This window comes from Paenarthrobacter sp. NPDC089322 (assembly GCF_040684895.1).
Taxonomy (GTDB): domain Bacteria; phylum Actinomycetota; class Actinomycetes; order Actinomycetales; family Micrococcaceae; genus Arthrobacter.
The window spans coordinates 1-57,045 of sequence record NZ_JBFBGW010000003.1 but is presented as its reverse complement, the minus strand read 5'-3'; the positions used below and the strand labels follow the sequence as shown (position 1 = coordinate 57,045).

General features: G+C 63.5%; 50 protein-coding genes, 2 tRNA genes and 1 riboswitch (1 of these 53 only partly in view). Of the genes, 18 read left to right on the top strand and 34 right to left on the bottom strand.

Annotated elements, in window-relative coordinates; translation table 11 throughout:
* Positions 1–427, bottom strand: the 5' portion of a protein-coding gene (locus AB0N65_RS04275; RefSeq protein ID WP_364158156.1) for a helix-turn-helix domain-containing protein. 257 nt of this gene lie to the left of the window's left edge; only the first 427 of its 684 coding nucleotides appear in the window; it begins with the start codon at positions 425–427; its stop codon lies off the left edge, out of view.
* Positions 428–556: 129 nt separating this feature from the next.
* On the opposite strand from AB0N65_RS04275, the gene AB0N65_RS04270 reads away from it, so the two are divergent.
* On the top strand, positions 557–937 hold the full coding sequence (locus AB0N65_RS04270) for a hypothetical protein (protein WP_364158829.1): 381 nt from the start codon (positions 557–559) through the stop codon (positions 935–937).
* Positions 938–975: 38 nt separating this feature from the next.
* On the opposite strand, the gene AB0N65_RS04265 is transcribed toward AB0N65_RS04270, so the two are convergent.
* A complete protein-coding gene (locus AB0N65_RS04265; protein WP_364158153.1) occupies positions 976–1,569 on the bottom strand; it encodes a hypothetical protein in 594 nt (197 codons plus the stop codon).
* Between the two features lie 280 nt (positions 1,570–1,849).
* Here AB0N65_RS04265 and AB0N65_RS04260 point away from each other — a divergent pair, with 280 nt between their 5' ends.
* From AB0N65_RS04260 to AB0N65_RS04245, 4 genes are all read left to right on the top strand, one after another.
* Entirely contained in the window at positions 1,850–2,794 is a 945-nt protein-coding gene (locus AB0N65_RS04260) for a J domain-containing protein (RefSeq protein ID WP_364158150.1), read from the top strand.
* Positions 2,795–2,855: 61 nt separating this feature from the next.
* Positions 2,856–3,323, top strand: a complete 468-nt coding sequence (locus AB0N65_RS04255; RefSeq protein WP_364158147.1) for a tRNA (cytidine(34)-2'-O)-methyltransferase — start codon at positions 2,856–2,858, stop codon at positions 3,321–3,323.
* A gap of 94 nt (positions 3,324–3,417) precedes the next feature.
* Entirely contained in the window at positions 3,418–4,134 is a 717-nt protein-coding gene (sigK, locus tag AB0N65_RS04250) for an ECF RNA polymerase sigma factor SigK (protein WP_364158145.1), read from the top strand.
* A 1-nt stretch (position 4,135) separates the two neighbouring features.
* Positions 4,136–4,978, top strand: coding sequence for an anti-sigma factor (locus AB0N65_RS04245; protein WP_364158142.1), 843 nt, complete (start codon positions 4,136–4,138; stop codon positions 4,976–4,978).
* 88 nt (positions 4,979–5,066) lie between these two features.
* On the opposite strand, the gene AB0N65_RS04240 is transcribed toward AB0N65_RS04245, so the two are convergent.
* From AB0N65_RS04240 to AB0N65_RS04220, 5 genes are all read right to left on the bottom strand, one after another.
* On the bottom strand, positions 5,067–5,612 hold the full coding sequence (locus tag AB0N65_RS04240; protein ID WP_364158139.1) for a gluconokinase: 546 nt from the start codon (positions 5,610–5,612) through the stop codon (positions 5,067–5,069).
* A 73-nt stretch (positions 5,613–5,685) separates the two neighbouring features.
* Positions 5,686–6,465 (bottom strand): PIG-L deacetylase family protein, encoded by a 780-nt coding sequence (locus tag AB0N65_RS04235; RefSeq protein WP_364158136.1) that lies wholly within the window; start codon positions 6,463–6,465, stop codon positions 5,686–5,688.
* Between the two features lie 4 nt (positions 6,466–6,469).
* Entirely contained in the window at positions 6,470–7,423 is a 954-nt protein-coding gene (locus AB0N65_RS04230; RefSeq protein WP_364158134.1) for an electron transfer flavoprotein subunit alpha/FixB family protein, read from the bottom strand.
* 14 nt (positions 7,424–7,437) lie between these two features.
* Positions 7,438–8,241, bottom strand: a complete 804-nt coding sequence (locus tag AB0N65_RS04225) for an electron transfer flavoprotein subunit beta/FixA family protein (protein WP_364158132.1) — start codon at positions 8,239–8,241, stop codon at positions 7,438–7,440.
* A 242-nt stretch (positions 8,242–8,483) separates the two neighbouring features.
* Positions 8,484–10,238: a trypsin-like peptidase domain-containing protein gene (locus AB0N65_RS04220; RefSeq protein ID WP_364158129.1), complete on the bottom strand. Its 1,755-nt coding sequence runs from the start codon at positions 10,236–10,238 to the stop codon at positions 8,484–8,486.
* Between the two features lie 333 nt (positions 10,239–10,571).
* Here AB0N65_RS04220 and AB0N65_RS04215 point away from each other — a divergent pair, with 333 nt between their 5' ends.
* Positions 10,572–12,617, top strand: coding sequence for a TPM domain-containing protein (locus tag AB0N65_RS04215; protein WP_364158126.1), 2,046 nt, complete (start codon positions 10,572–10,574; stop codon positions 12,615–12,617).
* A gap of 102 nt (positions 12,618–12,719) precedes the next feature.
* On the top strand, positions 12,720–13,508 hold the full coding sequence (locus AB0N65_RS04210) for a PspA/IM30 family protein (protein ID WP_364158124.1): 789 nt from the start codon (positions 12,720–12,722) through the stop codon (positions 13,506–13,508).
* Positions 13,509–13,607: 99 nt separating this feature from the next.
* Here the strand turns inward: AB0N65_RS04210 and AB0N65_RS04205 are convergent, their stop codons facing one another.
* The 5 genes from AB0N65_RS04205 to AB0N65_RS04185 form a co-directional block, all read right to left on the bottom strand.
* Entirely contained in the window at positions 13,608–14,423 is an 816-nt protein-coding gene (locus tag AB0N65_RS04205) for a GntR family transcriptional regulator (protein ID WP_364158121.1), read from the bottom strand.
* 126 nt (positions 14,424–14,549) lie between these two features.
* Positions 14,550–14,623, bottom strand: a tRNA-Met gene (locus AB0N65_RS04200).
* A gap of 177 nt (positions 14,624–14,800) precedes the next feature.
* Positions 14,801–14,874, bottom strand: a tRNA-Met gene (locus tag AB0N65_RS04195).
* A 143-nt stretch (positions 14,875–15,017) separates the two neighbouring features.
* Positions 15,018–18,014: a UPF0182 family protein gene (locus AB0N65_RS04190; protein ID WP_364158118.1), complete on the bottom strand. Its 2,997-nt coding sequence runs from the start codon at positions 18,012–18,014 to the stop codon at positions 15,018–15,020.
* 130 nt (positions 18,015–18,144) lie between these two features.
* A complete protein-coding gene (locus tag AB0N65_RS04185; RefSeq protein ID WP_364158115.1) occupies positions 18,145–19,281 on the bottom strand; it encodes a S16 family serine protease in 1,137 nt (378 codons plus the stop codon).
* A gap of 209 nt (positions 19,282–19,490) precedes the next feature.
* On the opposite strand from AB0N65_RS04185, the gene AB0N65_RS04180 reads away from it, so the two are divergent.
* On the top strand, positions 19,491–20,888 hold the full coding sequence (locus AB0N65_RS04180) for a zinc-dependent metalloprotease (RefSeq protein ID WP_364158112.1): 1,398 nt from the start codon (positions 19,491–19,493) through the stop codon (positions 20,886–20,888).
* A 39-nt stretch (positions 20,889–20,927) separates the two neighbouring features.
* Here AB0N65_RS04180 and AB0N65_RS04175 read toward each other — a convergent pair whose 3' ends face one another.
* Genes AB0N65_RS04175 through nudC form a run of 3 tightly spaced genes read right to left on the bottom strand, consistent with a single transcriptional unit; the run spans position 20,928 to position 24,645 of the window.
* Complete coding sequence (locus tag AB0N65_RS04175; protein ID WP_364158109.1) at positions 20,928–21,533, bottom strand: M48 family metallopeptidase; 606 nt, start codon at positions 21,531–21,533, stop codon at positions 20,928–20,930.
* A complete protein-coding gene (locus tag AB0N65_RS04170; RefSeq protein ID WP_364158106.1) occupies positions 21,533–23,665 on the bottom strand; it encodes an ATP-dependent DNA helicase UvrD2 in 2,133 nt (710 codons plus the stop codon). Before AB0N65_RS04170 ends, AB0N65_RS04175 begins: the two co-directional genes overlap by 1 nt.
* Positions 23,662–24,645 (bottom strand): NAD(+) diphosphatase, encoded by a 984-nt coding sequence (nudC, locus tag AB0N65_RS04165; protein ID WP_364158103.1) that lies wholly within the window; start codon positions 24,643–24,645, stop codon positions 23,662–23,664. The genes AB0N65_RS04170 and nudC overlap by 4 nt, the downstream gene beginning before the upstream one ends.
* A 135-nt stretch (positions 24,646–24,780) precedes the next feature.
* Here nudC and AB0N65_RS04160 point away from each other — a divergent pair, with 135 nt between their 5' ends.
* Entirely contained in the window at positions 24,781–26,154 is a 1,374-nt protein-coding gene (locus tag AB0N65_RS04160) for a macrolide 2'-phosphotransferase (protein ID WP_364158101.1), read from the top strand.
* A gap of 4 nt (positions 26,155–26,158) precedes the next feature.
* Here AB0N65_RS04160 and AB0N65_RS04155 read toward each other — a convergent pair whose 3' ends face one another.
* The 3 genes from AB0N65_RS04155 to AB0N65_RS04145 are packed head-to-tail and all read right to left on the bottom strand — an operon-like array spanning position 26,159 to position 33,479.
* Entirely contained in the window at positions 26,159–29,713 is a 3,555-nt protein-coding gene (locus AB0N65_RS04155) for an ATP-dependent DNA helicase (protein ID WP_364158098.1), read from the bottom strand.
* The gene (locus AB0N65_RS04150; protein ID WP_364158095.1) at positions 29,710–33,066 is read right to left on the bottom strand and encodes an ATP-dependent DNA helicase; all 3,357 of its coding nucleotides are present in this window, start codon (positions 33,064–33,066) and stop codon (positions 29,710–29,712) included. The genes AB0N65_RS04155 and AB0N65_RS04150 overlap by 4 nt, the downstream gene beginning before the upstream one ends.
* On the bottom strand, positions 33,063–33,479 hold the full coding sequence (locus tag AB0N65_RS04145) for an MGMT family protein (protein ID WP_364158092.1): 417 nt from the start codon (positions 33,477–33,479) through the stop codon (positions 33,063–33,065). The genes AB0N65_RS04150 and AB0N65_RS04145 overlap by 4 nt, the downstream gene beginning before the upstream one ends.
* Positions 33,480–33,545: 66 nt before the next feature.
* Here AB0N65_RS04145 and AB0N65_RS04140 point away from each other — a divergent pair, with 66 nt between their 5' ends.
* The 4 genes from AB0N65_RS04140 (at position 33,546) to AB0N65_RS04125 (ending at position 37,037) form a co-directional block, all read left to right on the top strand.
* On the top strand, positions 33,546–34,256 hold the full coding sequence (locus AB0N65_RS04140) for a 3'-5' exonuclease (RefSeq protein ID WP_364158090.1): 711 nt from the start codon (positions 33,546–33,548) through the stop codon (positions 34,254–34,256).
* A 319-nt stretch (positions 34,257–34,575) separates the two neighbouring features.
* Entirely contained in the window at positions 34,576–35,526 is a 951-nt protein-coding gene (locus AB0N65_RS04135) for an ABC transporter substrate-binding protein (protein WP_364158087.1), read from the top strand.
* A 12-nt stretch (positions 35,527–35,538) separates the two neighbouring features.
* Positions 35,539–36,303, top strand: a complete 765-nt coding sequence (locus AB0N65_RS04130; RefSeq protein ID WP_364158085.1) for an amino acid ABC transporter permease — start codon at positions 35,539–35,541, stop codon at positions 36,301–36,303.
* Positions 36,300–37,037, top strand: coding sequence for an amino acid ABC transporter ATP-binding protein (locus tag AB0N65_RS04125; RefSeq protein ID WP_364158083.1), 738 nt, complete (start codon positions 36,300–36,302; stop codon positions 37,035–37,037). The genes AB0N65_RS04130 and AB0N65_RS04125 overlap by 4 nt, the downstream gene beginning before the upstream one ends.
* 93 nt (positions 37,038–37,130) lie before the next feature.
* On the opposite strand, the gene AB0N65_RS04120 is transcribed toward AB0N65_RS04125, so the two are convergent.
* From AB0N65_RS04120 to hemE, 10 genes are all read right to left on the bottom strand, one after another.
* On the bottom strand, positions 37,131–38,147 hold the full coding sequence (locus tag AB0N65_RS04120) for a glycoside hydrolase family 3 N-terminal domain-containing protein (protein WP_364158080.1): 1,017 nt from the start codon (positions 38,145–38,147) through the stop codon (positions 37,131–37,133).
* A gap of 366 nt (positions 38,148–38,513) precedes the next feature.
* A complete protein-coding gene (gene hemL / locus AB0N65_RS04115) occupies positions 38,514–39,833 on the bottom strand; it encodes a glutamate-1-semialdehyde 2,1-aminomutase (RefSeq protein WP_364158077.1) in 1,320 nt (439 codons plus the stop codon).
* A 63-nt stretch (positions 39,834–39,896) separates the two neighbouring features.
* The gene (locus tag AB0N65_RS04110; RefSeq protein WP_364158075.1) at positions 39,897–40,973 is read right to left on the bottom strand and encodes an LLM class flavin-dependent oxidoreductase; all 1,077 of its coding nucleotides are present in this window, start codon (positions 40,971–40,973) and stop codon (positions 39,897–39,899) included.
* Positions 40,973–41,953, bottom strand: a complete 981-nt coding sequence (gene hemB / locus AB0N65_RS04105) for a porphobilinogen synthase (RefSeq protein WP_364158072.1) — start codon at positions 41,951–41,953, stop codon at positions 40,973–40,975. The genes AB0N65_RS04110 and hemB overlap by 1 nt, the downstream gene beginning before the upstream one ends.
* Positions 41,950–42,849, bottom strand: a complete 900-nt coding sequence (locus AB0N65_RS04100) for a uroporphyrinogen-III synthase (protein ID WP_364158069.1) — start codon at positions 42,847–42,849, stop codon at positions 41,950–41,952. The genes hemB and AB0N65_RS04100 overlap by 4 nt, the downstream gene beginning before the upstream one ends.
* Positions 42,836–43,834 carry a hydroxymethylbilane synthase gene (gene hemC, locus AB0N65_RS04095; protein WP_364158066.1) on the bottom strand — a complete coding sequence of 333 codons (999 nt, stop codon included), beginning with the start codon at positions 43,832–43,834 and terminating at the stop codon, positions 42,836–42,838. Before hemC ends, AB0N65_RS04100 begins: the two co-directional genes overlap by 14 nt.
* Entirely contained in the window at positions 43,831–45,054 is a 1,224-nt protein-coding gene (locus AB0N65_RS04090) for a ferrochelatase (protein ID WP_364158063.1), read from the bottom strand. Before AB0N65_RS04090 ends, hemC begins: the two co-directional genes overlap by 4 nt.
* Complete coding sequence (gene hemQ, locus AB0N65_RS04085) at positions 45,051–45,752, bottom strand: hydrogen peroxide-dependent heme synthase (protein ID WP_364158060.1); 702 nt, start codon at positions 45,750–45,752, stop codon at positions 45,051–45,053. Before hemQ ends, AB0N65_RS04090 begins: the two co-directional genes overlap by 4 nt.
* 72 nt (positions 45,753–45,824) lie before the next feature.
* Complete coding sequence (gene hemG, locus AB0N65_RS04080) at positions 45,825–47,312, bottom strand: protoporphyrinogen oxidase (RefSeq protein ID WP_364158058.1); 1,488 nt, start codon at positions 47,310–47,312, stop codon at positions 45,825–45,827.
* Between the two features lie 6 nt (positions 47,313–47,318).
* Positions 47,319–48,434 carry a uroporphyrinogen decarboxylase gene (gene hemE / locus AB0N65_RS04075; RefSeq protein WP_364158056.1) on the bottom strand — a complete coding sequence of 372 codons (1,116 nt, stop codon included), beginning with the start codon at positions 48,432–48,434 and terminating at the stop codon, positions 47,319–47,321.
* Between the two features lie 159 nt (positions 48,435–48,593).
* On the opposite strand from hemE, the gene AB0N65_RS04070 reads away from it, so the two are divergent.
* Positions 48,594–49,916 (top strand): glutamyl-tRNA reductase, encoded by a 1,323-nt coding sequence (locus AB0N65_RS04070; RefSeq protein WP_364158053.1) that lies wholly within the window; start codon positions 48,594–48,596, stop codon positions 49,914–49,916.
* A gap of 119 nt (positions 49,917–50,035) precedes the next feature.
* On the opposite strand, the gene moeB is transcribed toward AB0N65_RS04070, so the two are convergent.
* Positions 50,036–51,235, bottom strand: a complete 1,200-nt coding sequence (gene moeB, locus AB0N65_RS04065) for a molybdopterin-synthase adenylyltransferase MoeB (protein ID WP_364158051.1) — start codon at positions 51,233–51,235, stop codon at positions 50,036–50,038.
* Positions 51,236–51,241: 6 nt separating this feature from the next.
* Between moeB and AB0N65_RS04060 the strand changes: the two genes are divergently transcribed.
* From AB0N65_RS04060 to AB0N65_RS04050, 3 genes are read left to right on the top strand one after another with little or no spacing between them, the layout of a single operon-like run.
* Positions 51,242–51,976 carry a TetR/AcrR family transcriptional regulator gene (locus AB0N65_RS04060; protein ID WP_364158049.1) on the top strand — a complete coding sequence of 245 codons (735 nt, stop codon included), beginning with the start codon at positions 51,242–51,244 and terminating at the stop codon, positions 51,974–51,976.
* 50 nt (positions 51,977–52,026) lie between these two features.
* On the top strand, positions 52,027–52,251 hold the full coding sequence (locus AB0N65_RS04055) for a DUF3107 domain-containing protein (protein WP_364158046.1): 225 nt from the start codon (positions 52,027–52,029) through the stop codon (positions 52,249–52,251).
* A gap of 36 nt (positions 52,252–52,287) precedes the next feature.
* Complete coding sequence (locus AB0N65_RS04050; protein WP_364158043.1) at positions 52,288–52,590, top strand: hypothetical protein; 303 nt, start codon at positions 52,288–52,290, stop codon at positions 52,588–52,590.
* 64 nt (positions 52,591–52,654) lie between these two features.
* Here the strand turns inward: AB0N65_RS04050 and AB0N65_RS04045 are convergent, their stop codons facing one another.
* The 4 genes from AB0N65_RS04045 to thiO all read right to left on the bottom strand — a co-directional run bounded on the left by AB0N65_RS04045 (position 52,655) and on the right by thiO (position 55,409).
* Entirely contained in the window at positions 52,655–52,990 is a 336-nt protein-coding gene (locus tag AB0N65_RS04045; protein ID WP_364158041.1) for a 4a-hydroxytetrahydrobiopterin dehydratase, read from the bottom strand.
* 68 nt (positions 52,991–53,058) lie between these two features.
* Complete coding sequence (locus tag AB0N65_RS04040) at positions 53,059–53,886, bottom strand: thiazole synthase (protein ID WP_364158038.1); 828 nt, start codon at positions 53,884–53,886, stop codon at positions 53,059–53,061.
* 3 nt (positions 53,887–53,889) lie between these two features.
* Positions 53,890–54,126: a sulfur carrier protein ThiS gene (gene thiS, locus AB0N65_RS04035; RefSeq protein ID WP_364158036.1), complete on the bottom strand. Its 237-nt coding sequence runs from the start codon at positions 54,124–54,126 to the stop codon at positions 53,890–53,892.
* The gene (gene thiO / locus AB0N65_RS04030) at positions 54,123–55,409 is read right to left on the bottom strand and encodes a glycine oxidase ThiO (protein WP_364158033.1); all 1,287 of its coding nucleotides are present in this window, start codon (positions 55,407–55,409) and stop codon (positions 54,123–54,125) included. The genes thiS and thiO overlap by 4 nt, the downstream gene beginning before the upstream one ends.
* Positions 55,402–55,519: riboswitch (TPP riboswitch) on the bottom strand. It overlaps the preceding gene by 8 nt.
* Positions 55,520–55,546: 27 nt before the next feature.
* On the opposite strand from thiO, the gene thiE reads away from it, so the two are divergent.
* Positions 55,547–56,230, top strand: a complete 684-nt coding sequence (gene thiE / locus AB0N65_RS04025) for a thiamine phosphate synthase (protein ID WP_364158031.1) — start codon at positions 55,547–55,549, stop codon at positions 56,228–56,230.
* Positions 56,231–56,278: 48 nt separating this feature from the next.
* Here thiE and AB0N65_RS04020 read toward each other — a convergent pair whose 3' ends face one another.
* On the bottom strand, positions 56,279–56,947 hold the full coding sequence (locus AB0N65_RS04020; protein ID WP_364158028.1) for a ferritin-like fold-containing protein: 669 nt from the start codon (positions 56,945–56,947) through the stop codon (positions 56,279–56,281).
* Between the last annotated feature and the right edge of the window lie 98 nt (positions 56,948–57,045).

Here is a 57,045-nt window from a genome sequence, read left to right as displayed (position 1 = left end):
GGCGGCCAGCCTCGCGACCCTTGGTGGTGGCAACTTCCAGCAGGACGTCCTGGACGGGCACGCCTTCCGCCAGGGAGCGCGTAATGGCCGTAGCCATCAAGTCGCCGGCGAGGTCGTATTGCCGCTCCGGTATGGAGACGCCAACTTCCTCTACGAGTGGCCGGTAGAGCTTCGCCGGCCTTCCGGATCCAGGACCGGCCTTCGCAGCCGACTTGCGGAATTCGACTCCCAGAAGGCCGTCCCTCACGAGCCGGTCCAAGTGGAAGGACGCTGTGCTTCGCGGTATCCCCAAGGCTTCGGCAGCTTCGTCCCGCCCTACAGCGTCGCCGGCATCCCGCAGGTAGGCGTACAACGCCCTCCGGTTGTCGTCGTCCAGCGAAGCTATGGCGGTTATTTTCTGAAGCCACGGAAGGCCTGCCCTGCTCATGGATTAAGGCTATCTCTAAAAACAAGATTCATTGCTTAACCTGCGGCTCAGATCTAAAATTAAGGTATCTATTTTTAGAAAGGATGCGCCATGGAAGCCGCAACCACCCACACCACTCCCCAACCTGGCATGAGCCGGCTCGCCGGACCTTCACGCCAGGCATTCATGCTCCTGAGGACCGTATTCACCATCGCGCCAATCCTCTTTGGGCTCGATAAATTCACCAATGTTTTGGTCGATTGGACGATCTACCTCGCCCCTGCAGCCACCGCAGTCATCCCGGTTCCGGCCCAAACGTTCATGTACGGCGTGGGCATCATCGAAATCATCGCCGGCATCTGCGTCGCTCTGCGGCCCCGCTGGGGATCCCTCGTGGTAGCCGCCTGGCTGCTCGGCATCATCGTGAACCTGCTCGTGCTGGGTGCCTTCTTCGATGTGGCGCTCAGGGACTTCGGCCTCCTGGTGGGCGCGCTCGCGCTCAACCGGCTGGCTGTTGCCTCCAAGAAGTAGCGTGAACCCCGGCCTGTCAACGCGGGAGCGTTGTAACCTCAGGCCGGCGGAACCACTACCAACCGGGCGTGGACTTCAGCACGTGCCGCCCCCAAGGTTTCCTCATTCGGGCAGGCAACCGAAACAAATACCGAGGACGCCGGACTGCTGAATACCCTGGCCATCATTTCCGCTGAACGGCCGTGTCCGCCGGAGGCCGTCGACCGAAGAGTAAGGAATTCGACACTATGCACTGACTCCTCCGAGTCCTGCCCCCAGCGCAGCTTGGTGGGCAACAGGTTCCCAAGCGGGATCGTGGCGTCCAGATATTTGAAGAGCTCCTTGGTGGATGCGGCGTCATCGCCGGGAACTACCAAAGGGCCTTGGTTGACGCTGACCCTGAAGGCCGCCAGGCAACCATCAGTCTTTTTGTACCGCGTTTCACCCTGCAGCCCGGAATGCACAGCAGACCACCCGGGTACTTCCTCCAGCCGGCTGGAAACGGTCACCGGGTCCCCGGGGGCCAGCGTTCCGCCCGCACTAAGTGGCAAGTCCTTCGCAGCAACGGCTTCGGCATCGTGCCCCGGAGTGATGGTCGGCGTCGCCAGCATTGATCCGGATGGCGACGGTTTGGGGACAGTCGGGTCAGGCACGTTGACGCTGCACGAAACCAGCAACCCACCCACGGTACACATCGCGGCCAAGGCCGCCACCCGCCGTCGAACGTTAAGTACCAACACCTATCCCCCGTTGTCTCTTGCCTACCGCCCCGGATGAGTCTATTCGAACAACATGTCCCGGGTACTCCCGGCCGCATCGAGCCGGTCGGGAACCCTGCGCCGTATTGCCGACGTTCACATGATGGCTGGATAAACTGGCCAGTACCGCTCCACCACTACTGAGCGGCACAGGAACCTAGAGAAGGGCCCGTGCTTGGCCGAGGGCAGCAGTTCGCACTATCAGGTCCTTCGCGTGTCCGTCACTGCGACGGACAAAGAGATCAAGGTCGCCTACCGCAAGGCCGCCCGGAAAGCGCACCCTGACCATGGCGGCGAGGCGGAGATGTTCCGCCGGGTGACTCTTGCCTACGAAACCTTGATCGACCCGCAACGAAGGGCCGAATACGACCGCAGGTACGCCAGTGGGGCGTCGGGCCGCAGCCAACCACGGCCAGGCGACTACACAGGAACGCCCGCTCCCGGACCCGCAGCTTCCGCCGGCGTCAAGCGCCCGCAAGCCCAACGCAACACCGCCGGCGACCCTCCCGTCTACGTCCCTGCCTTCGACGATCCCAACGAGGTACCGCTCATCCCCAAGGGGGAGGCCGCCCAACAGGTTCACGGGTTGCCCCGCAAGCGCGGCATCTTCGGAGCCGAAGCGCGCATCCAGCGCGAGATGCGGACGGTCCAGCTCATCAGCAGGCAGGTCCTGCCTGCCATTCCCGCCGCCCGTCTCATCAACGGGCTCCGCTCCCCGTCGGACAACAGCCATATAGACCATGCCGTGCTGTCCGGCTACCGGCTTGCCCTTGTCGGTTCCATGCTGCTGCCGAAGGGCGCCTACGCATGGGATGGCCAGGTACTCCGCCATGGCGGCCGGTCCGTGGCCCCGCCACAACTTGCCCACATCGTTCGCCACATGCAGGACATCTTCCCTGAACTGAATGTCACAGGCTGGGTGGTGCTCCATAGCCCTGACGGGAATCTCCATGAGCCCGTCATTGACCAGTTCGGCAAAGGGCAGTCGAGCCACCAACCGGTCGAAGTAGTCAACGGCGCAGGGCTGGCGCGAGGCCTGAAACAGTTCCTCAGCTCCGGGCCCGCACCCAACACCGTTGTGGTTCCCGTCCTCGCACGCCTCCTCCGGGGCATGCACTAGCCGGCCCCTGTGCCGGATTGACGTTGTCGGCCCGGCGATGCGGGCTGGATAGGATGGAACGGTGTTCCGAATCCTCTTCCACACCCCCGAAATCCCCGGAAATACAGGTAATGCCATCCGATTGGCTGCCATCACCGGTGCCGAACTCCACTTGGTGGAGCCGCTCGGTTTCGATTTTTCCGACGCCAAGCTACGCCGTGCAGGCCTGGACTACCACGACCTCGCCGTCGTGACAGTCCACAAAGACATCGACGCCGCGTGGGCGGCGCTGCAGCCGGAACGCGTCTTTGCCTTCACCTCCGACGGCGAGACCTCGTACACGGAGATCAGCTACCACGAGGGCGACGTCCTGATGTTTGGCCCCGAATCCGTAGGGCTTCCGCAGTGGCTCAAGCAGGACCCCCACGTGACCGCGCGGGTGCGCCTTCCCATGCGTCCCTCGCTGCGTTCCCTTAACCTGGCGAACGCAGCATCCATTGCCGTCTTCGAGGCCTGGCGGCAGAACGGGTTTGCCGGCGCCAAGGTATAGCCCTTCAACGGTTCAGCCCATCCAACGGAGCCACAGCACCGAATACCTTGTGCAGGAAAGCATCCTGCACACGACATTCGATGAAGGAGCCTACGTGAGTGCGCTGGAGACGCGGGCAATGGTGGCACGCCATGACCACGTCGTGCCCGCAACACAACTCCGTTGTGCTGCCGCTTCCAAACCGGACGACATATGCTGGAACGTGATGGACATCCCCAACAATCCCGGCCCCCCGGTCTTTGAGGCTTCGGGCACGGCGACCGACTTGAACGCCCAGCTCACGGCCTTGCTTGAGCTCGTTGCTTCGGGCGACCAGCAAGCCTTTGCCGAGTTCTATCGCTTGACCTCCCGCCGGGTGTTCGGCATGGCCAAACGCGTCCTGATCGATACCGAACTGAGCGAAGACGCCACCCAGGAAGTCTTCATCCAGGTGTGGCAGGGCGCTGCGAAATTCGACCGCTCAGCCGGCAGCCCGATGTCATGGCTGATGACCATCGCCCACCGCCGGGCGATTGACCGCGTACGGGCCGTGCAGGCAGCCACGGACCGCGAAGCCCGATACGGTGCCGCAAGCCAGGACCTTGACCGCGATGTGGTAGCCGAAGAAGCGGATACCAACCTCGAGGCCGAGGCTGTCAGCCGTTGTCTCGGTACGCTGACGGACACCCAGCGCGAGTCTGTCCGCCTGGCGTATTACGGCGGGCTCACCTACAGGGAAGTCGCGGAACATTTGGGCGCCGCCGTGCCGACCATCAAGTCCCGCATCCGCGACGGCCTCCTGCGTTTGAAGACCTGCTTGGGGGTGGGGTGAAATGACAGAAAATACCGGTGGAGGATTTGTCCGGAGAATGTTCGCCAATGACATCGCAACAGACCTCGCGGAGGGCCGTGTCCTTGAGCTGGCGGAGATCTACGCCCTAGACGCAGTAAGCGATGACGAGCGGGCCATGATTGACGCCTACGTCAAGGATGCCGAGGAGGGGCCCGAATTCCTGGAGCGGGTCCGCCAGGCCAGGGAGACCTTGACTGTCAGTTTCACCGCGGAGGAAGAACCACCGCCGGGGCTCTTCGGCAACATCATGGACACGATTACGCGCGAAGCTGCGTCACAACCTCCTGCGCAGGCACCCGGAACCGCCGACGCCGCATCGCAGGCGCCGCCGCAAGACGAATTGGCCGCGGCCCGCGCAAAGCGGGAAGAACGGCGGGGCTTGCGTGGAACCCGGGCCTGGTTGGTGGGCGCTGCCGCCGCTGCCGTGATCGCCCTCGGTGGCGTGGGCATCGGGGCGTATGTGGCTGCGCAAAACGATCCCGTGAACCAGATCCTGCAGGCCCAGGATGTCCAGAAACAGACGGCTCCTGTTCCAGGCGGCGGCACAGCCACGATCTCCGCCTCGACCACCAAGGACTCTTTCGTGGTACTCATGGACGATGTCGCACCCGCCCCGGAGGGCAAGGTCTACCAGTTGTGGACGTTGCCCAAGGACGGCTCGGCTCCCGTTCCCCAAGGCACCATGGACGCTGAGACATTGTCCAAGCCAGCGGTTGTCAGCGGATTGTCGGCCGCTTCTTCCGTGGCGATCACCGTGGAACCAACGGGCGGATCCACGTCTCCGACGCTGCCGCTGGTTCTGGTTGTTCCGCTGAATGCGTGACACCGGAACCGCAATGAAACCGTATTAAAGCCCGACGGCGGCCAACCCACCCAAGTGGACGGCCGCCGTCGGGCTTCGCCCGAAATCCCTAGGCGGGGTTCACCCCCGAGGCGGAACCCACGGGACGCAGGGACAGCCGTTCGATAACCTCGTCGGCTTCCTCAGCCGGGGAAGCCGATACACACAAGGAAATGTAGTTCTCGTCATCCGTGGGCTCTTCAAGAGCTTCGAATTGGGATTCCAGGAGCGACGGCGGCATGAAGTGTCCATGCCTCGATGCGAGACGGTCCGAAATCCTGTCCTTGCTGCCCTGAAGGAAGACGAACACCACATTTTCGCCGCGGAGTACGTCGCGGTACTTCTTTTTCAACGCGGAACACGTGATGATGGCAGGGGTTCCGGCCGCCGTACGCTCCCGTATCCAGTCGGCAATGATCCCAAGCCAAGGCCAGCGGTCCTCATCGCCGAGTGCCTGCCCTGACTGCATTTTCGCGACGTTGGCCTCAGGGTGGAGATCATCCCCCTCTGCGAGGTCCCAGCCAAGCTTTCCGGCCAGGACGCCGGCCACGGTGGACTTTCCCGAACCGGACACTCCCATAATTACCAACACGGGCTGCTGCGCAGTCTTCGCCATCAAAGTCTGCCTTCCTCAATAAATATGATTTAACTGAGGTCCAGCTTATGACAGGTATCACGCATAGGCAATGTCAGAATCCTGCGATGGTGCTCGAGCCGTTCACCGACACCACGTGGAAACTCTCGGCACTCCTGCCCGCCGGAAGACCTGCGCGCTCTCCATTGGCCAGGAGCATGCCCCGCACCACGCGTTCCATGCCGTCGATATCCGGATGCTGGCTGGCGTGGATCCGGATGGCATCAAGCTTCGCGTCAACGTGGTCCGTGACCTCGACAAAATGGTTCTCGCGAGCCTCGGGGCTGGAGATGAACCACAGCCAGGGCAGCTTATAGGCCGACAGCCCGGACTCGGCAAGTTCCGGGTACGCATACGGATTCTCCACTGCCGGGTACACCGCCCGCGTCACAGCCTCGCCCGCCGCGAGGTGGTCCGGGTGGCTCTTTTGAAGCCGGTCCCAATTACGCTCCGGATGCATGGTCAACACGATGTCCGGCCGGATTTCGCGGATGAGCTTCACCACCTGCTTGATGACGCCGTGTGTCGGCTCGAGGTACCCGTCGTGCTCATGCAGGTAGTGGATATCGTGGACACCCACAATCGCCGCCGCACGCTGCTGCTCCTCGGCGCGAAGCTCGACGATCCGCTGCCGGTGCACCGGGTCGAAACCGCCGGCGTCGCCGTCCGTCATGATGCAGTAGCTGACCTGAACGCCGGCCGCAGTCCAGGCTGCGATGGTACCGGCTGCCCCGAAGTCGATGTCGTCAGGATGGGCGGTAAAACAAAGCACCCGCTCAACACGCTCCGTGGAGGCATTGAACGGGCTCTTCGCTGACGTGGCGCCAGATGTCAAAGGATCAGCCTTTCCGCTTCTTGATCTCTTCCGTGGCCTGCGGCAGGACCTTGAACAGGTCGCCAATGATGCCGAAGTCCGCGATCTCGAACACGGGAGACTCCGCGTCCTTGTTGATGGCCACAATGACCTTGGAGGTTTGCATTCCTGCCTTTTGCTGGATTGCGCCGGAGATACCTGCCGAGATGTACAGCTGCGGGGAGACGGTGACACCCGTCTGGCCCACCTGGGCGTCGTGGCCGATCCAGCCGGCGTCCGTTGCGGCACGGGAAGCACCAACTGCAGCCCCCAGTGCGTCGGCCAGTTCTTCCACGGGACCGAAATCGCCGTCAACACCGCGGCCACCGGCTACGACGATCCGGGCGTCGCTGAGGTCCGGCCTGCCGCTGGCGGGCTTGGCGGTACGGGAAGAGATGCGGGCAGAGTTCACAGCAGCGTCAGCAGGAACTTCAACCTTGGCCGTTTCAGGTGAAGCGCCGCTGCCGGAGGGTTCAGGCTCCACGATGTTGGCCTTTACCGAGAACACGGAGACGGGAGTGGTCGCCTTCGCCGCAGTGTTGTAGGAACCGGCAAGGACGGACTTGTGCGCCGTTCCGTCGGCCTCCACGCCGACGACGTCAGTGATGACGCCTGCGTTCAACCTGATGCCAAGCCTCCCGGCGATCTCCTTGCCTTCCGGCGAATTCTCCAGCAGGACCTTCGTGGCACCGGAGGCGGCCACGGCGGCCGCCAGATAGGCAGCCTTCGGCCCAACCAGGTAGTCGCCGAGGTCGTTGGCCGACGGCAGGTAGATGGTAGTGGCGCCATAAGCGCCAAGGGTGGCCGCGACGTCGTCGTTCAGTTCCCCGTTGATGGCGACGGCGGTCTCCCCCAGCTTCCGCGCAAGGGTCAGGAGCTCCAGGCTGCTCTTCTTGAGCGCGGTCCCCGGGTTGTCAATGAAAACAAGTGCATTTGCCATGGTGTGGAGTCCTCTTAGAGCAGCTTCTGTGCGGCCAGGAAGTCGACGAGCTTGATGCCGGCGTCGCCTTCGTCAGTGATGATGGTGCCTGCGGTCCTCGGGGGGCGGGCCTCTGCGGACTCCACCACTGTCCATGACCCGGCGGGCCCCACTTGCGAAGCATCCACTCCGATGTCCGACAACGTCAGTGACGCAATCTTCTTCTTCTTGGCGGCCAGGATGCCCTTGAAGTTCGGGTAACGCGGCTCGTTGATCTGGTCAGTCACGGACACCAGGGCCGGCAAAGCGGCTTCCACTGTTTCCGAGTGCGAGCCGGCATCCCGGCGTGCCACGACAGTGCGGCCGCTGACCTCCAGGCTTGAGGCGAACGTCAACTGCGGGAGCGACAAACGCTCCGCCAGCTGTGCCGGTATAAGGGAGGTCTCGCCGTCGGTGGATGCCATGCCCGTCAGGACCAGGTCCACGGGACGGCCGTCCGCCGAGATGTGGCGGATTGCTGCCGCAAGCGCCAGGGACGTGGCAGCAGCGTCGGATCCCGCCAAAGCGTCATCGCTGAGGTGGACTCCTGCGTAGGCTCCGATCTGGAGCGACTTCTTGACGGCATTCACGGCGCCGGACGGTCCCATGCTCAACGCGATGACCTCGTTGCCGGCCTTCGCGCCGCCGCGTGCCTCCGCCAGCTGCAGCGCTGCCTCAAGGGCGTACTCGTCCAGCTCCGACAAGATGCTCTCGTCGCGGTCCGTGGTGTTGCCGGGTCCGGTGATGTGCCGGTCAAACTGCGCGTCCGGCACATGCTTGACCAGAACGACAATCTTCAATGTCTCTTCCACTGTATTGAAGCAGCCTTCCATGCTTGTGGACGGCCAACCGCAGCAGCGTGGCCGTGTGGTGCCCAGCGCGTGGGCTCTCCCTAGCTAAGCATATTGCCCCCGGAAACCCACTGCCCGCGTTAACCCCTGTTTCACACGGCCTCCGCAGAGCCGCCTTTGGTTGGGACGGATCGACGGCGGGACGCACCGCTTTGGTGCGTCCCGCCGTCGTTGTTGCTCCGCTGGTTCCCTTACTGCTGGGCGGCGTCCAGCGTGACTTCAATCTCCTGCGACTGGCCGTTGCGCTGGATGGTCACCTTCACCTTGGCGCCGGCAGGCTGCTCACGGACAGCTGCAGTCAACTGGTTGGGGTCGCTGATGGTGTATTCGCCGAACTTCGTCACAACATCGCCCACCTTGATGCCAGCCTTGGCCGCGGCTGAATCCGCGGTCACAGAAGCGACTTCAGCACCCACCGAGAACCCGGAGTCGCTGCCGGTGGAGGACTTCGACCGCACGGACACACCGAACTGACCGTGGCTGGCCTTGCCGTTGTCGATGATCTCCTGGGCTACGCGCTTGGCGTGGTTGATTGGCACGCTGAAGCCCACACCGATGTTCCCTGTGGAGGAATCGGAGGAACCACTGCCCGCTGAGGCAATGGCGACGTTCACGCCAATGATCTCACCCTTGCTGTTGACCAAGGCGCCACCCGAGTTGCCCGGGTTGATAGCAGCGTCCGTCTGGATGACGTTGATCGAAATCGAACCTTCATTTGCTGTGCTCTGGCTCTGGCCGCCGTTCGGAGGTGCGAACTGGAAGCCTTCGTCATCACCCTGGCTGTCGTCAGGCCCATCTTCCGGCACGGCCGACGACGCGACGCTGATCGTCCGGTTAAGCGTGGAGACAATACCGTCCGTCACCGTTCCGGTAAGGCCCAGTGGGGAACCAATCGCGACGGCGGTGTCCCCCACGTTGATCTTCGACGAGTCGCCCAAGGTGGCAGGCACCAGGCCGGACGCGTCACTGACCTTGATGACCGCGAGGTCGGACAACGGGTCCGTGCCCACGACGGTGGCCTTCAGGACCTTGCCGTCATTCGTGCGCACCTCGATCGCAGCGTTCGACGTGGCACCATCCAGGGTCACCACGTGGGTGTTGGTCAGGATGTGCCCTTCATCATCGATGATGATGCCCGAGCCTGTTCCGCCCTCGCCTCCGCTGGTCGCCTTGATGGTGACCACGCTGGGTGACGCTTTCGCAGCGGCGGCGGTGATGACGTTGACGTCATCCTTGTTGTTCACAATCACCGTGCTCGACTGGCCACCTGTGGACGCTGCAGGCGCGGGGTCGTCCCACAGCATGTTGCTGCCCGCTACAACGCCGCCACCCACCAGGCCGGCGGCAAGGATGCTGGCTACGAGCGTTCCAACGCCGAAAGCAGGCTTGCGCTTGGTCGGCGTGGAGGGGTTGTGGCCCGGCGTGTGCTGCATTCCCGGTCCCTGGAGCGGGCCGTGCTGGCCGGTCGGGTATGCACCATGGTGCAAATGCTGGCCCTGCGCAGGTCCGTTGCCGGCACCCGGAGCGCCGGCGGCGTGAGCGTCACCGGCACCGGGAGCACCGGGGTTGGGGCCGGCACCATAAAACGGCTGGTGCTGCGGGTAGCCGGGACGCTGCGACGGTTCCGGATGTGACGCGCCAAGGTGTTGCATTGGATTGGTGTGTTGGGCAGTTTCCCCGTGGTGCGTGGGCTCTCCCTGCGGCCTTCCAGTCGGAGGGAAGGCCGGCATCGGAGTGGTGTCCTGCGTCCCATGGCCGGAGTTCCAAGACTGCCCGGAGCTCGAAGACGGCTGCCCCAAGGGCTGCCGGGTGGGCGTTTCCTGGCTCGCCGAGGTGGTCGGCTCCTGCTGGGCGGCGGCCTCTTCTGATGCAGTGGCGGCTGGATCCCGCGGCTTGGACGGCTCGCGGTTCTCTGAAGCATTGCCCTGCGCTGGGTTCTCCGACATGGGTCTTCCTTTCATCCTCGTCTTCCATAACTATGCCCCTTTTTGCTGGAACAAATTCGGACGTTCTCTGGGAGGTTCCTGAAAGCCTCGATACGCGCGGGAGCCCGCTCCCGGACAGCGGGAAACCAGCCCTCAACGCCCGGCGCTGACGCCTTTCTCCTATATTTCGCTGGTGGCATATTCCCTGCTGTGGACGGTGTATGGGGTGCACCATAGAATCAAGAGGAATTGCCACAGCGACCTGCGGCTTTACACACCATGCGTGGGGGCGCTGAGCATTCTGTGACGATTGGTTCGCCTTGTTCCAGTCGCAGACGTGCTGAAGGGTTGCACATGCGGTCAATAGTGAAACGTGTACTCGCCGCGATTGGCGTGGCTGGAATGTTGGCCCTACCGGCCGGAGCGGCCTGGGCCGCGGATCCAGTCACCATTCCGTCCGGTCAAAACATCGTAGATGATGCCAACGTCCTGGGGAGCCGCCGTGGCGAGGTCCAGGAAGCCATCCAGAAAACGTTGAAGGACCACAAGTACAACCTCTACGTGGTTACTGTGAATTCTTTCGAGAACCCCTCCTCCCCCGAGGAGTGGGGAAAGGCTGTCGCCACCAAGAAGGGCATGGGCAAGGCTGACGTCATTTTGGCCATTTCAACAGCAGGCCAGTACTACTTCGCTCCCAATTCCACGAGTTCGATCTATTCCAAGCGATCCAACATCACGCAGAACGCAATCGTGGCCAATCTCGCAGGCGGTAAGAGGGACTACGCCCAGGCTGCTATCGACACCGCTGCAGCTGTGGGCGACGCAGCCGGTGGCGGCAGCGGCACTGTACCCAGTGGCAACGCCGGCGTCGGAGTCCTGGTGGGTGCCGGAGTCGTTGCCGCGGGTGGCGTGGGCACCTATCTTTACCTGCGCAACCGCCGCAAGAAAGCCGGGCAGGCGGGCAGTGCCAGCTACGGTCCCCAAGGCGAGCAGCTCGACCCGCTGGCAGGACTCAGCATCCAGGAACTGCGCCAGAAGAGCGGTTCGCTCCTGATCGAAGCTGACGATGCCATCAAGTCCAGCGAACAGGAGCTTGGCTTTGCCCAGGCCCAGTACGGCGACGCCGCCATCGGCAACTTCACCAAGGCCCTCCAGGAAGCCAAGGGCCACATGACGGAATCGTTCAAACTGCAGCAACAACTGGACGATCACATCCCTGACACCGAGGAACAGCAGCGGAGTTGGCTTGGGGAAATCATCCGCCGGTCCGAGGCTGCGCTTGCCTCTTTGCGGGATCAAAAAGCCGACTTCGACTCTTTGCGGGAACTTGAGAAGAACGCCCCCCAAGCACTGGCAACAGTCGAGGCGGGCGCACGCCAAGCCGATGCAAGGATCGCCACCGCGGAACAGTCGTTGGACACGCTCCGCGCCAAGTACGCCGAAGCAGCCTTGGCACAGGTTTCGGACAACATCCTGCAGGCCAAGGAACGCCTGGCGTTCGTTCAAAACGCCACCACCACGGCGCAGGAAAAGCTTGCTTCAGGCGAAAACAGCCTGGCAGCTGTTGCCGTCCGCGCCGCGGAGGAGAGCCTGCACCAGACCAACGTCTTGATAGACGCCATCTCCAAGACAGCCGGCAGCCTGGATGAAGCACGGGCTTCCCTTGAAAGCGCTGTGGCTGAGACCAGCCAGGACCTTGCCCAGGCACGGGCCATGATCCAGTCCGGCCAACACCCGGAGCTGGCCGGTCCCGTCGCCGGAGTGGAAGCGGCCCTTGCACAGGTCAAAAGCGAGATTCAGGGTGGCAAGATCGACCCCATCGCCACGTTGACCCGTGTTGAGACCGCCCACCAGGCCCTCGACCAGTCCCTGTCCGGCATCCGCGACCAGGAGGAACAAGCCCGCCGGGCCCAGGCCTCGCTGCAGCAGACGATCATGGCGGCTCAAGCTCAAATCAGCGCCACATCGGACTACATCACGGCGCGGCGGGGTGGCGTTGGGACCGAGGCACGGACCAGGCTTGCCGAAGCACAGCGGAACTTGGACTACGCATTGTCGATCTCCCGGAACGATCCCGTGACGGCCCTTACCTACGCCCAGCAGGCCCACTCCCTCGCGGCACAGGCAGCGCAGCTTGCCCAGTCCGATGTTGACCACTTCGGTTACGCGGACCAAGGATATGGCCGCGGCGGCATGTTCGGCGGCGGTGGGGGCGGCGGTGGCCTTGGCGGGGCCATCCTCGGCGGCATCCTGATCAACTCCATCCTCAACGGCGGCGGCGGAGGCTGGGGCGGAGGCCACAGCGACGGCGGCGGTGGAGGCTTCTTCGGCGGCGATTCCGGAGGCGGCGACTGGGGCGGTGGAGGCGACTTCGGGGGCGGAGACTCCGGCAGTTTCTAGCCCACACAGACTAGGTGGGGTCATGGATCCCCATGTAGAAGCGGTACAACAACTGATCACTGATTTCAGTGACTTCCACTGAGCAGGACGAAAGGCAACACCATGGTTAAGCAGTCCATTTTCGGTCGGATCGCGCAGCTCGCCAAGGCAAACATCAACGCTTTGCTGGATCAGGCTGAAGACCCGCAGAAGATGCTGGACCAGATGGTCCGCGACTACACGAACAACATTGCTGAGGCCGAGTCCGCAGTGGCCCAGACCATCGGCAACCTCCGCATGCTGCAGGCTGACTACAACGAGGACGTCAAGAACGCACAGGACTGGGGCAACAAGGCGCTTGCAGCTTCCAGGAAGGCCGACGAGTACCGCGCGGCCGGCGATTCAGCGGATGCAGAGAAGTTCGACAACCTCGCCAAGGTAGCCATTCAGCGCCAGATGGCGGCCGAGTCGGAAGCCCGCGCAGCCGAGCCCAGCATCGCTTCGCAGACAGAGGTGGTGGACAAGCTCAAGAGCGGTCTCGACCAGATGAAGAACAAGCTCAACCAGCTCACTGCCAAGCGCAATGAACTGGTGGCCCGCTCCAAGACCGCCGCAGCGCAGTCGCAGGTGCACGATGCCCTCAAGAGCATCGACATCATGGATCCCACCAGTGAAGTGGGTCGATTCGAAGAGAAAATTCGCCGGGAAGAAGCCAAGGTCCTTGGACAACAGGAACTTGCAGCCTCCAGTCTGGACGCACAGTTCAACCAGCTGGAAGACCTCGGCGAACAGACCGAAATCGAAGCCCGGTTGGCTGCGCTGAAGTCCGGTGGAAGCAAGCCCGCCATTGGTGCGGGCGCCCCCGCTTCAAGTGGCACGACGATCGACGAAGCCGACTTCGACAAGCTTTAGCCAAGCCGACTCACTGATTGCTGAACCACCGAAATGGCCGGATCCCCAAAGGGACCCGGCCATTTCGACTCTTAAGCAACGGTAACCGCCCGGTACGTCTCAAACCATTGCGGCGGTTTCAGCATCCTGGCTGGGACTGACATCGGTGGCCACTTCGGCCCGGATCTCAAAGCCCTTGGGATGGAAGTACGTCACCGTGCATTCGAGGACTTCGCCATGGGGTCCCAAGGTAGTGCGTTCCAAACGTGGAACCAGCGGGAATTCACGGACATTCAAAGCGTCGGCCAAATGCTCCGGCGGGGCATGCATTGTCACGGTGATTTCGGCGCGATGGAGAGGCTTAAGCGTCCGGTCCTGGATGACCTGGTAGATGGAATTCCGCTCGGCATCAGCGAGGCTTATATGGCGGCCGATGTGGGAGGGAATGAAGATCTCTGCGATGGCATAGGGCCAGCCACCACTGGAGTACGACCGTCGGATCACCAAGACGAGATTGTCATCGGATACCAACTTGGCCGGGACCGTCTTGTCCTTCTCCATCCACTTGTACTCGATCAGGCCTTTAACGGTTTTCATCCCGGCCGCAGTGAACGTCTCCATGAAGGGTGCCAGCCGGTTGAGCATCCGCACCGGGCGCTGGGACATGACGAAGGTGCCCTTGCCCTGCCTGCGGACCAGCAGGCCCTTCACCACCAGTGTTTCAATTGCCTTGCGCACAGTCGTCCGGCTGATGCCGTACTCGTCCATCAAGGATTCTTCCGTCGGAATCCGTGAACCTGGTTCCAGCCTGCTCACTTGTTCGGTCAGCACATCGGCCACCTGCTGGTAAACGGCTACGGGGCTGTCCCTCTCAAGAGCCTCGCCACTGTGAGGAACCCGGCGGTCCGGGCTTTGCTTGTAGTCTTCGTCGACCATCGGGCCTTTCCCTCCGCTGCCGGCGCACCCCGCCGGTCCGGATTCGATGCTAGCACCGGCAGGTACGGGCGCTCGTGAAACAAAAGGGTCCGGATCAGTGGTTACTGATCCGGACCCTTTCTCCAGTTGCGGGGACAGGATTTGAACCTGTGACCTCTGGGTTATGAGCCCAGCGAGCTACCGAACTGCTCCACCCCGCGTCGCAAGAACAACTTTACCCCACGGGACCGGGTACTCTTGACCAATTCGAGCCCAACGTGCCGTAAATCACTACGCCTTGGACCCGCGTCCGAAACGCCACATGTCGACAAGGAACAGGGCGCGGGCAAAAGCAAAAGGTCCGAACCAGTGATTACTGATCCGGACCTTTTCTCCAGTTGCGGGGACAGGATTTGAACCTGTGACCTCTGGGTTATGAGCCCAGCGAGCTACCGAACTGCTCCACCCCGCGTCGCAAGAACAACCTTACCGTTCGGTGAATGTCAGACCAAATCCTGGGAACGTGATGTGCATCTCCCCCAGCCAAAAGGGCCGGTGCCCGCCCCGAAGGAGCGGGCACCGGCCCTGATCAATCACAGCTGAGTCGGCCGCTTATCAACTACTTGGTGAGGGCGACGGTGTGGGACTCGGGGTGGCTCCGGGAGTCTCACCCGGAGCGGGAGTTGCGCCCAGACGTGCTTCAGCGTCGAGAGCCTTCTTCAAGGCCTCGGCCAACTTGGTCTGCTGCGCACCGTAACCAGCGAAATCGCCCTTGGCCAAGGCCGCCTGTCCGTCGGTGATGGCCTTGTTGGCCTCATCCAGGGCTGCTTTGAGGTCAGCCTTGGCATCGGTGGGGCCGGCAGGTGGCGTGGTAGTGCCCGGCGGTGTGGTGGGCGTCTGTCCGTTGTTGTCCGAATCGCCCGCAGTGGCACCGGAGTCACCACCGAACAGTTGGTCGAGAGCTTCGTCCAAGGTGGGGGCAAAGCCGATCTTGTCGCCGAAAGCTACCAGCACGCGCTGCAACGTCGGGTATGACGTCTCACCGGTCGACTTCAGGTAGACGGGCTGGACGTACAACAGACCTCCACCCACCGGCAGAGTCAACAGGTTGCCGTTGAGGACGTCCGATGCGCCTTGGCGCAAGAGGTTCAACGCCTGCGACACCGTGGGATCGGAGTTGAATTTGTTCTGTGCCTGGCCGGGACCAGGAACCTGAGTGTCCGTTGGGAGCTGCAGGAGCCTTAGCTTTCCGTAGCTCTCCGCCTTGACGCCCTTCACATTTCCGGCGTCGGAGTCGGCTGCCAGGAATCCGTAGAGAATGTTCCTCGCATTGCCGTTGACCGTCTGCGGGATGAACGAGGAAGTCAGCTGGAAAGCGGGCTTCTCCTGGTCAGGCATCTGCAGGGACATGTAGAACGGCGGCTGCTTGACAGCTTCGGACACCGTGGGATCGTTCGGCACGCTCCAGGCGTCGTTGTTCTGGTAGAAGCTGTCGGGGTCCGTGACGTGGTAGCGGCCCAGCAGTTCACGTTGGACCTTGAACAGGTCCTCCGGGTACCGTACGTGGCTCATGAGTTCGCCCGACATCTCCGAGTAGGGCTTGATGACGGTGGGGAACACCTTCTGCCATGCCTTCAGCAACGGATCCTGGTCGTCCCAAGCGTAGAGACTTACTGAACCGTCGTAGGCATCGACGGTGGCTTTGACCGAGTTCCGGATGTAGTTCACGGAACTGTTGGGCAAGGCGACGGTCCGTCCGGCACTCGTCTGCGAGTCGACTGTTGCGTTCTGCAACTGCTGCGGCTGCGAGTACGGGAAGTACTGGCTGGTGGTGTAGCCGTCCACGATCCACTTCACGCGCCCGTCGACGACTGCCGGGTAGGCGTTGCCGTCTACAGTCAGGTACGGTGCAAGCTTCTCCACACGTTCACGCGGATTACGGTCATAGAGGATTTGGGATTTCTCGTTGACGCCGTCTGAGAGCAGCAGGTCAGAGGACTGGAACTTGATGGAGTAGAGGATCCGGTTCAGCCAGTTTCCGACATTGGGTCCGCCATTGCCACGGAAGGTGTACTGCGTCTCGCCGCCGCCTTCCCGACCGGCGGGACGGTCCTGCTCACGGTTCGGGGCACCCTCGGGTGCGCCTACGATCGAGTACTCGGGGGAATTCTCGCCGAAGTAGATGCGGGGTTCATAGGTGTTGTCGTTGCCGAGGACACCGTTTGACGGGATGCCGGACTGCAGGAACTCCGGCTTGCCATCGGCCGTGAACTTGTTGCCTTTTGCCGCGACCACGCCGTAGCCGTGGGTGTAGACGATGTGCCTGTTGACCCATGTCTGCTGGTTGGCGCTCAAGCCATCGGGATTCAGTTCCCTAACGGCGATCACCGTGTCCTGGACCTTTCCGTCCACCATGTAGCGGTCCACGTTCAGTGTCTGCGGGAACTGGTAGTACGGGCGGAACTGCTCGAGCTGGGCGAACGCCGACGAGATAAGGTTCGGGTCCAGAAGACGGATGTTTGCCGTGGTCTGCGCGTCCTCGGCCAAGGCACCGGTGGTTGCCGTGGTGGTGGCGTTGTACGCCGATACGTCGATCTTGTCCAAGCCGTAGGCCGCCCGCGTCATGTTGATATTGCGGTTGATGAACTCCCTTTCCAAGGTGTTCTCCGACGGACGGACTTGGAACTGCTGGATGACCCACGGATAAACGCCGCCGGCCAGGATGGCCGTGATGATCAGCATCGCCGTGCCGATCACGGGCAAACGCCAACGCCCAATGACTGCCGCAATGATGAACAGGATGGCCACCAGGCCCGCGGCCACCGCGAGAATCGCTTTGGTGGGTACCACCGCATTGACGTCCGTGTAGAGGGCGCCGGCCCAGCGTCCGGAGGAGCTCTGCACCGTGGTGTACCGGTCCAGCCAGAAGTTGACGCCGAGCAGCAACAGGAAGAATGCACCCGTGACGGCGATGTGGATCTGGGCTGCCCGGCTGGTAAAGATGCCGCGTTCCATGAGGCGGATGCTGCCGTACAGGTAATGCGTCAGTATGCCGGCGATTCCGGCGACGACGGCGATGCTGATGAGGAAGCCCGTGACGAAGCCCAGGAAGGGCAGGGACATCAGGTAGAAGCTGATGTCGAGGTTGAACAGGGGGTCGCTCTGGCCGAACGGCTCCTGGTTGAAGAACAACAGGACCTTCTGCCACTGGCTTGCCGCTGCGCTGCCTGCAAAGAGCCCGAACAGGATCGGCAGGCCGATCATGACCACGCGGCGCACGGGTTCAAGCTGAGCCTGGTACCGGTTCAGGTTGTCACGGGATTCGGCGTCGGGTGCATACACGGGACGTGAGCGGTACGCGATCCTGATGGCAAAAAAGACAGCAGCGAACATCATGGCGAACCCGACAAGGAACGTGATGATGCGGGCGAGGTTCTCGCGGATATAGACCTCGAAGAAGCCCAGCTGCTGGTACCACAGGACGTCTGTCCACACATTGGCGAAGAAAATGAAGCCGACGACGGCCACTGCCACGACGATGAGCGTCGGAGTCAGGGCACCTCGTCGCAGCGGCGATCTTCCGGGCGGGTTGGAGCTGGCGGGACGGGACAAACTCTGTACCTCATTGGTGGTCGTCAGTTAACAGTCGGTGTGCGTGTGTTGTAACGGTCCCTGCCTCTGGGCGCTGCGGAGTCCGTCATATATGCCACGAGTGGCGGTGGAGCTAAGTTCCACCGCCAGTCTAGTTGTTAGTGCAGGTGGGAAGGCCCTCAGTGCTTTGTCCCGACCCGAGCCGTTCGACTGCAGCCGCGGCATCGGCCAGGGTTTCCACTTTGACTACTTGCAAACCTTCGGGGACGTGCCCCACAACGTCTGCGCAATTCGCGGCGGGCGCCAGGAACATCGTCGCGCCGTGTTGTCGCGCTCCGATCATCTTTTGTGCGATGCCCCCGATGCCGCCCACGGCACCGTCGGCAGTGATCGTGCCCGTGCCGGCGACGTGCTTGCCGCCGGTCAGGTCGCCGGGCGAGAGGTTGTCAAGGATCCCCAAGGCGAACATCATTCCGGCGCTCGGCCCACCCACGTTCTCCAGCGAAATTTTTACCTCGAAGGGGAACGTGAAGTCGCTGGCCAGCAGGACACCCAAAACGTAGCGGCCGGCAGGATTCTTCGTCGGCGTTACCGTCTCCGTGACAGCGGTACCGTCCCGATCCACGACGACGACGGCCGGGGCGCCTGCCCCGGCAGCCAGTTCCGCCTGGATCACCCCCATGGACGTCACCGGTTTGCCGTTGATGGATACCAGGAGATCTCCCTCTTGGATCTTCCCTGCGGATGGTGATGGATCTGAGAGCCCGGCAACGGTCAAACGTTGCTCGAAGGGTATGTCCAGTTCCCGCAGAGCCGCTGCGACTGCGTTTTCCTGTGAGGTCTCCATGGCAATCTCCCCCTGCTGCACTGTCTGTTCCGCAGTGGTGCCCTTGGGGTAGATCATTTCCTCGGGATAAATGGCCTTGGAACTGTCCAGCCATGCCCGGAAAACGTCGACAATGGTGGCAGGCGTCTTGGGGCCGCCCGTCATCACCACGGTAGTCAGGTCCAGGTTGCCCTTGGCCGGAAACGACTCACGCCCCGTGATGCTGATGACAGGCTTGTCCCCGTCCTGTCCCAACGTGTTGAAGGTTGGGCCGGCGGACTCCACCACATAGGGAACGGGCAACGCGACCGCCGCGCCTCCAAGCCCCAGCGCCAGCAATCCCGACACCACCATGAGCATGTACCGGTTGCCCCCGGAAGGTTCCGTAGACGCGGAGGAGGGATCGGCGTCGAGCATTTGACGCGGGTCAACCGAACCCTCGGGGCTGGACGAAGTAAGCATTGAGGCCTCTCTTGCCGCCCGGAGGGGTCGACATGTTGGCTCCTGCCGCTGGCGGCGGCGACGGGCATATACCAAACATCCACACTACGCGGTCGCGGGTCGCAGGACTGCTTTGCCTACAGCGAACGGCGCCACGTACAGGCAGACAGCCTTCCCACCGCGCGGTACCGTGAAAGTGATCACCAGCCAGTTCGACGATCGGCGGCACCATGTCTTCCACCCCCAACAACCCGTCCAACGACGACGAGACACCCAAGGATCCGCTGGCGGAAATGCTGCAGAACCTGATGGGTGGCCAGGGAATGGGCAACATCGATCCCGCCGAGCTTGCCAAGGCTGCCGGACTGCCCAACGATCCCCAGCTTCTTCAGCAAATGTTCGCACAGGTCCAGGCGATGATGAGCTCGACCTCCGAAGGTCCCGTGAACTGGAAGCTCGCCCACGAGAATGCACGGCGCGTCGCCGCTGCCGGCGGCGACCCCTCCGTCAATGCCACTCAAGCGCGGGATATCGACGAAGCCCTCCGGCTCGCCGAGTTGTGGCTGGATCCAGTGACCGACCTGTCCGCTACGGGACTCATTGGGCGTGCCTGGTCGCGGGCGGAGTGGGTGGAGGCCACCCTCGGAACCTGGAAGCGACTGACCGAGCCGGTGGCAAACAGCGTCGCCAATGCCCTGTCCAACGCCCTGACCCAGCAGATGCCCGAGGAAATGAAGTCGATGATGGGCGGCGCCTCGTCGATGCTGCAGAACATGGGCGGGGCCATCTTCGGCATGCAGCTGGGCCAGGCGATTGGAGCGCTTTCCGCAGAGGTGGTCAGCTCCACGGACATCGGTGTTCCGCTCGCAGACCTCGAAATGGCACTGCTCCCTGCCAACGTTGCCAAATTCGGCGAGGGCCTCAGCCTTCCCGAGAACGACGTACGGCTGTTCCTCGCCGTCCGCGAAGCGGCACACGCACGCTTGTTCGTCCAGGTCCCCTGGCTCCGCGGGCACTTGCTCGGGGCCATAGAAGCTTACGCACGCGGCATCCACATCGACATGTCACGCGTTGAGGACCTTGCCAGGGACCTCGATCCCAGCAACCCCGAAGGAATACAGGCTGCCCTGTCCCAGGGCGTGTTTACCCCTGAGCGCACCCCCGTCCAGACCGCGGCCTTGGAGAAACTGGAGACCGCGCTTGCCCTTGTGGAAGGTTGGGTTGACGAACTGACGGCGGAGGCCACGGACAAAGTGCTGCCCTCCGCAACAGCACTCCGTGAAACCGTCCGCCGCCGCAGGGCAACAGGCGGTCCGGCGGAACACGCGTTCTCGTCCCTCGTCGGCTTGGAACTGCGTCCCCGCCGCCTCCGTGAGGCAGCCACGCTGTGGGCAACACTGAAAGAGGAGCGCGGCATCGCTGGCCGTGACGCCATCTGGCATCACCCGGACCTGCTCCCCACGGGTGAAGACCTGGACGATCCCAAGGGTTTCTCCTCACGTCGCAAGTTGGCCGAAGCAAGCGACAGCGAGGTTGACGATGCTCTGCAAAAGCTCCTCAGCGGTGGCTACGACGCACCGGAGGAGAAGGACTCCGGCGACACGGACCCGGAGCCGCCGTCCAAGTAAGTCCTGGACGGCCGTAAGTCTTGGGCTTCCGCCTAGGACTTACGCGTCGGCGTCGGTGGAAGTGTCTCCGGGCATTCCACGGGACGTTGCGAAGGCCACGCCCTCAAGGAAGGCCTTGGCGCGCTCGGTTTCGGGGTAGGCCTCCAGCAATTGCCAGAAGGCTGCAGTGTGGCCCGCCACCAACAAATGCGCGAGTTCGTGCAGGAGCACGTAATCGATCACCCACTGCGGCATCGACTGCAATTTATGGGAAAGTCGGATGGTGCCTTCCGCGGGAGTAGCCGACCCCCAACGGGAGTTCTGGTTCGTTACCCAACGGACCGACGTCGGCACGGCCCGTCCGCCGAGGTAAGTGCGGGAAAGGTGCGCTGCGTGCTGGGCCAGGGCCTCATCCGAGGCAGGCCGGCGCTTGTTCGATCCCCGTCCGCCCCGCTCCCCCTGCTTCTGAAGCCTGGCCAACATGCGGCCAACCCATTCACGTTCCTGCGACTTACTGAAGCTGGCAGGTATGGCAACCACGGCGTTGCCGTCTTCCCAGAAAGCAGCAACGGTCCTGCGTCGCCTGGCCGAGCGACGGACCACGACGGGCGTTCCGTCATCCGTCACGTGCGGTACGTCCCCCGATCCGGCAGATGGACGCGGCATCAGAGAGCCGCACTTTCAGCGAGAACAGCAAGCACGGCCTCGCCATAGCGCTCAAGTTTTGACGGTCCAACGCCCGCCAATGCTGCCAATTCCTCCAAGGATGCGGGGCGGGCCTCAGCAATGGCAGTCAGTGTGGCATCAGTAAAAACCACGTAGGCAGGAACATCGGCGGATTGGGCCTCTTCCCTGCGCCATTGCCGCAGTGCGTCGAACGTCTGTTCCTCGTAGGTGGGCGGGCACTGGTTGCAGCGCCCTACTTTCCGCTCAGCGCCCGTGGCCAGCATGCTTCCGCACACCCTGCACGACGCCGGTGCAGCAGCCTTGCGTCGAGGAGAACCTGCCCGGCTCCGTGGGTTGGTGGACGCTACCGTCTCCGGACGGAGGGCGTCCAGGAACCTGGACGGCTTGCGGTTGGCACGCCCGCCGGGAGTACGGGCCGTGGACCACGAGAGCGTCAGGTGCTCGCGGGCGCGCGTAATGCCGACATACAGCAAACGGCGTTCCTCATCGACGTCCTCGGGCGAGTCGGCGAAGGAAATCGGCATGAGTCCTTCGCTCAAACCGACCAGGAACACGGCATCCCATTCGAGGCCCTTTGCCGCGTGGAGGGACGCCAGCGTTACGCCTTGGACGGTAGGCGCGTGCTGGGCCACAGAACGTTCCTGGAGCTCATTGACGAACTCCGCCAATGTAAAGGATTCGCCCCGGTTGGCGGCCAGCTCGTCAGCCAACGCCACCAGCGCCGCCAAGGATTCCCAACGCTCGCGAAGGGCTCCACCGCTGTGCGGAGCCGCCTCGGAGTAGCCCAGTGAGGCAACGATGTCACGAACGATTTGGCCCAAGGGTTCCTGCGGCCCCTCCGAAACTGCCCTGGTAGCCGCGCGTAATTGCAGGATGGCGTCACGGACTTCCTTGCGGGCAAAGAACCTCTCGCCGCCGCGAAGCTGGTAACCAACCCCGGCCGATGCCAAAGCCTGTTCATAAGCCTCGGACTGCCCGTTGGTCCGGAACAGGATGGCTATCTCACTGGCCTTCACTCCCGAGCGGAGGAGCTCTTGGATCCGCCCGGCAACCACCGCCGCTTCCGCTTCGTCGTCGGGACACTCCATGAAGCGCGGTTCCGGACCGGACGGCCTCTGGGCGACGAGCTTCAGGGGCGGCGCCCACGCTGCGTCGGCGGCCGGGCCACCGCTTCGCCGGGAACCCAGGAGGTCATTGGCGAGCTTCACGACCTGCGGCGTTGACCTGTAATCCCGGATGAGCTTGACCACTGTGGCCCCGGGGAACTGCGCCTTGAAGCCCAGAAGGTGCTTGGGAGATGCCCCGGTGAAGGAGTAAATGGTCTGGCTGGCATCGCCGACGACGCACAATTCCTCCCTGCCGCCCAACCAGAGTTCCAAAAGTCGCTGCTGCAGCGGCGACACGTCCTGGTATTCGTCCACGACGAAGTGGCGGTACTGCTCCCTGACGGTGGCTGCCACCTTCGGGTCCTCCTGGAGGATGCCGACAGTGATGAGGAGGACGTCTTCGAAGTCGATGACGTTCCGGTCTGTCTTCAGGTCTTCGTAGGCCTGGAACACGCGGGATACCGCGGTAAGGTCGAAGCCGCCGGGCGTCCCGCGGCCTTGCGCATTCTCAAGGTAATTGGCCGGCGTCAACATGGAGACCTTGGCCCATTCGATCTCTGCAGCCAGGTCCCGGATGGATGCCCTGTCCGTACTGAGCCGAAGCCGGCGCGAAGCCTCGGCAATCATGTTGGCCTTGTGGTCCAGGAGATTGGGAAGTCCACCGCCGATCGCCTGTGGCCAGAAGAACTGCAGTTGCCTTAAGGCTGCAGCATGGAAGGTCCGCGCCTGGACGTTGGGTACCCCAAGATCGCGGAGCCTGCTGCGCATCTCCGCCGCTGCCCTCGCGGTGAAAGTCACGGCCAACAACCGCTGGGGCGAATAGACACCCGAATGCACACCATAGGCGATCCGGTGAGTGATGGCGCGGGTCTTACCCGTACCCGCACCCGCCAGGACGCACAAGGGACCTGTCAGAGTGCTGGCCACCTCGCGTTGTTCCTCATCCAAGCCGCCGAGAATTCGCTCCTCAAGTGAACTCCCGGCGTCCAATACGCCCTCCGTCACGGCTGGAGGTCTTCGATGACGCCGCCATACCAGTGCTCGATCAGCGAGCGCGCAATCGACAACCGCGTTGAAATGGTGATCTCACCGCTGAGCACGGCTTCCTGCAGTTCTTCGCGACTGAACCACCGCGCGCGGGTGACCTCCACGCCGTCCGGGCGGGCGACGGCGTCGTTGGTGCTGGCAGTGAACCCCAGCATGAGGGAGGCCGGGAACGGCCACGACTGCGAGCCAAGGTACTGGCAGGCTGTGACGCGAACGCCGACTTCCTCACCGATTTCGCGGACGACAGCCTGCTCCAGCGATTCGCCCGGCTCAACGAACCCCGCGAGCGTGGAGTAGTTCTTGGCGTCGGCAGGCCCTCCCCCGCCCAGCAGAATGCGGCCGTCCGGACCAACGACCGTGACGATGATGGCAGGATCCGTTCGGGGATAGTGCTCCGAGTTGTCCTTGGGGCACCGTCGCACCCAGCCGCCAACTTCAATATCGGTAGGCGTACCGCATTGCGGGCAATGCGTGTGCGTTGCGTGCCAGTTGGAAATGGCACTGGCCTCAATGAACAGGGCTGTGTCCGTCGGGTTCAGCCGAGCGGCCACGTCCCGGAATCCGGCCCAGTCAGCGTCAGCGGGGACATAGGAGCTCCCGGGAACCGGTTGCTCCGCTGCGACGAACAACAAGACGGCTGTGTCTTCCGGCAACGAGGAGGACCCCAGCGTGGTCCCAAGATAGATAGCAGTGGCAGCGCCGTCTTCGTTCACGGCCTTCCACAACGGACCGGCGTCACCGAACCAGATTCCTTCTGAGCCCACCACTGCCTTGCGCTGCGAAATCACCATCGCCCTTGCCCTGCCTGAAGCGATAAGCTCATCCACCATGCCGGGCCTCATACGCGCAGCGGAACCGCGGTCCACCAGGGCGGGGCGCACAGGAAGAACGGTGTCCATCAGGTGATTGGCCAGCGCCGGAGGCTCCGCATAACTCATGTATCTACCGTACTGATTCGCACCGACAAAAAACATTTGGAAGGGTCCGGCGTTGTGGACATCACTGGCACGGTTTCGATCAACGTCCCGGAGTGCCTTGTTTTCCGCTGATCTGGAGACTCGCCGCACTGCATCATGGCCATACGCGTCAGTCAATCTACCGTTGGAGACGTGAGAAGAACACCGCTAGAACTGGCCGCTGTAGCAACTGCGGCGGTGCCTGGATTGGCACCGACGGCTACTGCTTTTTCCCCCGACGACGACGCCGACTTTGACTCAGCGTTGCTCCTCGACGCGGAAGGCAAGCGGTGGCGCGTGCGCTCCCCCCGTCATCCCGAGGCCAGCACCCGCCTTGAGACCGAGTTCATGGTGCTGCGCGCCTTCGCTCCTGCGATCCGGGCCGAGTTGCCGTTCCACGTGCCAACCGTCGCAGGCACGGTCCGCCAAGGTTCGCTCACAACGTTCGTCTATGCGCATCTGCAGGGTTCGACTCTTTCCATAGAGGAACTATCGGCTGCCAGCCCCGGTCTGGCCAAGGAAATCGGCTCTTCGCTGGCAGCGATCCATGATCTCCCCCTGGCTTTGGTCAACAACGCAGATTTGCCCAGCTACTCCGCCAACGAGTTCCGGCAGCGCAAACTCAACGAATTGGACCAGGCTGCCACTACCGGAAAAATTCCGGCGACTCTGCTGCGTCGCTGGGAACACGCTCTGGAAGACGTTGCCCTCTGGCGATTCAACACGTCAGTGGTTCACGGCGACCTGCACGAAGACAACCTCATGATCGCGGACGACACCGTGACGGCCGTGACGGGATGGACAGACCTCCGGATCGGCGACCCTGCCGATGACTTCGCCTGGCTGGTCGCCTCCAACGAATCGTCTTTCGTGGAGGCAGTCCTCGCCCATTACACCCAGGCCCGCCGGGAAACCCCCGACGCCCATCTGATTCGCCGCGCTGCCCTGCTCGCCGAATTCGCCTTGGCCCAGTATCTGGTCAAAGCGATGGCAGTCGGACATGAGGACATGACCTTCGAGGCGGAGTCGATGCTCCGCGCCCTGGCGGAGGACATTGAACAGCAAGCCAAGCAGGATGAAGCCCTGGCAAACGCCGAACGCGAGGCCACCGCTGCAGCCCAGACGTCCGGGACAGGAGATGCGGGGGTCCACGCCCGGCAACCAGCCGTCACCGTGGAAGAAATTCCCGACGGCGGGACACCAGTGACGGTTTCGGTCATACCTGCCGCCGAGGCAACCACCGGGCCGGCACCTCAAGCGGAGCAGCACCCCACGCACCATGACGATGTCGGAATGGACGGTGCAGACGGAGGGCATCAAACCCGGGAGGACAAACCCAGGGATGACAAGGGCAGCTCCGAAGAGGACGGCACGGGAGCGGCGGCCCCCGAAGACGCTGCTCCTGCCTCCGACAAACCGGCCGACGATACGGCAACCGCCGCCATCAAAGTGGTGGATGTGACGCCGCTTCACGCCGGGGAGCGATCCTAGGCCCTCAGTACTTGTCGTAGGCCGGCTGGTGGTCCCCCGTTAGCGAGTTGGTAATAATTTGCTCCAATTCGATGGCGCCGCCCAAGTCATGTGGACGCACGATGGAATCCTCGGCGACGTAGTAGAAGGCTGCACTGACGTCGTCAAGGGGAACGCCTTTGAGGCGCGACCATGCAAGACGATAGACAGCCAACTGAACAGCCCGGGTTGCCAGTTGGCTGCCGGCAGGACGCTTGCCTGTCTTCCAGTCGATCAGTTGCCAGCGTCCATCTGTGTCCTGGAAAACAGCATCGATACGGCCGCGAACGACGACATCCCCGATGCGCGTTTCCACCGGGACCTCAACAAACGCCGGAGCGCGGTGTGCCCACTCGGAGCGCTTGAACGCAGCGACCATCTGGTCCAGGCCGTATGCTTCATCGATGTGCGAGTCGGACCCCGGAGCTTCATCGATGTCCAGCATTCCGGTTGTCCCGAAGTATTCCTCCACCCACGCGTGGAATGCCGTGCCCTTGCGCGCGGAAATGCCGGGCTCGCGAGGCACTGGACGCCGTAGTTGGGCCAACACTGCGGCGGGATCTGAACCAAGGTCGACAAAAAGTGAAGCCGAGATGTGGCTGGGAAGGTGAACATCCTGGTACGACTTCCGTTGCCGGTTCCGCTCCAACAAAAGCCGCGCTTCCTCGTTCCACCGTCCCGACAGGGCGGTGACACCTTGGGACTGCGTCTCGAGGTCCGGATCTGCCATGAACGAGCGGACCTTCGCCGCCGCACGTCCCATGGCGGCCCTCCGGCCGGGAACGAGCCTGAGCCGGGCTCCCGTTCTGGGGTCGGACGGCCCTTCGAGGGGGTCATAGGGAAACTCAGCCACTTCCATGCTGGCGGTAAGTGGACTTGTGTCCGGCAAGGAGTCCTCCGCGACGGACTCCGGGTGGACGTGCGCTGCCCGTGGCTCGCGGGCCGCTCCTGCTTCCTGGGAAGGGACAGAGGTACCTGTCATCCCCACGGCACCCGCGAGTGGCGCCAACTCCGAAAGAAAGGGAGACATCTCGGCTATGCCGGCCCGCGACCCGTTCCATGCAGCACTCGACACCCATAGGACGTACTTCGCCCGCGTATAGGCAACGTAAGCGAGCCTCCGTTCCTCGGCTTCACCGTGAAGCTGAACTTCGCCTTTGAATTCCTTTTCTGCGTCCAACCAGCCTTTTTGGTCGGGTTGATCGAGGTCCCACTGTGGCAGATCTGCGCGGTCTCCCCGCAAGGGCCATGGCAGTGCAGCAGCACCGCTGGTCCAGCGGGAATCCCGGTTGCTGGGGAAGGATCCGGCGTTGAGCCCCGGAACGAAGACAACGTCCCATTCAAGCCCCTTGGAAGCATGCACGGTCAGGAGCTGGACTGCTTCGCGGTTGGTCTCGACGGGTGCGATGTCCAGGCCGCCTTCTTCCGAAGCAGCGGCCTCCAGCCATGAGAGGAAAGCCAGAAGGTCAATCCGTTGCGACGTCTGCAGGAAACCAGCGGCAGCGTCCTGGAACGCATCGAGGTTCCGGCGTGCCTGATGAATGCTGATTCCCGGCTTGGCGGCAACCTCAATGTCCAGCAGCATGGCCCGTTCGACTTCACCCAGCAGCGTGGTCAGGTCATCGCCAACGTAGGTCCGGAGTGAACGGAGCTCGGCAGACAAGGCGTTCAATCGCTCCCAGGCAGTGGCACTAAGTGTCCTGCCTTGGCCGGAAGTCCATCCTGGCCGGGGAAGGAAGTCAAGTGCTTCCACCAGACTCGCAGAATCCGTGATGTCGGTCTCGACCACCACCGAATCCGGGTCTTCGTCGGCCTCACCGAGGTCGGTGCCCGTATCCTGGACCGCGCGCCGCCTGGCAAGGAACCGGGACCAATCGCTGAAAGCCATGAGGTCCGCTGGTCCCAGACGCCACCGCGCCCCGGCCAGGAGCCTCATGAGCGAGTCGGATCTGCCGGGATCCGCGAGAACCCGAAGCGTTGCCACGAGGTCGACAATCTCCGGGGTGTCCAGCAGCCCACCCAAACCCACGATTTCGTAGGCGATTCCCTGAAGCTCGAACTCCCGGCGAAGACATTCCATCTGGGCGCGGCGCCGACACAGGACAGCCAGGGTGGGGCGGGTTGGAGTGCCGTCTTTCTCCTCTTCGAAAACTGTCCTCTGGTAGCGTCGAACGTCCCGCGCGATGGTGGCGGCTTCGTCCTCGTCAGTCCCGAAACGGCCGATGACCACGCTGCCGTCTGTCGCTGCCGGACTGGGCACCAAGGGAGGGACCGCTACATTGCCCGTCGCCCTCTCACCTGCCGGCCCCTTGAACGCAGCCGCTTTGTTCAGCGGAGCAGCAATGGTATTGGCGGCTTGAAGAATGTTTCTTCCGTTGCGCCAAGCAGTGGTCAAGTACGACGTGGGGGCAACGGAAAAAGCAGTCTCGTCCGTGTTCGCGGCCTTGGTCAGGACCGGGAACTCCTGCACAAAATGGAAGAGCTGACCGGCCGAGGCGCCACGGAATCCGTAGATCGACTGATTTGGGTCACCAACCGCGGTGACAGCATGTCCTTGACCGAACAGGCGGGAAAAGAGCACCAACTGGGCATGCGACGTGTCCTGGAATTCATCAAGCAACACCACCTTGTACCGGGCCCGCTCCGTAGCGGCAGCCAAAGGGATGTCGCTTGCGATACGCGCGGCCAGGGCCACCAGGTCGCCAAAGTCCAGCACCCCGCGTTGCCTTTTGGCCTGCTGGTAGCGCACTACCATGTCGGCCACGCTTGCCCGGGTCCGCAACATGGCCGCGAGCTCTCCCGCAGCCTGTGTGGGGTTCTTCTTGGCAGCTGCCATATACGGCAATTGTTCGAAGAGGTTCGCTTTTTCCAGGATCCATTCACGGACGGCACCAGGATCCTTCAAGTGCTCTGCGCATTCACCCGCGAGCTGGATCACCGCATTGACCAACGTGGACTTGGCAGCCGTAAAGTGCTCGAAGTCGCCGTCGTAGGCCTCAACTACTTCGCTTGCCAATTGCCATGACTGTGCGCCACCCAGCAGGACGACGTCCCGTTCGATACCCAACCTCAGACCGTAGTCGGAAACAATTCCGCTGGCGTAGGAGTGGTAGGTGGACACCTTGGGTTCCAGGTCATCCGCGCCCGCAAGCCCCTCAGGAAAGCCGATGCTGCCGTCGTCCTCCGTGGCAATCCGCTGCAGTGTGGCCAGCTTGGTCCGGATCCGGCTGGCCAGTTCGCCGGCGGCCTTCCTGGTGAACGTCACCCCAAGGACCTCCTCCGGGCGCACCCAACCGTTTGCGACCAGCCATACGACGCGGTCGGCCATGGTGGCGGTCTTGCCCGACCCCGCCCCGGCAATGACGAGGCGGGGTGTGAGGGTGGATGAGATGATGCTTGCTTGCTCGGCGGTGGGATGGTTCTTTTCCCCAAGGATGTCCGCCAACCGGGACGGAGAAAACCTGGGTTCAGGAACACCTTGGGTTTGATCCGCTGCTCCTGTTCCACCCAGTTCAGACTCGTTCAGGAGATCGATAGTCATTCTGTGACCTGCTTTCCTCTGGCACACAAAGGGCATACATCGGGCAGCCTGCAGCCGTGACCGCCATGCCCGCCCTTGCCGGGATCGTGCCGCGCTTGGAACGTTCTCCCTGCCATCAGCTCCGCAGCCTGATTGACCAGCTCCTCCGCCCAATTGTCGCGGGAGTCCAACGCCTCTTGCTGCTGAATTGCCGGGCCCTTGGTTTTGGTCCCCAGTTGAGCCAGGATCGCCCCACCCGGGACACGATGCGCCGCAGCGTCTGATCCGGACCCTCCGCCGGGGGGTTCCGCCGTGGTTCCGGCGTTCTGGAATGCGCCCCTAAGCACTGCGGCCTGATAGGCACCCAGTTGCGGGTGCCGTTCCACGTCAGCCTTGCCCGGTTGGCGCTTCCCCGTTTTGAGGTCGACGATTACGAGCCGGCCTTCCGAATCGATTTCCAGCCGGTCCACCTGTCCGCGGAGTACTGCCTTGCGGCCCGATGCGGCGTCGTCGCCTTCACCGCCCGAAGCCACGGAAACATCCGGAAGCGGAACTTCGAAATCCTGTTCCACGGCCAGCAGGCTCCTGCCATCACTCCTCATGGCGATGACATACTGCGCCAGTTTCCGGACCATGAGCTCAGCGCGCCGGTAATCCAGCTTCCCTTCCCAATTGTCCTTCATGCCCAGCGTTGGCCACCGCCGCACAAGTTCAGCGACATACTCATGCCCGGAGGCGTCAGGCAATTCCTGGGCAATGCTGTGGACCAGCGTTCCCAGGCTGCGTGCGAAGTCGGTGGCTGCCTCTCCCCCGGCCGCTTGGACGAACCAATCAAGTGGAGACTTGTGGACAGCCTCAACTTTGGAAGGCGAGACCGGGACAGTGCCCCCCGGCGGGACGATGGCCTCATGGGAACTCAGGGGCGCCAACCCCCACCACGTATCCGGATGGGCGCCCGGAACAGGTGGTTCGACGCTCGCCAAGCGGGCAAGGACGCGTGCAGCTTCCTGCGCGTCCTCCGACGCCTCGCCTGTAGCTTGGTCTGCGCCCTGGGCGTGCTGCCGAAGTTCGGCAACGAGTGCACGAAGGGTCATCGGACGGTTCACCGGCGTGTAGTCGCGCCGGTACACGCCGGGTTCCAAGGGCGCCACATAGTCCAGGAAAGCCGAAGGCTGCTCGTCCTCCGAAGAAACGGCGGTGCAGATCAGAACTTCCCTGGCCCGCGACACGGCCGTGGAGAAGCTCCGGAGTTCGTCGTAGCGAATGTCTCGAAGCCTGCTGAGGGGTCCGCGCCCCAAGGCGTGCTCCGCCCCGTGTTCAACGGCATCGGCAAAGAGCGTACTCCCCAGCAGTTCCCCCCTAAGGCGGGTGTTCGGCCAAACACCTTCCTGGAGCCCGGCGACGATCACCACGGGCCATTCGCGACCGGCAGCGCTTGCGGGCGTCATCAGCTCGACGCACTCCTCAAGTTGAGCCCTCGCCGCGAGAGTATCCATGGGCAATTCCTGGTTCAGCAAGTAGTCCAGAAACTGCTCCGGACCAGAACCGGGAAGTTGGTCCACGAAGCGTTCGGCGGTGTGGAACAAGGCCATCATCGCGTCGAGGTCCCGGTCGGCCCTTGCCCCTGCGTGTCCTCCCTCAAGTGCTGCATCAGACCAACGTGGGGCCAGCCCGGTGGCATTCCACAGGGCCCACAGGACGGACTCCGCGTTGGCTCCCGGCTGTGAGGCGGCCGAGGTACCGGCGGCGATCATGCGGGCAAGGCGCCGCGCCGCGTTCCCTTCAATCCCGAGCGTGGCCAAGGCACCGGGCTGAAGGAGCGCTTCCACGAGCAAGGCATCGCTGGATCGACCACCACCGCCCAGGAGTTCCTCGCGCCGAAGTGACTGACGGAGCCGGCGTAGCTCGATGACAGAGGCTCCGCCGATGCGGGACGTAAGCAAGGAAACCGCTGTTTCCGGAGTCAGCCGGGCAGGGTCCAGGACGATGGCGAAGACGTCCAGCAACGGGCGCACAGCCACTTCATCCCTGACGGCGGAATCCGCCACCGGTACCCGTACAGGTATCCCCTGGCCGGCCAAGTAGCGCTGCAATTGCGAAATCTGTCCACCGTTGCGGACGATCACGGCGATGTCGCCGAGCCCGCGCCCCTCCCTCAGTTGTGCTTCAAGAATGCGCTGCGCAACGTACCGCAATTCGTGGACGGGAGAAGGCAGCACATGGCCCTCCACGCGGCCTTCTCCATCAGGGGACTCCGGAGTCGGCGGCTTTGGTTCCGCCGGCGGCCCTGGCTGTTCGAGGCGCCTCGCGAGCTGTCCGCCGGAACGCTGGGAAATACGTGCCGCGACCCGGGTCCAGGCCTCCGCCACCTCGCGCCTGTGCCGGTGCGTGATCCACAACGGGAGTTCAAGGACGTGGTCACGGGTCCCTTTGAGAAGCGAAGGGAGTTCAGCAACGAGATCAGGCCGGGCGCCTCGAAAGCCCTGCACCACGGTGTCCGGCGAATACGTGACTACAGCGTCCTTACCTTCCGCGATGTCGGTCAGGAGCTCGAACACGGCCGGATTGGACTCCTGGGCATCGTCAACGAGGATCAGTTGGAGCCGTTCACGTTCTGCGGCCAGGAAGTCAGTGGAATCCTGGAACACCTGCCTTGCCGTGGTGATGATGCCCGCGGGGTCGAAGGCCTCGGGCATGCGAAGGTCCAGGACATCCCTGTACTCGCTGTACAACTGTGCCGCCGCCATCCAGTCCGGACGTCCGCATTCGTACGCCATGGTGACAAGGTCCTCGGCTGTACGCCCGGACTCGATGATGCGATCGAACAACTGGCGGATCTCGTGGCGGAAGCCCCGGGTGGGCAGGGCGGCGGAAAGATCTTCGGGCCAAGGCAGCCGGGAGCCGGGTCGCGAGTGGCCCTCCAGCAACTCCTTGATGATCAGGTCCTGTTCCGGACCCGAAAGGAGCTTGGGCGGCCGCGGCAGCGGTAACACGCCTTCTGCCTTGGCCCGGCGAATAACATCAAAAGCGTAGGACGCCCAGGTGCGTGCCGGCGTCGTACTGAGGCTCCTGTCCAGCCGCCCTGTGAAGGTGTCCCGCAGCGCAGCCGCCGAGTGCCGGCCGGGAGCGAGGATAAGGATCCGATCCGGGTCCAGTCCTTCCTCGGTAACGCGCCTAACGGCAGACTCCACGAGAACAGTGGACTTGCCCGTGCCAGGGCCTCCCGGGACGAGGACGGGGCCGCAACCTCGCCCAACCGATACGACGGCGCGTTGATCCGGTGTAAGGGCGGGCGCCGCATAATGGGTCTCGCGCGGCGGGAGCAGCCGAAGGGCCGCTGGGGCTTGGCGGGGTTTTGTAGCTGTTGCGGTCACACAGTCATTTCATCATCGGGCACCGACAAAATATGGAGCTGACGCTCCAACTGGTCCGAGATCACATCAAGTTGATCGAAATCGGCGTCGGTTGGTGCCCAGCGCGCCGAAGCCAGATCCACGCGCCAACGGCCCTCACCGGTCCGAAGGAAAGCGTCATAAGCACCCAGGAGTGGCGTCGCCTCGAGGAGATAGTGACGCAAGGCGTCCGCCTCATGGCCTGATGGTGCCTCCCCGCTTGCCCTGAGGACGCGCCACCACGCAACCGAACTGCCGTAATGGCTCATGGCCGACCCAACCTGCCGTGGTCCCCCGGCGCCCAGGAGCTCGGCGACGTCACCATAGGACACAGCTGTACCCGGCGGAACAAGGTCCACGACCGCCAGGACTGCCGTCACGTACTCCATCCGCATGTGATCAGGGTAGCCGCAGGAGTGTCGTGCCCAAAGACTGTCGGTGCCGGCCGGTAGCTTGAAACCATGAGCACCTGGAACACCCTGCCCCGCGCCGCATTCGACCTCGAAACAACGGGAAAGAACTCCAGAATGGCGCGCATCGTGACAGCGTCCATCAGTGTCGTCGACGCCCAAGGCCAGCTCATTAAGGAGCACGAGTGGCTCGCTGATCCCGGCGTGGAGATTCCTGCGGAGGCCAGCGAAGTCCACGGAATCACCACCGAAAAAGCCCGTGCCGAGGGCCGGCCCGCTGCGGAAGTCACCCGTGAGGTGGCTGCGGTCCTCCAGGAACTCTTCGACGACGGCACTCCCGTCATCGCTTTCAACGCCAGCTACGACTTCACGGTGCTCGCTGCCGAGTCGGCCCGTCACGGGGTTCCGCAGCTAACCCGCTTCCCGGTGCTGGATCCGTACGTGATGAACAAGCAAGTGGACCGCTATCGAAAAGGCAAGCGGACGCTGACCGCACTGTGCGAGGAGTACGGCGTGGACTTGGATAACGCCCACACCTCTGCTGCTGATGCTTTGGCTACCCTGCGGGTGCTGGACGCGATGGCCGGTAAGTTTCCCAAGTTGCACATGCCGGCATCCAAGCTGCACCATTTGCAAGTGGACTGGGCTGCCTCCCAAGCCGCTGATTTCCAGCAGTATCTGCGCCGCAGCAAGCCCACGGCCGTTATTGAAGGTGAATGGCCTGTCCTGCCACCGGAGGACGCCAACCGGGGCGGTTTCTAGGAAAGCAACCAGGGCCGCAACAACGTGCGACGCAAGTCACACAAATTTCCAACGGCTTTTCAGGGCGCTCTCCGAGGCGAGGATTCAGGCGAGCGTGGCACTCCCTGAACACCAAGCCGCCTGAAGCCGATCATCGAGAACATTGTTCGGCGAAAATGATTCAAAGCGATCACTTGTTCGCCTCACCGTGCGCTAACGGGCTGATGACATAATTAAGTTTGGCGGGTTGAAGTCTGCTAGGGCAGCTACACCAATGAGGGCTGCCAAGTTCCCCGCCCACCGCGAAACGTCTCCGTGACCCGATGAAAGTGATTTCTTCATGAAATTCAAAGCCCCTAAGTGGCTGTCCGCTGCTCCCGTAGCCGCTGCCTTGGTAATCACCCTGGCCGCCTGTGGCGGAGGAACCTCTGAACCCGCCGGTTCCCCCACGGACGCTCTGGCCGGCAGCGACCAGCAGACTCTGGACAAGTACACCACCGCGGACGTCACAGCCATCGACAAGATCGATAAGTCCAAGCTGGGACTGGTAACTGAGGGCACCCTTCGCGTCGGCACCCTGTCCGATGCTCCGCCGAACATCTTCATCGACCCGTCCGGAAAGTTCACCGGCTACGACAACGAGCTCCTCCGCGCTATCGGCGACAAGCTCGGCCTCAAGGTCGAATTCGCCTCCACCGACTTCTCCGCACTGCTCTCCCAGGTAGCCAACAAGCAGTTCGACGTCGGATCCTCATCGATCTCCACCACGGACGCCCGCCGCAAGACCGTAGCCTTCACCAACGGCTACGACTTTGGCTACATGGCTGTGGTCACCAAGAACGATGCCAAGGTCACCGGCTTTGCCGACCTCAAGGAAGGTATTCGCATCGGCGTCGTACAGGGCACCGTGCAGGACGACTACGTCACCAACACCCTGGGTTTGGAGCCTGTCCGCTTCCCCGACTACAACACCGTGTACGGCAACGTGAAGAACGGACAGATCGACGCATGGGTTGCTCCGTCCCAGCAGGCTGATGGCCAGGTCAAGGAAGGCGACAACACCAAGATCGCCGAGAAGGTTGTCAACACCCAGAACTTCACCGCCTACGCCGTGAACAAGGACAACCAGCCCCTGATCGACGCCTTGAACGCAGGCCTCGATGCCGTGATCGCCGACGGTACCTGGACCAAGCTGACCAGCGAGTGGTACAAGGACCGTCCGACGGCTGCCGAGCAAACCCCCCAGGGTTGGAAGCCGGGCAGCAAGGCCGTCCAGCTCCCCGCCAAGTAATCCGGGGGTTCCATGGATATCCTCAAGCAACTCGCAGACACCTTCCTTGACTGGGAGGCGATGGGCGAAGTCATCCCCATGATGTTCGCAGTCGGCCTGCCGAACACCATTGTGCTCGCGGTTATCTCAGGCATCATCGGGACTTTGCTGGGCATGGCCCTGGCCCTGATGGGGATCTCCCGGAACCCTGCGGCACGCTGGATTGCCCGTGTATACACGGACATCCTCCGTGGTCTTCCGCCGGTGCTGACCATTTTGGTAATCGGGTTCGGTTTCGGCCCCATCGTCCGGGAACTGACCGGCTCCACCAGCCCGTATCCGATGGCCATCGCTGCACTGTCCCTGATGTCCGGAGCCTATATCGGGGAGATCTTCCGCTCCGGCATCCAGAGCGTGGACAAGGGCCAGCTTGAAGCCTCACGTGCCCTGGGGTTCGGCTACGGCGCGTCCATGCGCCTGGTGGTCGTGCCCCAGGGTATCCGGAGGGTGCTTCCCGCGCTGGTAAACCAGTTCATTGCGCTCATCAAGGAGTCCTCATTGGTGTTCCTGCTGGGACTGCTGGCTTCGGAGCGTGAGATCTTCCAGATCGGCAAGGATGCGGCAGCCAACACGGGCAACCTGTCTCCCTACGTGGCCGCAGCCGTGTTCTATCTGGCCCTGACGATCCCGTTGACTCACTTCGTGAATTGGATCGACGGCCGCCTCCGTTCGGGCCGGCCTGAGAAGAAGGAACCGGACGAAGCTGCAGCCGTTGTTGGAAAAGGAGCCCAAGCATGAGTGAATTCGCTTCCGGTACGTTGACGGCCAGGAACATCCACTTGTCCTTCGGCAGCAACCACGTCCTGCGCGGCATTGACCTGCACGTCGAGAAGGGCACCACTGCCTCCGTCATCGGCCCGTCCGGCTCCGGCAAGTCCACGCTCCTACGGGTCATGAACCGCTTGATTGAACCGGACCAGGGCGACATTTTGCTGGACGGACGATCGGTGTTGAAGGACAATCCCGATGAACTGCGCCGCCGCATCGGCATGGTCTTCCAACAGTTCAACCTGTTCCCGCATAAGACCGTGGCAGAGAACATCACCCTGGCCCTGCGCAAGCTCCGCGGCATGTCCAAGGAACAGGCCCGTGTAGAGGCCCTGGAACAGTTGGATCTTGTGGGGCTGAAGCATAAAGCGGACTCACGGCCGGCCAACCTTTCCGGTGGCCAGCAGCAGCGTGTAGCGATTGCCCGCGCGCTGGCAATGAAGCCCGAGGTCATGTTCTTTGACGAAGCAACCTCCGCTTTGGATCCGGAACTTGTCAAGGGTGTTTTGGCACTGATGACCGATCTGGCAAAGGGAGGCATGACTATGGTGGTGGTCACCCATGAGATGGGCTTCTCCCGCAACGTCTCGGACAAGGTCACCTTCATGGACGCCGGAGTCGTTGTGGAATCCGGCCCGCCGGAGCAGCTCTTCACGGACCCCCGGACGGAACGGCTTCAGGGCTTCCTCTCGGACGTCCTCTAGTACTCAACCAGAAAACCCCGCCTGCCATGCCCACCAGGGATGGCAGGCGGGGTTTCCTGTCTGGATTCCCTGGTGATCACTGCCTCCAGTTGCTCACTGCCCCGACTTAACCCTGATGACCGTGAGCGCGGCGGCATCCACTTTCGCCCGGAATGCCGGATCTGCCTGCGCCTTTTGAACAACGGCCTGATGCATCGCCGGAATGCTTAGGGGATCAGCACAGACCAACATGGTCCCGCCCGCAGCGAAAAAGTTCAGGGCCCTGTCGGCGTCGCTCCAAGGTTCCAGTTGCGCAGCACTGCAGACGTCGTCGGAAAGGATGATTCCTGTGAAGCGCGCATCGTCCCGAAGCATGGACTCCATCACCACCGGAGAGAAAGGTGCGATATTGGCGGGGTCGATCCTGTCGTAATAGGCGTTCGATACCATCACCCATTGCACGCCGTTCTTGACGGCGGTGTGGAACGGCTCCAGGTTGGGATCATCCCGTGTGGTGTCGGTATCCCGGACATTCTTGCTGACGTCGGTATTCGGCACCACCCTGCCAAGGCCCGGGAAGTGTTTTACCACGGGCGCCACCCCGGCATCGGCCATGCCTTGCGCAAAGGCATTGCCCAAGGACGACACTTGGCCCGGTGCATAGCCGTATTCCCGTTGAAAATGCCCGATCGGTGCATTCGACGGGGCGAATCCAAGGCTCGTCACCGTGTCCAGCACCGGTGCCAGGTTGACGTTGACGCCGGCATTGCGGAGTTCCCTACCCCAGACCGACGCATCGCTGCGCAGCTTGGCCGGACCAGCACCGGCTTGGACCACAGCCGTAGGAATGGTTGAAAAACCGGGGCCGGAGAGTACTTGCACGTACCCGCCTTCCTGGTCCGTAGCAACGAAGAGCGGGAGTCCGCCGGTGGTCTCCGCGGACACAGTCCGGGTCAGGGATGAAACCACGTCCGCCGAAGCCACGGCTCCTGCCTTACTCCTGCCGCTCAGGTAGACGTTGCCCACGTGGTACTTGGTCAAGGCCTCCATGGTTCCGGGCTCTGCACCGGTGGCCTTGGCGGCCACCATGAACAACTGTCCTGCCCGCTGCTCGAGGCTGAGTTTGTCCAACTGTTCCCGGGCCGCTGCCCCCGGTTCGGGGGTCGCAACCGGCAGTGAAGATGCGGGTCGTCCAGTTGGAGAAGGGGCCCTCGACGCACTGGCTGAGGTGCTTTGGGCCGGGGAAGGGGTTGACGGGGCGGGCGCACTGTCAGTAGGCGCCGGTCCCGTCGATCCGTTGCTCCCCGAACAGCCGGCCGCCATGGCCACCACAGCTCCAGCCGCCGCAACTTTCAGGCCGAGGGATGCGATTTTTTGGGTGTTGAGCATGGTAAACCGTGAATTCGTTGGGGTTGGGTTTCCACCTACGAGCCTACCCCGGGAGGAACGACAATGCCCGGGCGGTCACGGAGGCAACCACCCGGGGCATCGAACGCGTTAGGCTGTGGCGCCGGCTGCGGCCTTGGCGGCTGCGGGCAAGGCCTCAATGATGCGGTTCATCGCGGCATCGTCATGGGCCGCTGACAGGAACCATGCTTCGAAAACGGATGGCGGCAGGTAGATGCCGGAGTCCAGCATGGAGTGGAAGAACGGCGCATAGCGGAACGCTTCCTGGCCCTGCGCGTCCTGATAGTTGTGGACGCCGCGGGCAGAAGTGCCGAAGGCCACCGAGAACAGGTTTCCAGCGCGCTGGATGGAGTGGTCCACTCCTTGGGCGTCCAAAGCCGCGGACAGCGCAGCGGAGAGTTCCAAGGAGCGCTGATCAACGTACGCGTATACCTCCGGCGTGGCGTTGGATAGCGTCGCTACGCCGGCCGCCATGGCAACAGGGTTTCCGGACAGCGTTCCGGCCTGGTAGACGGGGCCGACGGGAGCGAGGTAATCCATGACGTCGGCACGTCCGCCAAGGGCCGCCGTCGGCATTCCGCCGCCGATGACCTTGCCGAAGGTGAGCAGGTCCGGCGCCCATCCTTCCTGGCGGCCAGTCAGGCCCCAGTAGCCGGCGTAGCCGGTCCGGAAACCGGTCAGGACTTCGTCGAGGATGAGGAGGCTGCCGTGTTCCTTGGTGATGCGCGACAGACCTGCGTTGAAGCCTGCACCCGGAGTCACCACTCCCATGTTGGCAGGAGCGGCCTCGGTGATGACGGCTGCAATGTTCTTGCCGTGGCTCGCGAACGCCGCCTCAACTGCTGCAAGGTCGTTGTATGGCAGGACGAGGGTTTCCGCCGCCGTCGCTTCCGTGACTCCTGCGGAACCCGGCAATGCCAGGGTGGCGACGCCGGAGCCCGCCGACGCGAGCAAGCCGTCCAAGTGGCCGTGGTAGCAGCCGGCAAACTTGATGATCAGGTTTCGGCCGGTGAAACCACGCGCCAGGCGAACCGCCGTCATGGTCGCCTCGGTACCGGTGGACACCATGCGCAGGCGTTCTACGGCAGAGACGCGTTCCTTCACGATCGCAGCCAAATTGGCTTCATCCGGCGTGGAAGCACCGAAGGAAAGGCCACGGTCAACGGCGGCATGCACGGCGTCCAGGACCGCGGGGTGGGCGTGTCCAAGCAGCGCCGGCCCCCACGAGCACACGAGGTCGACGTACTCCTTGCCATCAGCGTCCGTAAGGTAGGCTCCCTTGGCCGAGACCATGAACTTCGGATTGCCGCCCACCGAACCGAAGGCACGGACCGGAGAGTTCACGCCGCCGGGCATCAGTGACCGGGCGCGGTCGAACAGTTGGTCGGACACAGGGGTGTTTGAAGTCATGGTTCCTATTCTCTCAGTGTTTTTCGACGCGTCCGGGGCATCAAAGCCCCAGCAGCAACCGGCTCAGCCGGCAGCGAGCAGCTCGGCAACCCGCGGGGCTACTTCGGTGCCATAAAGCTCGATGCAGCGCATCATCTTTCCGTGCGGCAGTGTGCCGTTGCTGTATTTGAGGTCGAAACGGTCCACGCCAAGGTTTTTCTTGAGGAGGGCGATCTTGCGGGCAACCGTCTCCGGCGATCCCACATACAGGGCACCTTCAGGCCCGCACATGGCATCGAACTCGCCCCTGTTGCCCGGCCCCCAGCCACGTTCCGCGCCGATCCTGTTGCGCTGCTCGAGCCAGTGCGGGAAGAGTTCTTCGCGGGCGGCCTCATCGGTGTCGGCGATGTGGCCCGGCGAATGGGTAGCGATTTGCCGCAGGGGGTGTCCGTATTTGGCCATGGCATCGCGGTACAGCTTGACCAGCGGGAGGAACCTGCGGGGTTCTCCCCCGATGATGGCGAAAATGATCGGGTAGCCGTACCGGGCCGACCGCAGGACCGATTCCGGGGTCCCACCCACGCCGATCCAAGCGGGCAGCAGGTGATGCTGCAGGCGCGGGTACACCTGGAGTCCGTTCACGTTGGGCCGTGTCCTGCCCTCCCAATGGACGGGCTTCTGAGCGCGTACCTTGTCGAACAGCTCCAGCTTCTCTTCGAACAAGACTTCGTAGTCCGCGAGGTCCAGGCCGAACAGCGGGAATGATTCGATGAACGACCCTCTGCCGAGCATGACTTCAGCCCGTCCGTTGGAGATCGCATCAACTGTGGCGAAGCGTTGGAACACGCGGATGGGATCGTCGGAGCTGAGTACTGTCACGGCCGATCCCAGGCGGATCCGCGAGGTGACTGCGGCAGCAGCGGCAAGGAAGACTTCAGGCGCCGATACCGCGAAGTCGCGGCGGTGGTGCTCCCCTACGCCGAACGCGTGGATACCGACGGCGTCCGCGAGTTGCGCTTCGGACAGCAACTCACGCAGTACTTGCGCGTGTTCCTTTGGATTTCCCTCGGCGTCCAGCCCTGCGTCCCCGAACGTGTTCAGGCCCAGCAGGATCTCGTTGTTTCCTACGGGCGCCGTGGGGTCGGCGGGAACTGTTGTCATCAGGACTCCTTCAGCCAGCCTGCCAGTTCGGAGGCCCAGTAGGTCAGGATCGTGTCTGCTCCGGCCCGCTTGATGCCGAGCACGGACTCGGTGATGGCACCCCGCCGGTCGATCCATCCGTTGGCGGCGGCCGCTTCGATCATGGCGTATTCCCCGGAGATTTGGTAGGCAGAGACCGGTACCGGGCTCATGGCGGCAACGTCGGCAAGGATGTCCAGGTAACTCATGGCGGGCTTGACCATGACCATATCGGCGCCTTCTTCGAGATCCAGCTCGACTTCCAGAATCGCTTCACGGCGGTTGGCTGCATCCATCTGGTAGGTCCGCCGATCACCCTTCAACTGGGAATCGACGGCCTCACGGAACGGACCGTAGAACGCGGACGCGTACTTCGCAGCGTAGGCCAGCACAGCCGTGTTCTTGTGGCCGGAGTCCTCCAAGGCCTGGCGGATGACTGCGATCTGGCCGTCCATCATTCCGGACGGCCCCAGCACATGGGCACCTGCTTCAGCCTGTGCCACGGCCATCCGGCCATAGATCTCCAAAGTGGCATCGTTGTCTACGTACCCCTGGGAATCCAGGACACCGCAGTGGCCGTGGTCTGTGAATTCGTCCAGGCAGACGTCACTCATGATCACCAGGTCATCTCCGACCTCGGCTTTGACGTCGCTGATGGCCTTGTTCAGAACGCCGTCCTTCTCCAAGGACGCGGTGCCTCGGGCATCGCGGACCTCGGGGACACCGAACAGCATGATGCCGCCCACGCCGAGTTCCACGGCCTCTGCGGCTGCCCGCTTCAACGAGTCCGTGGTGTGTTGCACCACGCCCGGCATGGAGTTGATGGGGCTGGGCTCATTCAGTCCCTCCCGGATGAAGGCCGGCAGGATCAGGTCCCCAGGCGCCAGCCGGTTTTCCGCCGTGAGCCGCCGCATGGCGGGCGTCGTGCGGAGGCGGCGAGGACGATGGTTCGGAAAGCTCATGGCGTTTTTCCTTCGTTGGCGAATACGGTTTGCAGGGCGGCCGCGATGCCGTCCGGTGTTGGCTCTTTCGCGATTGCTGCCACGGTGAGGCCGAGCCGGGACGCTTCTGCCGCCGTCGGACGTCCGATCGCGACAAAGCGGCAACCGGCCAAGGGGATCAGGGTTTCCGCGATGCGCCGGGCCGCGCTCGGGGAGGCTGCCACCACGGCGTCCAGTGTTCCGGCGTCGATCGCGGTCCGCGCTTCTTCCGGAGTCAGTTCAGGCGCGGGCCGCTGGTCGGAAACCACGACGGCGGCAGGCAGTTCCGCGGTAAGCCGCCGTTCCTGCCGGGCCGGGTAATCGACCGTGTGATACGCGGTCACGGACGTTACGTCCATGCCTTTGGCGGCCAAGCCTTCCCGGAGCGCTGGAGCGGCGATATCGGCCTGGGGCAAAAGCACCCGTAGATCAGCGCAACCGGACTCCTCAGCGGCAGGCTCCCAAAGGGCCACAAGTCCTTCAGCAGATTGGAGGTCGCTTGGGGCGAGCGAAACATCGAGCCCTATGGCTTCCAGGACCCTTCGGGATGACGGACCGATGGTGGCGACACGTGTGCCCGGGGCAAGGAGTTTGTCCGGGGTGATCCCACGCTCGGCAGCCTTCTCAAGCAGGACACGGACGGTGGTGATGCTGCTGACCACCAGCCAATGGAAGTAGCCTGCGGCCAGGCGGTCCAGGGCAGAGTCGAGTGCTCCTTGGTCCTCGGCGCGTTCGAAATCGATCAGGGGCAACACGAGGGGCTCGGCCCCCAGGTTGGTGAGCAGTGAAGCAAGCGGCCTGGCACGATCGGCGCTCCGGGTGATCAGGACCCGCCGACCGGCCAAGCCAACATGTTCCACTGCGTCAGGACGCTGCAAGATCCGCGATCTCCGCGGCACCGGCGGCGAGCAGGAGCTCGGCGACTTCGATGCCAAGCAAGGTTGCTCCAACTTCGGTGAGTCCGTCGGTGGCTTTCTTCTCGCGCACGGTCTTGGTGCCGTCCACCGCGCAGACGACGGCTTCGAGGTGCAGCATGCTTCCTTTGCGGTAGGCGTAGGCACCAACCGGCGCCGCGCAACCTGCTTCGAGCCGTGCGAGGACCGCGCGTTCGGCCGTCACGGCCAGCCGCGTGTCGTCGTCGTTCAACGCCGAGAGCGCCTGGGCGAGAACGCCGTTGGAGCCCTCGGTGGACCCTGCATAACCAGGGGCGTCCTCAACCCTGCATTCAATTGCCAATGCACCCTGGCCGGGAGCCGGAAGCATGACGTCGGTGCTGAAGAATTCGCTGACGGTGTCCAGCCGGTCCATCCGTTCAAGACCTGCGGCCGCGAGCACCACGGCATCGAGGTCACAGGACTTGCCCGGGACGACCTCGTCCGTCATGTTCCCGGGAAGGCCGGGGACTCGGCCGAGCCGGGTGTCCACGTTGCCTCGGATGTCCAGCACTTCGATGTCCGGGCGGGCTGCCCTCAGCTGTGCTGCGCGGCGGGGCGAGCCAGTACCAACCTTGGCGCCGGCCGGGAGTTCAGCAAGCGTCATGCCGTTCCTGGCGCACAAGACGTCCCGTACGTCCACGCGCTTGGGCGTCGCCGCGATGCTGAGTCCCAAGGCAGCGCCGGTGGGGAGGTCTTTGAGCGAGTGCACCGCGACGTCGCATGTCTGCACAAGCAGCGCATCCCTGAGCGCAGCCACGAAGACACCGGTACCGCCCATCTGGGAGAGCGACCCGGTCTTGACGTCGCCCTCCGTCTTGATGTGCACAAGTTCCACGCTGAAGCCACCCACGGCCGACAACTGGTCGGCCGTCTGCTGGGTCTGCGTCAACGCGAGCTTGCTGGCACGCGTGCCGATGCGGACTGTCACTTGCTCGCCTCCGTGGCGGGGTAGGCGTCGTGCCCCACGCCAACCGTGGACCCGACTTCGGCAATGACCGGCTTGGCGCCGCGGAAGTTTTCGCAGCAATTGGGGCGGCACACGTCGTACCAAGGCCCAAGATCCGTAACGTGCGGGCGCTCGGCAATGTTGTCGGTCACGGTACGTTCGCAGATGAGGTCCACCAGGCCGGAAACGAAGGCCGCGTGGGTTCCGGGGGTGGGAACACGAGTGGCTTCCATGCCGAGGTTCCGGCACGTCTCCAGTGCCTCGGTGTCGAGGTCCCAGGCAACTTCCATATGGTCGCTCACGAAGCCCAACGGCACGATGACCACGCCACGGACACCCGTGGGGGCGATTTCTTCCAGGTGGTCGTTGATGTCCGGTTCCAGCCACGGGATGTGCGGGGCACCGGAGCGGGACTGGTAGACGAGGTCCCATGCAACATGAGGAGCTACCACGTCCATGATGGCTTGGGCATTTGCCAGGTGCTGCGCGGCGTAGGCCGATCCCTCGGCAAATGCGCGCGGCTCGTCGTCGGACTTGCCTGCAGCTTCGGCGTCCCTCGTGGGGATTGAGTGCGTGGCGAACAGCACACGGATTTTCGAGTCGGGATCCGTTTCACCGGCCGCGGACAGCTTGCCCCGGATCTCCTCAAGTCCGGCTGCCGTACCCTCCAGGAAGGGCTGCACAACGCCAGGGTGGTCGAAGTACTGGCGGATTTTGTCCACCTCAAGCTTGCCGTCCAAACCGGTTTCGGTGAGGGCGATACCGATGTCTTCGCGGTACTGGCGGCAGCTGGAGTAACAGGAGTAGATGCTCGTGGTGAGCATCAGGATGCGGCGGTGTCCGGCGTCGTAAGCGTCCCGGAGGACCGGCGCGATGTACGGGTCCCAGTTCCTGTTGCCCCACAGGACCGGCAGCTCGATGCCGCGTTTGGCAAGCTCCGCCTCGATCGCAGCCTTGAGCTCACGGTTCTGCTGGTTGATGGGGCTGATACCGCCAAAGGCGCGGTAGTGGTGGGAAACCTCTTCCAGTCGCTCGTCAGGGATGCCGCGGCCGCGGGTGACGTTGCGAAGGAACGGGATGACATCTTCCTGGCCTTCGGGACCACCAAACGAAGCCAGCAACACGGCGTCATACTGCTTCGCCTCCTGGCGTCCGCGCTCGGTGACGTCGTTGCGGTCCGTCGAAACGGCGAGGCCGCTCATGCGAGGACCTCGGCAATCTCGGCAGCCGTCACGCGGCGGCCGGTGTAGAACGGGATTTCTTCACGGACGTGGTGGCGGGCCTCGGTGGCGCGCAGATGACGCATCAGGTCCACCAAGTCAACCAGTTCCGGAGCCTCAAGGCCGAGGATCCATTCCCAGTCGCCGAGGGCGAACGAGGAGACGGTGTTGGAAATGACCTGCGGGAATTCACGGCCGAGGAGGCCATGGTCGCGCAGCATCTTGCCGCGTTCTTCCGCCGGAAGCAGGTACCACTCGTAGGAGCGGACGAAGGGGTAGACACAAAGCCAGGTGCTGGGCTCGACGCCGCGGGCGTAGGCGGGAACGTGGCTCTTGGCGAACTCGGCTTCGCGGTGCACGCCCATGGCGGACCACACGATGTCCGTTCCGGCGAAGAGCTTGCTGCGGCGGATGGACCGGACGGCGGACTGCAGGTCCTCGGGCTTGGGACCGTGGAGCCACACCATGATGTCGGCGTCGGAGCGCATGGCCGAGACGTCATAGCTGCCCCGGAGGATCACGCCGTCCTCGGCAAGCTTCTCCGCAAGGGCTTCGAATTCCCGGGCAGCATCATCGCTGCGCAGGACGTCGGCCGAGCGCTTGAAGACCGTCCACAGCGTGTAGAACTGTTCTTCGGTTCCAGCAGTTTTAGTGACAGATTCGGCAGAAGTGTGGCTCATGATTCAAGTTTGCCCCGTGCCAGCCACTAAGTCGAAACGGATCAGTTCTACAAGACGTAGAAGTGACACAAATCACGGAAATGAAGGTTTTCCGACGGTTACCCCGGCAAGCTGGGCGCGGGTATCTGCCACCACGGCGGCCAGGCCATTGCCCGCCAGCCAACCACCCACAATGGTCAAACCATCGGCAGCGGAACATACTTCGCGCACTCGCGCTACGCGCTGTTTATGACCGACGGCGGCAAACGGTAACGCCCCTGCCCAGCGCACCACATCCCAATCCAGGATGTCGGCACGGGCTACGGGCACAGTCAGCAGCGCGGATGCGTCGGCGAGGGCGGCGGCAAGGAGTTCGTCGTCCTCCATGACGATGTCAGCCGAGCCACCCTCGACGTCCTCACGGCGGCCATACGACAGCCGCAGGACATGGGTGCCGGGACCTGCCTCTTCGGCAAGCCAGTCCCACTTGGCGGTCGCATGGGTCAACGCCTTGGCCGTGATTCCGGGCGTCTGCGGTGCCACCAGGATGCCTGTTCCGCGGGGCCGTCCGTCCAGTTCGGGCAGGTCCACCACCATCGTCACGAGGCTCACCAAGGGCCCCGGCGCAGGACTCAAACCGGAGAACTCCGGTACGGACTCCTCAAGCAGCGCCACAGCGGCCGGACCGTCCAGCGCGACTACCAGCCGATCGGCGTCGTACGACGTTTCACCGGCAGTGACCCGCCACCCCCTGCCCGACCGGGAAACTTTGTCTACATGCTTGCCGCTCAACAGCTGCACGCCCCGATCCCGCAAGTCCGCGACCAGGGCGGCCACCAAGGTGTTCATCCCGCCCTTTAAACCGGCGACGGCGGAACCGGCTTTCGCGGGAGTCGTCTCCGCAGTCGGGGCTGCTTTCTCCTGGCCGGCCCTGCCGGGCGCCAGTTTCCGTTGGGCGGCCACCGCGGCGGCCAGCGAACCGTGCGCCCGCAGACCCGCACGCAGCCCCGGCGCCACCATGTCCACATCCAGTAGCCCGGGATCGGCGGAATGGACGCCCCCAACTACCGGCGCAACAAGACGTTCCAGGACCTTCCTGCCCATGCGGGCGCGCACAAGTGCGGCCACGCTGGTTTCCTCGGAGGACGTTCCCAACGAGGCCGGGAGCCATCGATCCAAGGATGCACGGAGTGCGCCCGTGAATCCCAGGGCCCCACGGACTTCGGGGTCCCAGAGGTTGGCGGGTATCCCAAGAATTCCGGTTTTAGGCAGTTCCCGGGGCCCGTCCGGCAGCTGGACCCATGCTCCCCCAGGGTGCGGGAAGACAACGTTGTCTTTCAGACCCAATTCAGCGGCAAGGTCGGCAACAGCGGTGGAGCGCGTGGCGAAGGACTCCGCACCGCTGTCCAGCGTCAGTCCGGCAACGACGTGGCTACCCACGCAACCGCCCCAGGCGTCGCTTGCTTCGAGGACCGTTACAGTGACGCCTGCCACGGCCAGTTCGCGCGCGGCCACCAAGCCCGACATTCCGCCGCCGACGACCACCGCGGCCGGGCCTCGCGATGCATGTCCTCCGCGCATAACTGTCTACTCTGCCGGGATCGAGTGGATGAGTTCCACGACGCGCGTCAGCACGGTGGGATCCGTCTCCGGGGGAACACCGTGACCGAGGTTGAGGACATGGCCCGGTGCGTAAGATCCTGCGGCGATGACTTCGCGGACGTGGGCTTCAAGGACCTCCCACGGGGCCGAAAGAAGCGCGGGGTCGATGTTCCCTTGAAGCGGTACGGTTCCACCGAGGCGTCGATTGGCCTCGTCCAGCGGCAAGCGGTAGTCCACACCGACGACGTCCACTCCGACGTCGCGCATGGCAACCAACAGCTCGGACGTTCCCGTGCCGAAGTGGACGAGCGGGGCGCCCAATCCACGGACGTGGTCCAATGCGCGGGCCGATGCAGGGGCGACGTACTTGGTGTAATCGGCCAAGCCAAGGGATCCCGCCCATGAATCAAAGAGCTGGCCCGCCGACGCCCCGGCTTCAAGCTGTGCCTGGAGAAACATTCCGGACGCATCAGCCGCCCAGTTAGCGAGGGCATGCCACGTTTCGGTGTCGGCGTGCATCATCGTCCGCGGGCCCAGGTGGTCCCTCGAAGGCCTGCCCTCGACCATGTAGGCCGCGAGGGTGAAGGGTGCACCGGCAAAGCCGATGAGCGGCGTCTTTCCGAGTTCAGCCACAGTCAAGCGAACTGCTTCACGGATGGGCTCCAGGGCCTCCCACGTGAGTTGGGGAAGGGCCTTCACGTCCTCGGCCGTGCGGACCGGCTTGTCCAGGACGGGACCGACGCCGGGAACAATGTCCACGCCTACACCGGCAAGCTTCAGCGGGATGACAATGTCCGAGAAGAAGATACCGGCGTCGACGTCGTGCCTGCGGACAGGCTGGAGCGTGATCTCGGCGGCAAGCTCCGGGCGGAGGCAGGAGTCCAGCATGGCCACGCCTTCGCGCACTTTCAGGTATTCCGGCAGCGAGCGGCCCGCCTGGCGCATGAACCATACAGGCCGGCGCGACGGCTTGCCGCCGCGATAGGCCGTGATCAGGGGCGAGTCCGAAGTACGGCCATCCATCAGCGGGTGGTTTGCGTCGAGTGTGCCCGCCGGGGCGGTGGTGGCCGTATTGTTGGATGCTGCCGCACTAGAAGTCATGCCTTCGATTGTGCCGAAAATCCGGGGCAAAAGATAACGACAGGCTGTCACACACCGGGGGCCCTTGAGCCCAAGTGGCGGGGATCACGTCCCGCCGTGTGGATTCCCACTGCGGCACATTGTTCTACCGAGCTACGAAAAAGCTATGATGGGGTTGCTGTGGTTCTTTTCTCATTGGTGGCTACACACGCCGACATCGACCTCGAAACTGTCGCTCAGTTGAGCAACGGTTCCTCTGAGCTTGCCTCCGCGGCCCTGTCAGGATCCCCGGTGGTCTCCGGAGCCGTCGTCCTCGCCACCTGCAACAGGTACGAGATTTATGGTGAAACCGCCAACGGCGCCGACCTCGAAGCCGCACGCTCCGCCCTTGTTTCGCAGATCAGTGATTTGAGCGGCCTCAACGAGCAACTCGTTTCGCGGTCGTTCAGCACTCACACAGGCCCGGATGTCACCCGCCACCTCTTCGCCGTCAGCGCCGGCTTGGACTCGGCGGTGGTGGGAGAACGTGAAATCGCCGGCCAGGTCCGCCGGGCACTGATTACCGCCCAGCAGGAAGGCACCGCCAGCTCCGGCCTCGTCCGGCTTTTCCAAGCGGCTTCCAAGACCGCAAAGGACGTTGGCGCCCAAACGGCCCTCGGTTCCCGGGGGCTCTCCATCGTGTCCGTTGCCCTGGACCTTGCCACCGACCTCTCGGAAAGCGAGGATTGGTCCGCCAAGAAGGTCGTGGTGTTCGGCACCGGAGCCTACGCAGGTGCCACTATGTCCTTGTTGCGCGAACGCGGCTGTACGGACGTCTCCGTCTACTCCTCATCCGGCCGTGCCCAAGGTTTTGTGGCCACCCGGGGCGGAACGGCCCTCGACGCCGACACCCTTCCCGCGGCTGTTGCCGCCGCTGACGTCATGATCGGCTGCAGTGGATCGGACACGCGCGTCGAAGCGGACGACCTCGCCCGGGTCAGGGCCACCTCCGGAAAGCCGTTGATCGCCATAGACCTCGCACTGACCCACGACTTCGATCCTGCCGTGGGCGAACTGGACGGCGTGGAACTCCTGACCCTCGAATCCGTGCGTCTGGCCGCGCCGCAGGAGCAGGCCGAATCACTGACCCAGGCCAGCACGATCGTCAACAGCGCCGCCAGCGCCTTCGAAGCAGAGCGCGAATCGAGGTCCGTGGACTCCGCAATTGTGGCTTTGCGCCGCCACACCATGAACGTCCTGGACTCGGAGATGGAAAAGGTCCGTGCACGTCACGGCTGCACCGCCGCTGCCGAAGAAGTGGAGTTCGCGCTCCGCCGCATGGTCAAACAGCTCCTCCACATTCCTACCGTCCGTGCCCGTGAACTTGCGGCCAACGGGCAGCAGGACGATTACGTCGCGGCCTTGGAAGCCCTGTACGGCATCCAGGTGGAACAGCCCCAGGCTCCCGCACCGGCTGCCGAGTGCCCGGTGGATCACGAGCAGCTGCGCTCCGAAAGCGCCTGAAACAAACCGGCCACCGGCCCTCGAAGGAGCCCGGTGCCCTGGTTGCAACCCAGCGCGCTGACCAGGTCGCGCTGAAAAAGGTTCTGACAGGCAACCTGGGCTCCAACAGGCAACGTTTCCTAGTAGACCGGCTTCTGCGGTTCGACTTCCCGTACCCAGGCGAGGATGCCGCCGTCGAGATGGCTGACCCGGGTGTACCCGGCCTTCCGCGCCGCCTCAAGCACCGTGGCCGAGCGCGTACCGCCCTTGCAATGGAAAATGATGTCCTTGTCCTGCGGCAGCTCCACCCACGCTTCACCGGACAGGATCCGGCCCTGTGGAATCAGCACTGAACCGTCGATGCTGACGATGCTGTGCTCACCCGATTCGCGGACATCCACCAGCTCGAAGTCCCGCTCCCCTGCTTCGCGCTCGGCCAGCATCCGCTCCAGGTCCTTGGCTGTGACTGTATGCTCCTCGTCGGTTGCCGCAGCCGGGGTCACCCCGCAAAAAGCCTCATAATCCGTCAGTTCCGTAATGGGCCGGGCTTCCGGATCCTTGGATACCTTGATCTCGCGCCAGCTGCCGCCCAAGGCGTCGAACAGGGCCACGCGGCCCAGCAAGGAACGTCCGACGCCGGTAATCAGCTTCACAGCCTCCGTCACCATGAGCGAACCAACGGCCGCACACAGCATCCCGAAGACTCCTCCCTCACCGCAGGAAGGGACGGAACCGGCAGGGGGCGCTTCCGGGTACAGGTCCCGATAAGTGGGTCCGTGCTCCGCCCAGAAAACACTGACCTGACCGTCGAAGCGGAAAATGGAACCCCACACGTATGGTTTGCCGAGAATTGCTGCGGCGTCGTTGACAAGGTACCGCGTGGCAAAGTTGTCCGCGCCGTCGAGGATGAGGTCGTACCCGGAGAACAGTTCGAGGGCATTCGAGGCGTCCAGCCGGACGTTGTGCAGGACCACGTCCACCAACGGGTTCAATTCGGCAATGGCGTTCCGTGCCGATTCGATCTTGGGGGTGCCGACGTCCTTGACCCCGTGGATGACCTGCCGCTGCAGGTTGCTGAGGTCGACGTCGTCGTCGTCCACGATGCCCAGCGTTCCCACGCCCGCGGCCGCGAGGTACAGCAGGGCCGGCGATCCCAGGCCTCCCGCGCCTATGACAAGAACTTTCGCATTCTTAAGCCTGCGTTGGCCCAGCGCGCCGATTTCCGGAATGATGAGATGCCGGGAGTACCGTTCCACCTCGGCCGGCGTCAGCGCGGCGGCCGGTTCAACGAGGGGTGGCAGGACGGTGGGCGCAGGGCGGGCAGCAAGAATTGAGGCCATACCCCAATGTATGCCTGCCGATGCCGCCCGGTCATATTACCCACCGGTACAGTGGTCATAACTGCAAAGGAAAGGCGGCAGACTGTGGCTGACGGCACACGGGCAAACCATGGGGCACCAGCGAAGCACGAACGGACCGGCACCACGCGTTCGGCACGGCTGCCGCGTGACGAGCGCCGTGCGCAGTTGTTGAACGCTGCCTTGGAAGTCTTCGTGTCCAACGGCTTCCACGGTGCCGCAATGGATGAGATCGCCGAAACCGCCCACGTGAGCAAGCCGGTCCTCTACCAACACTTCCCGTCCAAGCGGGAGCTGTACATGGCCCTTCTGGACAGCCATCTGGCAACGCTGACGGAACTGATGCTGACGGCCCTCAACTCCACCACGGACAACAAAGAGCGCGTCAAGGCCGTAATGCGCGCCTATTACAAGTTCATAGCCGACGACGACCAAGCCCATCGGCTGGTTTTCGAGTCAGACCTCATCAACGATCCGGACGTCAGTTCCCGCCTGGAGACCTTCAACAAGACGTTTGCCGATGCCGTTGCCCGTGTGATCGCCGAGGACACCAAACTGCCTCCCCTCGAAGCCCAACTCCTGGGCCGTGGCTTGGCAGGAATGGCGCAGGTCAGTGCCCGTTATTGGCTCGAAACAGACGGAAACCTGGACCTCGATGTGGCCAGTGATCTGATCTATCGTTTAGCTTGGCGCGGAATCAGTCGATTCCCCAAAGAGTCCTAGGCTAGAAATAGAGGACTGACTTAACTCTTGATTGGCTTGGAGGCCTTGCTGTGGAAGTAAAGATCGGCATTCAGAACGTTGGCCGTGAGATTGTGCTCGAATCCCCTTTGGATGCCGACGCCGTAGCCAAGATCGTGGCAGAGGCCGTGTCCAAGGGCTCGGAACTGCGACTCACTGACGAGAAAGGCCGCCAGGTCATCGTTCCGGGCAACGTCCTGGGGTATGTGGAAATCGGCGCCGAGGAAGTACGCCGCGTCGGTTTCGGCGCGCTGTAGCGCACACCGCGGACTGCTGCTGCCTAAGGAGATTTGATGCTTTCACTCGTCGTGGTGGTGCTTGCCACGATCGCCACAGGATTCATCGTGTGGGCGAACGACAAGCGGCATGGGAAGTACGGCATAGCCCTGCCCGCGGGTGTTTCGGCTGCCGTTGGCACGCTGAGTTGGATCATCTTCATTACGGCCGGCATGGGCTACCAGCCCGGCCTCACGTGGATACCGTGGGTCCTTCCCATCGTGCTCGGGACAGCAGCGGCAGTGGCAGTGGTAGTCATCCTGGGCCGCAAGCGCACAGCCCACGACACCGCTGTACTGACCAAGGCGCTCCGGCTCTAGTCAAACCCTCTTGATGGCTGTGGCCACCACCCCAAAGGGTGGTGGCCACAGCAGTTAATGGCTTTCAGGCTCCGGGATATCGCGCCGGTTGCGCTTCTGCCTCCAGTGCGGAGGCCGCCGCACTGACGGCGGCAGCCGCGGCAAGGTCGCGCCCGGTCACTTGGCCGCCGGCGTCGTGGGAGACATAGCGGAGGAAAACACGGTTGTAGCGCCACTCAAGATCCGGATGGTGGTTTTGTTCTTCGGCGATCCGCCCAACCTCGGCGATGAGCGCAAGTGCTCCGGCCGCCGTCGGGGTTTTGAAGACAGTTACCAGCCCGTCCAGGTACCTCCAGTCGGGGAGGTCCGCCAGGGCTGCGTCGACGTCCGCCCTCGGCACCGGTTCTTCCTTGCCGGCCATCGCTTCTCCCTCACCCGGTACTGGCGCCGCCGAGCCTTCCCGGCCCGAATCAGAAGAACTGGCCCGAATCAGAGAAACTCGGCCCGGCCCTCCATGGCAGAGGACGCCAAGGCGTGTTCGCGCCGCGGAATCCGTCCGCCCTGCTTGGCCAGCCTACCGGCGATGACTGCGTGTTTGAAGGCCTCGCCCATGCGCTCGGGGTTTTGCGCGCGGGTGACAGCCGTTGCGAGCAGCACGGCATCGCACCCCAGCTCCATCGCGAGGGCAGCATCGGATGCCGTTCCGATTCCGGCGTCGAGGACAACGGGAACAGACGCCCGCGAGACGATCAGTTCAATGTTGTGGGGGTTCAGGATGCCCAGGCCGGTTCCAATCGGGGACCCCAGCGGCATGACGGCGGTGGCTCCCAGGTTTTCCAGGCGCAAGGCCAGCACGGGGTCGTCATTGGTGTACGCGAACACTTTGAACCCACGGTTCACCAGTTGTTCCGTTGCTTCCACGAGTTCCACGGCATCGGGGAGCAGTGTGTGCTCATCGGCAATGACTTCCAGCTTCACCCAATCGGTTTCGAGTGCTTCGCGAGCCAGTTCCGCCGTCATGACAGCGTCCTTGGCCGTGAAACAACCTGCAGTGTTGGGCAGGACCCTGATGCCGTGATCCACCAGGAGTTGGAACAGCGAGCCGGTCTCCGCCGGCGAATAGCGCCGCATGGCCACCGTGGTGAGTTCCGTGCCCGAGGCCAGAAGTGCGGCACCCAAACCATCCAGGCTCGGTGCGCCTCCTGTGCCCATGATCAGCCGGGAGCCCAGTTCGACTCCGTCAATCACCAAGGCATCGCTCGGTGCGTCGTTTGTTATCAGGGTGCTTCTGGTGGTTCCAGTGCTTGCGGTTGCCATGGTTCAGCCTCCTTGGACTGCCGTAACGAGTTCGAGTTCATCACCTTCGGCGAGTACCGTCGCAGCCCATTGGCTGCGCGGCACCACCTCGGAATTGCGGGCGACGGCGACACCCAACTTGCCGCCGTCGGTCGCCTGGCCGCTGTGGTCGAGGCGGCGTCCGGTGACGGCGCTGACAAGGCTGCTTACGGAAGCACCGTCAGCAACCGGGTGGTCGGTGCCATTGAGTTTGATGTTCATACTGTTTCCTTGCGTGGAGCGTCTATGTCTGCGGGAGCATGGGTTCCGGCTCTTGTTGTGTCCGTCGCGAAACGGTCGGGCCGGAAGATTGCCCATCGTGGATCCTCCTTGCCCTCGATCAATCCGCCGACAATTCTTGCCGTGGCGGGCGTCAGGAGGACACCGTGGCGGAAGAATCCTGTGGCAATCACCAATCCGTCCGCCCTGCCTTCGGGGCCGCATACACGCCCCAGCAAAGGCGCGTTGTCCGGTGTTCCTGGCCGGGCGCGGGCTGTGGCTTCCACCAGTTCCAGTTCGGCCACAGCGGGAACCAGAGCCTGGGCGTCGCGCAGGAGCTGGTAGACGCCACCTGCCGAGACTGCGTTGGAGGGCGCCGATAACCCGTCTTCGCGTTGGGTGGCTCCAATGACCACTGTTCCGTCGTCCCGGGGCACGATGTACACGGGTACGCCGCGGACGACGCCCCGGATAGTCGAGGTGACGAGTGGTTGGAGGTGGCGCGGCACCTTAAGCCTGAGGATGTCGCCGTAGACCGGCCGCAGGGGCAGATTGAGCCCGGCGGGTAACCCGTGGAGCCGCGCTGCGCCCAAGCCGTTGGCCAGCACGGTCTCTCCCGCCTGGACCACGACGCCCGAGTCGAGTTCGACCCCGCAAACACGTCCCTCGTCCCAGCGGAGACGCGTGGCCGTGGCAGTCACCCTGTAGCCGTACTCGGTACCGGAAACCCACGTATGGTCGCCCGGTTCGTGGGCATCGAGCCCGGACATGAGGCATTCAGCGACCTTCCGCGGGTCCACCTGGTGATCCGCCGGGATGTCGAAAGCACACGAGATTTGGGGGCTAAGGAGAGGTTCCCGTTCCCGGGCCTCCCGCAGGGACAAGGGGTCCACCAGCAGGCCGGCGGCCAACTGCACGTTGCGGAGGTCTGCGAGCGCCCGGCGGTCGGCGGCGTCGGCACCGATGGCGAGTGTCGCCGTCGTGCGGTATCCCGTGGCGGTGGCGTCCTGCGCCAGGCTGCTCGCGAAAGCCGGCCATAGCAAGGAGGACTCCAGCATGAGTTCCAGGAGGTCTTCTTCCTGGTAATGCAATTCGCTGACCGGGGCGAGCATGCCTGCGGCAGCGAAGGTGGCGCCTGACGCCGGCGCAGGATCGATGAGGACCACGGAGCGGCCCCGTCGGCGCACCTCGTGGGCGATGCCGAGGCCGATGATGCCCCCACCGACAACGGCGACGTCGGCCTTCAAGGGCGATGGTGGTTCAGGGGTGGGCCGGGCTACGACCATTGGTTTCCTTCCCTACGCCGGTACTAGCCGGATCAGGTCAAGCGGTCGGCGCTGAAGCCCTCTCAGCCGGACGGTCATATGACGCCGCCACGGCTCCCGCAGTACGCCCCCAGTTTAGAGGAACTACTCTGGTTTCCATGACCCAGCATGATGTCCACACCACGGCCCGCCTCTACCTGTGCACGGATGCCCGTACAAGGCAGGGCGATTTTGAAGACTTTGTCGATGCCGCATTCGAGGGCGGCGTGGACATCATCCAGCTTCGTGACAAGTCGCTTGAGGCGGCAGAAGAACTGGAGGTCCTTCAGGTCCTGAACAAGGTTGCACACCGGCATGGACGGCTTTGGGCAGTCAACGACCGGGCCGATGTTGCCAGTATTTCCGGGGCTCCCGTGTTCCACATCGGGCAGAAGGACATTTCCCTCCGGGACGCCAGGCACCTCCTCCACGACCCCACCGTCATCGGCCTCTCCACGCACACACCGGAGCAGGTGGATGCGGCAATCGCGGCCTCCGTCGGACGCAGTGGCCTGGACTACTTTTGTGTCGGACCCGTCTGGGCAACGCCCACCAAACCCGGCCGCGAAGCCGTCGGATTGGACCTGGTCACATATGCCGCGGAAGCGATGAAGCGCGCCGATGAGCGAACCATTGGCGGTTTGCTCCTTCCGTGGTTCGCCATTGGCGGGATCGACCTCACCAACGTGGAACAAGTGGTGGCCGCCGGGGCGAGCAGGATCGTCGTGGTCCGCGCCATCACCGAAGCGGCGGATCCGACAGCAGCGGCCAAGACCCTGCTCGAAGCCCTCGACGCTGCGTAGGCTTTCCGGCGCCGGGCCGCGATACGGGGGCGGGATAGCGGGCGGGCCTCAGGCGGTCAATCCCAAGCCGGACATCCGGCGGCCGTGGCTCTCGGCGAGCTCCGCCGTCAGCCTGCCCACGGCAGCCCGGGCATCTCCCCCGCTCTTGAGCAGGGGTCCCAGGTGCGGGTGTTCCAGCCCGACTCTTTGTGCCTGCGTCAGGGCTTCCCCGACCAGCCTGCGGCCCCACAGCGCAAGGCGCGAGGCCAGGCGGGGATCGTCGGCAAGCGCCCGCCTGAGGAGGAACCTGAGGGCTTCGGTGGCTTGGTCCGCGGAGGCCACGCGTTGGACGAATTGTTGGGTTCCGTCGTCGAGGAACGCGGCCACTGTTCTGTAGAAGTCGGACGAGACGGTGTCTATGACGTAGGCCTTCATGACTGATTCGAACCAGTCTCCAGGCTTGGTTCTTTCATGGAAGTGGTCAAAGGAACGCTGGAACGGCAGCATGGCGTCTTCAGGGTCGATACCCATCTCCGAGAGCCGGCCGCTGATGACGGCGAAGTTTCCGTAGGCACCCACCGCGATCTTTGCCAACACCGCACGGTCCTTCAGGGTGGGTGCATGGCGGGAGTCCGACGACAATCGGCCGAACGCCGACAATTCGCCATATGCCATGGCCCCCAGGAGCTCCGAAGCGAGGCGCCCGGTGGAAGCAGTGCCGTCCGAGGAAGTGCCCATGGTCTGTAAGTCTTTACACGGTTGCTCTGCGAGTAGCTGACAGTCTGGTGCTGTGGCCCGACTTGGACGTGACTCACCCATGGGTTTGCCTCCGCACC

What these genes read in the sequence shown, in the direction of transcription:
- nudC (WP_364158103.1), bottom strand. Translation starts at nt 24,645, where the DNA reads ATGAGTTATGCGGAGCCTCCGGCGCTGGCCAATCACCTGATGGACACC.
- AB0N65_RS04245 (WP_364158142.1), top strand. Translation starts at nt 4,136, where the DNA reads ATGACAGAAAATACCGGTGGAGGATTTGTCCGGAGAATGTTCGCCAAT.
- AB0N65_RS04050 (WP_364158043.1), top strand. Translation starts at nt 52,288, where the DNA reads ATGCTTTCACTCGTCGTGGTGGTGCTTGCCACGATCGCCACAGGATTC.
- AB0N65_RS04240 (WP_364158139.1), bottom strand. Translation starts at nt 5,612, where the DNA reads ATGGCGAAGACTGCGCAGCAGCCCGTGTTGGTAATTATGGGAGTGTCC.
- hemG (WP_364158058.1), bottom strand. Translation starts at nt 47,312, where the DNA reads ATGCGCGGAGGACATGCATCGCGAGGCCCGGCCGCGGTGGTCGTCGGC.
- AB0N65_RS04155 (WP_364158098.1), bottom strand. Translation starts at nt 29,713, where the DNA reads ATGACTATCGATCTCCTGAACGAGTCTGAACTGGGTGGAACAGGAGCA.
- AB0N65_RS04130 (WP_364158085.1), top strand. Translation starts at nt 35,539, where the DNA reads ATGGATATCCTCAAGCAACTCGCAGACACCTTCCTTGACTGGGAGGCG.
- AB0N65_RS04110 (WP_364158075.1), bottom strand. Translation starts at nt 40,973, where the DNA reads ATGACAACAGTTCCCGCCGACCCCACGGCGCCCGTAGGAAACAACGAG.
- AB0N65_RS04060 (WP_364158049.1), top strand. Translation starts at nt 51,242, where the DNA reads ATGTATGCCTGCCGATGCCGCCCGGTCATATTACCCACCGGTACAGTG.
- AB0N65_RS04135 (WP_364158087.1), top strand. Translation starts at nt 34,576, where the DNA reads ATGAAATTCAAAGCCCCTAAGTGGCTGTCCGCTGCTCCCGTAGCCGCT.
- hemL (WP_364158077.1), bottom strand. Translation starts at nt 39,833, where the DNA reads ATGACTTCAAACACCCCTGTGTCCGACCAACTGTTCGACCGCGCCCGG.
- AB0N65_RS04270 (WP_364158829.1), top strand. Translation starts at nt 557, where the DNA reads ATGAGCCGGCTCGCCGGACCTTCACGCCAGGCATTCATGCTCCTGAGG.
- AB0N65_RS04040 (WP_364158038.1), bottom strand. Translation starts at nt 53,886, where the DNA reads ATGGCAACCGCAAGCACTGGAACCACCAGAAGCACCCTGATAACAAAC.
- AB0N65_RS04125 (WP_364158083.1), top strand. Translation starts at nt 36,300, where the DNA reads ATGAGTGAATTCGCTTCCGGTACGTTGACGGCCAGGAACATCCACTTG.
- hemQ (WP_364158060.1), bottom strand. Translation starts at nt 45,752, where the DNA reads ATGAGCCACACTTCTGCCGAATCTGTCACTAAAACTGCTGGAACCGAA.
- AB0N65_RS04140 (WP_364158090.1), top strand. Translation starts at nt 33,546, where the DNA reads ATGAGCACCTGGAACACCCTGCCCCGCGCCGCATTCGACCTCGAAACA.
- AB0N65_RS04215 (WP_364158126.1), top strand. Translation starts at nt 10,572, where the DNA reads ATGCGGTCAATAGTGAAACGTGTACTCGCCGCGATTGGCGTGGCTGGA.
- moeB (WP_364158051.1), bottom strand. Translation starts at nt 51,235, where the DNA reads ATGGCCTCAATTCTTGCTGCCCGCCCTGCGCCCACCGTCCTGCCACCC.
- AB0N65_RS04020 (WP_364158028.1), bottom strand. Translation starts at nt 56,947, where the DNA reads ATGGGCACTTCCTCGGACGGCACTGCTTCCACCGGGCGCCTCGCTTCG.
- AB0N65_RS04160 (WP_364158101.1), top strand. Translation starts at nt 24,781, where the DNA reads ATGGCCATACGCGTCAGTCAATCTACCGTTGGAGACGTGAGAAGAACA.
- AB0N65_RS04175 (WP_364158109.1), bottom strand. Translation starts at nt 21,533, where the DNA reads ATGCCGCGTCCATCTGCCGGATCGGGGGACGTACCGCACGTGACGGAT.
- AB0N65_RS04230 (WP_364158134.1), bottom strand. Translation starts at nt 7,423, where the DNA reads ATGGCAAATGCACTTGTTTTCATTGACAACCCGGGGACCGCGCTCAAG.
- hemE (WP_364158056.1), bottom strand. Translation starts at nt 48,434, where the DNA reads ATGACTTCTAGTGCGGCAGCATCCAACAATACGGCCACCACCGCCCCG.
- thiO (WP_364158033.1), bottom strand. Translation starts at nt 55,409, where the DNA reads ATGGTCGTAGCCCGGCCCACCCCTGAACCACCATCGCCCTTGAAGGCC.
- AB0N65_RS04210 (WP_364158124.1), top strand. Translation starts at nt 12,720, where the DNA reads ATGGTTAAGCAGTCCATTTTCGGTCGGATCGCGCAGCTCGCCAAGGCA.
- AB0N65_RS04205 (WP_364158121.1), bottom strand. Translation starts at nt 14,423, where the DNA reads ATGGTCGACGAAGACTACAAGCAAAGCCCGGACCGCCGGGTTCCTCAC.
- AB0N65_RS04090 (WP_364158063.1), bottom strand. Translation starts at nt 45,054, where the DNA reads ATGAGCGGCCTCGCCGTTTCGACGGACCGCAACGACGTCACCGAGCGC.
- AB0N65_RS04185 (WP_364158115.1), bottom strand. Translation starts at nt 19,281, where the DNA reads ATGCTTACTTCGTCCAGCCCCGAGGGTTCGGTTGACCCGCGTCAAATG.
- AB0N65_RS04145 (WP_364158092.1), bottom strand. Translation starts at nt 33,479, where the DNA reads ATGCGGATGGAGTACGTGACGGCAGTCCTGGCGGTCGTGGACCTTGTT.
- thiS (WP_364158036.1), bottom strand. Translation starts at nt 54,126, where the DNA reads ATGAACATCAAACTCAATGGCACCGACCACCCGGTTGCTGACGGTGCT.
- AB0N65_RS04220 (WP_364158129.1), bottom strand. Translation starts at nt 10,238, where the DNA reads ATGTCGGAGAACCCAGCGCAGGGCAATGCTTCAGAGAACCGCGAGCCG.
- hemB (WP_364158072.1), bottom strand. Translation starts at nt 41,953, where the DNA reads ATGAGCTTTCCGAACCATCGTCCTCGCCGCCTCCGCACGACGCCCGCC.
- thiE (WP_364158031.1), top strand. Translation starts at nt 55,547, where the DNA reads ATGACCCAGCATGATGTCCACACCACGGCCCGCCTCTACCTGTGCACG.
- AB0N65_RS04045 (WP_364158041.1), bottom strand. Translation starts at nt 52,990, where the DNA reads ATGGCCGGCAAGGAAGAACCGGTGCCGAGGGCGGACGTCGACGCAGCC.
- AB0N65_RS04180 (WP_364158112.1), top strand. Translation starts at nt 19,491, where the DNA reads ATGTCTTCCACCCCCAACAACCCGTCCAACGACGACGAGACACCCAAG.